Genomic DNA, 51598 nt, shown 5'->3' with positions numbered 1-51598 from the left:
CAGTCCGCCGGAGACATCAACCGCGCCATCGCCCTTTACGAGACCACCCTCGCCCAATCCGAGCAGGTCCTCGGCCACACCCACCCCCACACCCTGGCCAGCCGCAACAACCTCGCCGGCTCCTACACCTTGGCCGGGAAGCTCGAACGCGCCATCCCCATCCTCGAAACCACCCTCGCCCAACGCGAGCAGGTCCTCGGCCACACCCACCCCCACACCCTGGCCAGCCGCAACAACCTCGCTGGCGCCTATCAGTCCGCCGGAGACATCAACCGCGCCATCGCCCTTTACGAGACCACCCTCGCCCAATCCGAGCAGGTCCTCGGCCACACCCACCCCCACACCCTGGGCACCCGCGACAACCTCGCCGGCGCGATCCGCGGGCGTGACAAGCGCGCGTCACAGGGCTGAAGGTACGACCAGCGGTTTCAGCCCCACGGGAGCAGTGGAGACACCTTTGCGGGACAGCTATTCCGATGGATTCCTCACGCGGCTGGCGCACGACACACATCCCGTGGACCTGATGTGCCGCTACCTGCTCCATGGCTCGGTCGAGCGGATCCCCGGGCTGTATGTCGACCAGGAGACGCTGTCGTTCGAGCACCTGAGCCGGCATGTCCGTCCCGAGAACCGCTCCAGCTACGACGACGCGGACACGTTCTCCCTCTACGTCAAGAGGAGGGTCCACGGGCGGCTGTACGGCCTGGAGTTCCGTCTCTACTTCGTCGCCGGCGAGCCCTATGCCGACGCGGTGATTCCGTTCGGCACCCCTGTCGGCCTCCCCCGGTTCATGCACCACCTTCGCGGGAACTACCCGGGTAGCTGGGACTTCGACGTGTACACCGACGTGCGGGACCTCCGCGAGAGCGTCGTGCTGTTCGGCAACCGGCGCGAGGTCTGGTTCCGGGTCGACCGCGGCCGGCTGGTGACCGGCCGGCTGCACGGCAACGAGTTCGGGACGGGTACCCGCCTGCACGCGGGCGGAGTGATGTTCCCCGACCGCCTCGCCGCCGTCGAGGGCGTCTCGGCCGAGGCGCGGGCGTACCGGCGGTACACGGCCAGGCTGCGCGATCCGCTCCCCCTGCGGGCGGGGCGGTGAGCCGGCGAAACCGGTTGCGGGTGCGGCCCGGGGCCTGAGACCGTGCGAACCCCGCTACTGCGACGAGGTTCGGATGACGATCTACTTCTACGGCGCGGACGACGTCCCCTACGGCTGCTTCTCCAACTTCTCCGCTCACGACCTGGAGCTCGACGGACACCTCTGGCCGACCTCGGAACACTACTTCCAGGCCCAGAAGTTCGTCGGCACCCGCCATGCCGATCTCATCCGTCGAGCCCGCACGCCGCTGCGTGCCGCCGAGTTGGGCCGTGACCCGTCCAGGCCGTTGCGGCGGGACTGGGAGCGCGTCAAGGACGACGTCATGCGCCGCGCCGTGGCGGCCAAGTTCCGGGCGCACGCGGACATCCGCGAGATCCTGCTGTCCACCGCCGACGAGGAGATCGTCGAGGACACCGGCACCGACCACTACTGGGGCCGCGGCAGGACCGGGAACGGCAAGAACATGCTCGGCCGGATCCTGATGCGCACCCGCACCCAGCTTCGCACCGAAGCCCAGGAGCGCCCGGGTCCAGCCGTCGCAAAGTCGCCTGGATGATCCCGCCGGGAATGCACCGGGGCCGGCTGTTTTCCTTGTGACGGGAGATTTCCGAGTGACGGAATGGTTCCCGGAGATCCGAAACCCTTTATCCCGACACGTCATTTGGCGCATCTGCGCGTTGACCGCATCGCCCGGTCGCGTTTGAATGTCGGCGGTTCTCCGAATGGGGTGCCGAGGCGGAATCTGTCCGGGGGGACACATGCGAGGAATGACGAACCGGGTGACAGCCAAAGGTCGGCGGGTCGCCCTGAGCGCGGCGGCCGCGGCCTCCGTGATCGCGGCGGCCCTGCCTGGAGCGGCCTGGGCCGGGGCCGCCGACGGCGCAGGCGGTGCCGGCGTCCGCTCGATCGGCATCGAGAGGGTCAGTGTCGCGGCCGACGGCACCCAGGCCAACGGCGACTCCCGCCAGGTGTCGATCACACCGGCCGGCCACCGCATCGTTTTCGCCTCGCGTGCGAACAACCTCACCCCCGGCAATACGGGACAGAACGAGCTGGTCATCGTCCGCGACCTGACGACGGGACAGAACCGGCATTTCAGCGGACACACCTCGGGGCAGCCCATGCTCAGCAGCGACGGACAGATCGTCGCCTATCTCGGACCGAGGTTCGCCAACACGGCCCTCTACCAGGAGCATCTGACCCTGGGGTGGACGACCGCCTACACCTGCTCGCTCTTCCTCTGCGAGGCGGCCATGGGCGCGAGCGAACACCACCAGGCGTTCGGTGTCAGGTTCAGGCCCCCGGAGCCCAACCAGCGCGTCGAGGTCCGCCGCCCGGACACCGGCGCCCTGCAGACCGTCGACGTCATCCACAACACCGAGGCGATCCGGCCGTCCATCAGCGGTGACGGGACCCGTCTCGCCTACCAGGACGGCGGTGAGCACGACGTCTTCCTGTGGGACTGGGCCGACAACACCGCCGCCGGCCCGATCGAAGGTCCGGACAAGGCCGCCGAACTCGTCCAGCTCAGTGACGACGGCAACAAGGTCGTCTACCGATCGGGCTCCGACACGTACGTCCACGACGTCGCCTCCGGCACCGCGCTGCTGGTCCCGGGCGTGAAGGGCGTCGCCATCGACCCCACCGGCCGCTACCTGCTGCACACCCCGTCCGATGCGACCGGGCCGGCGCCGCTCACGCTGCGCGACCTGGAGACGGGCACCGATGAGACCGTCACCGACCGCCCGGCCACGGCCGGGATCGACGCGGTCAGCGCCGGCGGACGCGATGTGGTCTTCCAGTCCGCGGCCGATGACCTCGTCCCCGGCGACACCAACGGCAAGACGGACATCTTCCTCCGCACCCTCCGCTGACCGCCTGCGACGACGGTCGCGATTCGTCCTCCACTGTCGCGTCCCGCCCCGACCCCTCTGCTTTCGCAACGTGCTCCCCGAAGCAGCACTAGGCTCTTCCACCGGGCTGTTGCAGGGCAGTTGGGGTCGGCCCGGCGGAGAAGGGATGCGCAGGGAGGTCATTGAGCCGCCGCCCACGCGTGCGGGCGGCGCGTGACGGCAGTAGCTTCGAGGCGGCGGGTCCACCGTCCACCACGCCGCCGCCGAGCGCCTCGCCAGCAAGGACACCTCGCCGCCGCGATCCGCGCACATGACGACCTCGCGCCGCAGAGCCGAGTCAGATCCAGCCGTGCCGGCGAGCCTGCCGGAGGGCGGCGGCCGGGTGGGTGGCGCCGAGCTTGGTGGTGGCGGAGGTGAGGTGGTGGCGGACGAGGTCCGGCGGGAGGGGGGCCGGGGTGCCGGTGGCGGTGAGTTCCAGGACGTCGAGTTCGTCGGCGGTCAGAACGGCGGTGTCCGGGGCCAGGGTGTCCGGGTGGAGGTAGCGGCGGCCGGTGTGGACGGTGCGGACGGCACCGGCCAGGTCGGCGGCGGAGACGCTGCGGGGCAGGAAGGCCCTGGCGCCGGCGCGCAGGGCGCGGCGCAGGTCGCCCGGGCGGGCGTGGGTGGTCATGATCACGGTCGGGCAGGCCGGGAGCGAGAACCTGCCCGGGCCGGGCGAGCGCAGGGCGAGGATGGCGACGTCGGGGCGCCGGTGCGCGGCCAGGGCCAGCGCGGCGGGGGCGGAGTCGGCCTCGGCGACGACGGTGAGGCCCTCCTCCAGGTCCAGCAGGGCGGCCAGGGCGGCCCGGCGGCCGGGCTCGTCGTCGGCCAGCAGGAGGCGGAGGGCGGGGAAGCGCTCGGTCATGCGGTTCAGCCTTCCAGCGGCGCCGGCGCGACAGAAGTGCGTGCACTCACCGACGGGGATGACGCTTCACAGTGGCGCTCCGTGACAGATGTCATGACGGCCGGTCATGCACGGCCGGCGGAGACGGGAAGTCCGCAGGTCGGGGCAGAGGTGGGGCCGGAGGCTCATGCTCCTGGGACAGGGACGGGGCGAGGGTGGGAACAAGCCACCCGCAGAGACCGGAGCGGGCCAGGATGATTACAAGGTGTAACTATGAGTAGTGAAAATGTGACCGATGCGCCCGCTCTGCTGGTCGCCGTGCACCTACAGAAGCCGGACGGAGCGGCCGGCAGGTTCCTGGCGTACGGGTTCATGACCGGTCCGGCGAGCGTGCTGGTCCCGGACCCGCCCCAGGACGTGACGAACGCCTGGCAGCGATACGTCGTCCGGATATCCCCTTCGCCCGGAACCGACGATGCGGCCGAGACGATCCGCGTCGGGGGCGTCAGCGTGGCCGCGGTGAACAAGAACGGGGTCAGCACGGCGGCGGCGGCCCTGACGCTGGTCTGGCCGACCGAGTTCGACGTTCCCGACGTGAGTGCCACGCCGGAGAAGATCGCCGAGCTCCTGATCCGCCACCACGGCGACCAGTGGGTGGCCTTCGCCGACCTCGGCTTCCGGGTGGTGCACCCGGAGGAGCCCCTTCCGCCGGACGCCTGGTGGCTCGCCCCCAAGTACGCCCCCCTCCTCTCCAGCAGCGTCGAGGGTTACAGCCGGGGTGTCTGCGGCACCAGTCCCACCTGCGGGCACCACCTGACGACGAAGACGGGCTTCCACTACCCCGCCTCGACGGACTGACCGGACCGTGGAGCGACCGCGATGACCATGGCGACGCCGCAGGACCGACCCCAGGACCCGCCGCAGGGCCTGCCGCCCGACCGGTCACGAGACGCCCGCGCGCCCGACGGCGCGCGGGCCGTCGGGTGGCAGGATCTGGCACTGGCCCTGGCGGCGGTCATCCCGGAGCTGTTCTACTTCGGCACCATCATCGCCCCCTGGGCGAGCTGGGAACAGCGCTTCTGGATGGTCGTCCTCGCCCTGGGCGAGGCCACCGCGCTGGTGGTGCGGCGGCGTTGGCCGGTGGCGGTCTTCGCCGCCGTGTGGGTGATCTCCGCGGGATCCGACGTGCTCTCGATGGCCGGTGCCCTGGACTACGTCCCGTGCTTCGGCCTCCTGATCGCCCTCTACACCGTCGCCGCGCAGTGCCGCCGGCCCGTCGCGCTGACCACCCTCGGGCTCAGTGTCGTCCCCCTGGGGCTGGCGATCGCCTACACCGTCGGCGACTACGAGGGCTCCCGGCAGCTGTCCGTGCTGATCTCCAGCCTCTCCTTCTACGTCCCGGTGACGCTGGTGGTCTGGGGCTTCGCCAGGCTCAGCCGGGCCGCCGAGGACGCCGCCGAACGCCACCGGCAGGAGGTCGCCGACGCCCGCCGGCGGGTCACCCAGGAACGGCTGCGGATCGCCCGGGAACTGCACGACATCGTCGCCAACGCGGTGGCCGTCATGGTGATGCGGGCGGAGACGGCGAAGGTCACGGCGTTCGAGGACCCCGCGCGCGGCGAGGCGTTCGGCACCATCGAGAGCCTGGGGCGGGCCACCATGGCCGAGCTGCGGCACATGCTGCGGCTGCTGCGCACCGCGGAGACCCCGGTCGAGGAGGAGTACAGCCACGGTCTGGGCGATCTGGAGCGGCTGCTGGCGAACGTCCGCGAGGCCGGCGTCGAGATCTCCCTGGAGGTCCGGGGAACGCCGATGCGGGTCGACGACAGCGTCAGCCAGACCGCGTACCGGCTGGTCCAGGAGGCGGCCACCAACATCACCAAGCACGCCGGTCCCGGCACCCGGGCGGTCGTGCGGATCACCTGGGACCGGGCGCTGCTCATCGAGGTGGTGGACGACGGGGCCGGCCGTACGCCGGACGGGGAGAACGAGCTCTCGACCGGGCACGGGCTGCTCGGGCTGCGCGAGCGGGTGGCGCTGTACGGCGGGCTGTTGAGCGCGGCCCCGTACGGCCCCGGGTTCCGGGTGGCGGCGGCGCTGCCGGTGTCCACGGCGGTCGGGACGGCGCCGGGCGGCGGGGTCGGCGGGGTCGCCCGGGCGTCATCGGAAGGCGTCGGATAGCCGGGTGAAGGTACGGCCGGCGGCCAGCAGGGCGGGGAGGGCGGCGGCCACGCCGCGGGCGGTGCCGGAGGCGGGCCGGTTCATGTGGGCGATGACGATGCCGCCCGGGTCGGCCCCGGCGAGTTCCCGCTGGACCTGGGCGGCGGGGAGGGTGGCGCCGCCGTCGGCGTTGGTGCTGAATCCGGCGATCCGCTGGCCGAGGTCGGCGGCGATCCGGGTGGCGACGTCGTCGTAGTGGGCGGTGCCGGAGCGGAAGAAGCGGGGCGGGCGGCCGAGGAGGGCGGTGAGCTTCGCCAGGTTGCCGGCGATCTCGTCGTGGACCTCGCCGGGGTCGCGGGTGCCGGCGATGCCGTAGGCGGAGCGGCCGGTGACGGAGAGCGGGCGGTGGACGGTGCCGTGGTTGGCGATCTCGAAGAGGGGGTCGGCGGCGAGGTCGTCGAAGACGGCGGGGTTGGCGTCGATCCAGCGGGCGTTGAGGAAGAGGGTGGCGGGGACGCCGTGGGCGCGGAGGGTGTCGACGAGGGCGGCGTCGTAGCCGGAGCCGCCGGAGCCGCCGCAGGCGTCGAAGGTGAGGGCGATGGCGGGGGCGGCGGCGTCGGGGAGGGCGGTGAGCACGCCGGGGACGTCGAGGCCCCAGGCGGTGGGGGCGGCGTCGGCGTAGCGGGCGGTGACGGCCGCGCGGGTGGGGAGGGCGGCGGACGCCTCGGCGGTGGGGGTGGGGGTCGGCGTGGGCGTGGAAGTAGGGGTGGGCGTGGATGTAGGGGTGGGCTCCGCCGAGGGGGTCGGACCGGCCGCCGTGGGCGGCGCGACCGTGGTGGGCGGCGCGGCGGTCGGCAGCCGGGTGGTCGGCGGCTGGGCGGCCGTTCTGGGCGCGCAGCCGGCCAGGGCGGTGCCGGCCGCGGCCGTCAGGAGGGTCCGCCGACTGAGTGCCATGAAAGCTCCGAACCTGTCCGACCGTCAGAGATCACCGATCCACGCCCCTCCATTCAGGGCCGCCGCGCCCGCCCGTGCAAGCGGGCGCGGCCTTCACGGGGCTGCCGCACGGCCGTGGGGCCCGGCTCACCGGGGGTTCACCGGAAAGGGTACGAGACTCCGCTGACATCCCGGCATCCCGGCGAGAGCGGAGGCTTCCGATGACGGAGCACAGGCACGACGACAAGGCGCTGCTGGGCCGGCGCGGCTTACTGGCGGCGGGGGCGCTCGGCGCGGTGGCGGCGGCCACGGCGGCCACGGCGGGCGTCGCCCAGGCGGCCGACGGGACGGCCGACGGGGCCGCCGACGGGGCCGAGCGGACGATCACCCTGACCGGCCAGCTGCCGACCGGCGCCCCCGACTTCGTCCACCTCCCCTTCGACGTCCCCGCCGGCGTCCGGGAGATCGCCGTCTCGTACCGGTACGACAAGCCGACCGTCCCGCCCGGTACCCCTGGCAACTCCTGCGACATCGGGCTCTTCGACGAGCGCGGCACCGACCTCGGCGGTCGCGGCTTCCGCGGCTGGTCGGGCGGCTTCCGCACCGAGTTCGCGGTGAGCCGGGAGCAGGCCACACCCGGCTACCTGCCGGGCGCGATCCGCCCGGGCCGGTGGCACGTCGTGCTGGGTCCGTACCAGGTGGCGCCGCAGGGGCTGGAGTACCGGGTCGACGTGACGCTGCGCTTCGGCGCGCCGGGTGGCGAGTTCACCCCCGCCTACCCCCCGGAGCGCGCCCGGGGCCGCGGGCGGGCCTGGTACCGGGGCGACTGCCACCTGCACACGGTGCACTCCGACGGGCGCCGCCAGCCCGCCGAGGTGGCCGCCGGCGCGCGTGAGGCGAAGCTGGACTTCATCGTGTCGACCGACCACAACACCACCTCCTCGCACGGCGTGTGGGGCCCGCTGGCCGGCCCGGACCTGCTGATCGTGCTGGGCGAGGAGGTGACCACCCGCAACGGCCACTGGCTGGCGCTGGGGCTGCGGCCGGGCCAGTTCGTCGACTGGCGCTACCGCTCGCGCGACGAGGCCTTCCCCCGGTTCGCCCGCCAGGTGCGGCGGCAGGGCGGCCTGGTGGTGCCGGCGCACCCGTACTGCCCGTACGTCGCCTGCCAGTGGAGGTTCGGGTACCAGGACGCGGACGCCGTCGAGGTGTGGAACGGCCCGTGGACGTACGACGACGAGTCGGCGGTGGACACCTGGGACGCCCAGCTGGCGGTGGCGCTGCGTGAGGGGCGGTCCTGGCTGCCCGCGATCGGCAACAGCGACGCGCACAGCGTCCCGCAGGTGATCGGCTCGCCGCACACCGTGGTGTTCGCCGAGGACCTCGACCGGGACGCCGTCCTGGCCGGCCTGCGCGCCGGGCGCAGCTGGCTCGCCGAGTCGGCGGCCGTCCAGCTGGAGTTCACCGCGACCGGCGGCGGCCGGCAGGCCGGGATCGGCGAGGAGCTGGCCGTGCCGGCGGACGCGCCGGTGGACGTGCGGCTCGACGTCTCCGGGGTGCCGAGCGGCACGGTGCGGTTCCTGACCGACGAGGGCCAGCTGCACCAGGAGTCGCTGCCGTCCGGCGGCGCCGGCACGGTGGTGTGGCGGACCACGGCCTCGCTCGCCGCGTTCGTCCGGGCCGAGGTGCGGCACCCGAGGGCGGACGGGACGCCGGGCCGGGGCAACTCGATGGGCCCGGAGCTGCCGTGGGGACCGATGGCGGCGCTGACCAATCCGATCGTGCTGCGGACGCGCAGGTAGCGGGGAGGCGGCCGGAAAGCGGGGGGACGGCGAGGAGACGGCGAGGGGACGGCGGGAGGTCCGGGGAGGGGAGGACTCCGGGGTGTGCGGTGGACTAGGTTGATCCTCGACAGCAGTCACTCGATATGACGAGACGGTCGGCTGTCCGTATGGCCGGGTTCGCCCGCGCGCGCTCCGCCCGTCCCGCCCCGGCTCCCCGTCCGTCCCCGGCCCGCGAAGGGATCAGCAGCTGTGAACCGTACGACCGTAGGTGGGCCGGAGCTCGGGGGCGGACGGGGGGCGGGCAGCGTGGTCGTCCTCTCCGACCCGGCCGCCGGCGCCGGGAGCGGCGTGGTCGCCCCGCTGGTCGCGGACGCGCTCTTCCCGAGCGTCCACCTGCGTGCGGAGGACTTCCGGCGGTCGGTCCGGCAGGGGTACGTGGAGGCGGACCGGCCGGAGGCGCGGCGGCAGAACGTGACCGCGCTGGCGGCCACGGCGCAGGCGGCTTTCGCGTTCGCCTCGGGCGGGTACCAGGTGGTGGTGGAGGGCTCGGTCGCGCCGACGGCGCTGGACGCCTTCCGCCGGGAGAGCCGGGCGACGGGGGCGGCGCTGCACTACGTGGTGCTGCGCGGGGGCGCGGTGGCGGAGGCGGACGGCTCGGCGACCGACGACGCCGAGGTCACGGCCGACACGGTGCTGGCCGGGCTGCGGCGGGGGGCGTACCTGCTGGGGTGGTGACCCCGGCTCCGACGGTGGTGGGCGGCCCGCCGGTCCGGGGAGACCGGGGGGCCGCCGCTGCGGCCGGGCGCCCCGGTGTCCGCGCTCCCACAAGAGCGGAGACCGGGGCGCCCGATGGACCGGCGCCCGCACGGGGGGACGGGCGCCGGCGGCGGTGCCGCCACCCTGCTCTACGGCCGGCGGGGCGGGAAGGGTTCACTCCGGTTCCGCTTACGGGCACGCCGCCCGCGACGCATCGTGACGCCCCCTCAGCGCGTCCCGCCGGGCGCGGGGCGATCAGCGCGGCCGCCGCCTCCGGAGGACCGCCGGGCTCCGGTGTGCCACTGTGGAATCCAGGGGGTCCGTTCGACCGTGAGGTGCCCCATGGGCGAGATCCTCGTCAACACGACGACGGCCGGGATCCAGCAGCAGCCGGCCGTCGCCGGCCTGCTCCAGAGCCACTACCTGGTGGCCTGGCAGGACGCAAGCGCGTTCTCCGTCAAGGGCCAGTTCCTCCGGGCGGACGGGGTCCGGTTCCGGGAGGAGTTCGTCGTCAACGAGCCGGGCCCCGATCCGCAGAACACGGACCGGAGGTTCCCCGCCGCCGCCTCGACCGGGACCGGGCCGGTGGTCGTCTGGACCGAGCTCGCCGTGAACCCGCCCGGGCCCCGGCCGCACGTGAAGCTGCAACGGTTCGACCTGGAGGCCCGCAAGGCCGGCCCCGAGATCCGGGTCAGCACCGACGACGTCGATCCCTCGCAGCGACCGAGCGTCACCAGCACGATCGACGGCGGCTGCCTGGTGGTGTGGGCCGACGCGCGCTCCGACCGGCGCATCCGGGGCCAGCGGTTCCGGCCGGACGGGTCGAAGGCGGGCGACGAGTTCACCGTGAACGCGACCGACGGGTTCCACGAGAACCCGCTGGTGAAGCGGCTCGCCGGGGCCCATGTGGTGCTGTGGCGCCGCGACCCGTCCGCGGTCGCCGGCGGGGCGATGATCCTCCGCCTGCTCGACTTCGAGGGAACGCCGACGACCGACGAGCTGGTCCCCGACCTCTCCGGGTTCCGCGGCGACCGGGCGATCACCCTGCTCGACGACGGCCGGTTCGTGATCGCCCACGTCCGGAGCCTCGGGCCGAGCGACCTCGGAGTGGAGCGGAGCACGGTGGTGGCGTCCGTGTTCCGGCCGAACGGCACCCGCGAGGCCAGTCTCTCCGCCGTCGACGGCGACGGGGTCAACGCCTCCTCCCCGGCGCTCCTGCAGCTGCCGAACCATCAGTTCGTCCTCTCCTGGGTGCAGAAGAGCGCCGAGACCTTCACCACCGTCCCGACCGTCCGCGCCAAGGTCTTCGACGCCGACCAGGGCACCGTCGCCGGGGAGATCGAGGTCAGCGACGGCACCGCCGAGGACCGCTTCCAGCTCGCCGGCGCCTCACTCCTCGACCCCGCGGTCGGCCCGCGGGCACTCCTCGCCTGGGCCGACCGCGGCGGTGCCCCCACCGACCCCTCCGACTCCGCCGTCCGCGCCCGCGCACTCACCCTCAACCCCTTCGGGCCGCTGGCCTGACGTGAGGGCCCGGCCGAGCGTGCCTAGCCGGCCCAGGCCATGCCGTGTGCCTCCAGGATCGGGCGCAGGGCGCGGACGGCGTAGAAGTTGCGGGACTTGACCGTGCCGACCGGCACCCCCAGCACCCGGGCCACCTCGGCCATCGACCGGCCCTTCATGTGCAGCTCGACCAGCACGTTCCGGTGGTGGGGCTGGAGCTCGGCCATCGCCGCCGCCATGTCCCGGGCGACCAGCACCTCGTCGTACGGGTCGTGGCTGCCCGCGTGGTCCTCGGGCGTCTCGTCGGCGACCTCCTGGGCGCGGGCGGTCTGCATCCGGTAGTGGTCGATGGCGATCCGGCGGGCCACGGTGAACAGCCACGGGCGGCTGTTCTCGGGGCCGCGGTGCATGGCCGCCGGGTTCTGCCAGGCCCGCAGCAGGGTCTCCTGGACGATGTCCTCGGCCTTGCCGCGGTCGCCGCTGGTCACCCGGAGCATCGCGCGCAGCAGGTAGCCGCCGTGCAGCCGGTACAGCTCGGCGAGGGTGTCCTGGTCCAGCGTGGGCCGGGCGGCCGGCGGGGCGACGGGCCCCCGGGCGTCCTCGGTGGTCGTCCCGGCGTGGGCGGTAGCGTCGATGGCCACGGCTGTTGAGCCCCTTACGACATTCGTCATTCGTGATTCGTCGGCGCCCCGGGCGGTGGTCGGGACCGGGGCCGCTGATCGCTGTCTCGGCGCGCGGGGGCATGCCACGGCGGACGGGCCGCTCTCCCGGGCGCCGCCACGCTTGCAGCCGCCGCCAACGGGGGACCAACGGCGAACCAACGCGGACGCGCCGGGTCGCGCCCGGCGGCGTTGGCGCGGCGTTGGCGGCCGTGAGCGGTGCCTGCGGGGCACGGGCGGCCCGGTGCCGCCGGTCCCGGCGGGCGGCGGCGGGCGGCGGCGGGCGCGCGTCCGGCCGCGGTCGGACCGGGGCCGAGGTGGCCCGGCGTACCCCGGCGACCGGCCGCGCCGGCCGCTCGGCCGAGTGGGCCGCCGGCCATCGGCGAAGTCCCTCATTCCGGGCCGCGAGCACCCCGGTTCCACCCGAGGCGCGCCACCGCCACAACCCGGCTGACCAGCACCGCGCCCACCCGGACCCGCCTCGACAACCACCCACACCGGCCTCCGCACCGAGCGGTCCGCCGGCGAGGGCCGTCACTCCGGGTGGCGAGCACCCCGGCGGCGGCCGGCGCGCACCGCTGCCGCGGCCAGGCCGACCAGCGCCGCGCCGCCCAGGCTCACGCCGGTGACCGCCGACGCCAGCCGCTCGGCGGAGCGGTCCGCCGGGGGCGGGACGACGACCGGCTCGACGGAGGGCGGCGCCCCGGCGGCGGTGGTCGGGTTCCCGGTGGTGACCGCCGTCGTCGGGTCAACCGTGCCCCAACCGACCGTCGGATCGGGCAACGCCGTGCCCGGTCGGTAGGCGGTCGCCCGCAGTCGCTCGGTCAGCTGCTCGACGGTCAGCCCGGGCGAGCGGCCGAGCACCAGGGCCGCCGCACCCGCCACCAGGGCGGCGGCGTAGCTCGGACCCGAGGCGGTGAAGGTGCCACCGCCCGGTCCGGCCGCCAGCAGCGCCTCGCCGGGCGCCGCCAGGTCCACCCGCGAGGCCCGCCCGTTCGCCGGCCCCACTGGCGCGGGCCCTCCCGACGCCGACGCGCCCGCCACCGAGCCGTCCGCCGCGAGGGCGGTCACCGCGAGCACGCCGGGGTACGCGGCCGGATACACCGGGACCGCCACCGACTGGCCGTCCGGGCCCACCGGCGCGACCAGCAGCATGCCCTTGGCGGTGGCGTAGCCGACCGCCTCCGCCAGCGCCGGCGTCGCCTCGGCGATCGGCGCCGCGACGACGGCGACCCGCGCGCCGCCGTCCGCCGCCGCGCGGATGCCCCGGGCGAGCAGGTCGGCGTTGGTGCTCCCGGCGTCGTCGGTGACGGCCACGGCCAGCACCTTCGCCCCGGGCGCGAGGCCGGACGGGCCGCCGTCGGCCGTCCGGCGGCCGGCGATCAGGTTCGCGAGGACGGTGCCGTGGCCGACGCAGTCGCGTCCGGCGTCGCCGTCACCGTGCAACCGCGGCCCGAGGGTGAGCCGCCCGGCCAGCGCGCCGGACGCCGCCCCGGCCGAGGCGTCCACCCCTGACCCGATCACCGCCACCGTCACCCCGGCCCCCCGGCTCAGCGGCCACGCGGCCTCCGGCCGCAGGTACGTCTGCGCCCACCCGGGCCGGTCCGCCACCCGGGCGGAGGGCTTGCGGCACCCGTTCTGCCGCACGTCGGGCACGGTCTGCCCCATCCCGGGGAACTCGCCACCCGGCGTCGCGGCCGCCCCGGGGGTCTGCCCCGGCGTGGCCGCCGGCAGCGTCGGCACAGTGGGCCCCGGCGCCGCGAGGGGCACGCCGGAGGAGCCGGCCCGCCCCGGCTTCGGGGGCACGGCGGCGGGAAGGGCGCCTGATGGCGGAAGAGCGGACGCCGGCCCCGCGGCAGCGACCCGGGTGGGCGGCTCCGGCGTCGACGATGGCTCGGCGCCCTCGGCAGCCGGCACGGCTGGCTGCCGAGGCCCGAGCGCCAGACCGGCAGGCAGAACGCGCGCACCCGACGATGCGCCCGCAACACCCACCCCGGCCGGCAACCCCGCCTCCATCGACGACACCGCCCCGGCGGCCGGCGCGGCTGGTTGCCGGAGCCCGAGCGGCAGGCCGACGGGCGAGGCCCCCGCCCTCGGCGCTGGCGACGACAGCCCCGCAGCGGACTCCCGCCCAGCCGCCCCGGCGGGTAGCTCCCCCGGCCCGAACGACACAGCGGCGGGCAGGGACGCCGCCCCTGACACACCCGACAGCAGCCCTGCGGCGGACTCCCGCCCAGCTACCCCGGCGGGCGGCTCCGCCGCCGACGGCATCCCCTCAGCAGCCGGCTGCCCGGGCCCGAGCGGCATGCCGACCGGCAGAACTCCCACACCCGGCTCAACCGATGCCTCGGTACCAACCACCCCCGCCGGCAACCCCACCGCCACCGATGGCACCGCCCCGGCAGCCGGCGCGGCAGGCCGCCTGGGCCCAAACGACAAACCAGCAGGCAAAACCCCCGCACCCGACGACAGGGCGACCTCATCGGCACCCACCCCGGCGAGCGGCTCCGCCGCCGGCACAGCAGGCTGCCGGGAGCCAAGCGACATGTCGGCGGGCAGAACTCGCGCACCCGACGCAACCGACGGTGCCTCAGCGCCAACCACCCCAGCCGACAACCCCACCGCCACCGACGGCACCGCCCCGGCAGCCGGCGCGGCAGGCTGCCGGGAGCCAAGCGACATGTCGGCGGGCAGAACTCGCGCACCCGACGCAACCGACGGTGCCTCAGCGCCAACCACTCCAGCCGACAACCCCACCGCCACCGACGGCACCGCCCCGGCAGCCGGCGCAGCAGGCCGCCTGGGCCCAAACGACAAACCAGCAGGCAAAACCCCCGCACGCGAGACATCCGACAACAGCCCCACAGGGGACTCCCGCCCGGCCACCTCGGCGAGCGGCTCCGCCGCCGCCGACAGCATGGCCTCGGCCGCCGGCGCAGCAGGCTGCCGAGGCCCGAAAGACACACCAGCAGGCAAAACCCCCGCAGCCGACGACGGCCCGCCGGCAACCCCACCGGCACCCACCCCGGCGGGCGGCTCCGCCGCCGCCGACGGCATGGCCTCGGCGGCCGACTGCGACCTCACCACTGGCGCAGCAGCTGGCAGAGCCCCCGCCGATACGCTCCCCGCTCCCCCACCAACGCCCGCCCCACCCACGAAGGACGACGGGACGGCGATGCCGGCCCGAGCCACCGCTCCCCCACCAACACCCGCCGCCGGCACAGCGGCCAACGGCTGCACAGTGAACGACGAGGTGGACGGCGGTACGGGGACGGCCGCCGATGAGGCGAGGGCCGCGAGGCCGCAGGCCATCGCGACGACAGTCCGGCGGCCCGGGTGGCCTGGGGCCCCGGGCCTGCCGGGCTGGCCCGGGCGTTCACGATCGCCGGGGCCGCCGGCGCGGCCGAGGTCGCCGCCAGAACCGCTTGGACGACCGGGGCCATCGACGCGGCCAGGCCGGCCCGGAGTGCCAGGGTCCACCGGGCGGCGGCCAAGGTCACCGAGGCCGCCAAGGCCTCCAAGGCGAGCCGAGCTACCAGAATCGCTAAGGCCACCAAGCCTGCCGGCGTCGCCGGGATGACCCGGGCGACCGGAGTCGCCGAGGTTCCCAAGGTCACCAGGGCCGCTGGGACGCCCCGGGGCGCCGAGGACGCCAGAGTGGCCAGAGCCCCCAGGCCAGCCCACGTCGCCACAGCGATCCGGACCACCAGGATGGCCAACGCCGCCAGGACCGCCGGAGCAACCCCGGGCGCCCTGGTCGCCGAGGCGGTCGGCGTCGCCAGGCCACGCGGCCGGGGGGTGGGTGAGGGTCATGCGGGGGTGGCGGAGTGGTCGAGGGCGATGTCCTCGGGGAGGAGGAGGCTGAGCTCGGAGAGGTCCGCGATGTCGAGGCGGCTGAGGCGGCCGGCCTGGCGGGTGATCATCGCCTCCAGGGTCTGCCGGGCGAAGCGGCCGTTGCCGAAGGTGCGGTCGCGGGGGACGGTGGTGAAGAGCTGGTGCAGGGCGGTCAGGGTCTCGGGGGCGCAGGTGTAGCCGGCGGCGTCGGCGTGGTTCTGGACGATGGTGACCAGTTCGGCGTCCCCGTAGTGGCCGAAGTCGATCTGGCGGGAGAAGCGGGAGGCGAGGCCGGGGTTGGACGAGAGGAAGTGCCGCATCTCGTCCTCGTAGCCGGCCACGATCACCACCACCTCGTCGCGGTGGTCCTCCATCAGCTTCATCAGGGTGTCCACCGCCTCCTGGCCGAAGTCGCCGCCGCCCCCGTGCCGGGGGGTCAGGGTGTACGCCTCGTCGACGAAGAGGACGCCGCCGCGGGCCCGGTCGAAGGCCTCCTTGGTGAGCTGGGCGGTGTGGCCGACGTAGCGGCCGACCAGGTCGGCGCGGGCGGTCTCGACGAGCTGGCCGCCGGGCAGGACGCCCAGTTCGGCGAGCAGCCGTCCGTAGAGGCGGGCGACGGTGGTCTTGCCGGTGCCGGGCGGGCCGGCAAAGACCAGGTGGTGGCTGATGGTGGCGGTCGGCAGGCCGGCCTCCTCGCGGCGGCGGACCTGGCGGATCAGGTTCACCAGGTCCTCCACCTGGGCCTTGGCGGCGGGCAGGCCGACCAGGGCCCGGAGTTCGGCGAGCGGCTCGGTGCCGTCGGCCTCCTTGGCGGGCGGGTCGAGTTCGACGCCGACGTCCTCGGGGACGAGCAGCGCGAGGTCCTCGTCGCTGATCTCGCCCTGCTCGGCGAGCCGGGTGGCCTGCCGGTCGACCATCTCCTCGAAGACCTTGCGGGCCGAGCGGCCGTTGCCGAAGTCCTCGCCGCGCGGCATCCGTTCGAAGAGCACGGTGAGCGCCGCGCCGGTGCCCTCGGCCAGCTCGTAGCCGTGGCCGGCGGCGGCGCGTTCGACGATGGTGACCAGCTCGTCGACCTCGTAGTTGGCGAACTCGACGGTCCGGCTGAACCGGGAGGCCAGGCCCGGGTTGGAGGCCAGGAAGTCGCCGATCTCGGCGGAGTAGCCGGCCACGATCACCACCACGTCGTCGCGGTGGTCCTCCATCAGCTTGACCAGGGTGTCGATCGCCTCGCGGCCGAAGTCCGGCCCCGAGCCGGAGCCGGACCCGGCCGAGAGGGTGTAGGCCTCGTCGATGAACAGCACGCCGCCGAGCGCCTGCTGGAACACCTCGGTGGTCTTGATGGCCGTGCCGCCGATGATCGAGGCGACCAGGTCGGCCCGGGCCACCTCGGTGAGGTGCCCGCTGCGCAGCACGCCCAGCTCGGCGAGGATGGCGCCGTAGAGGCGGGCGACGGTGGTCTTGCCGGTGCCGGGCGGGCCGGCGAAGACCAGGTGGCGGCTCATCGGCAGGGCCGGCATGCCGGCCAGTTCGCGGCGGCGGGCCAGCTTGTTGAGGTTGACCAGGGTGGCCACCTGCTCCTTGACGCCGGCCAGGCCGACCAGCGACTCCAGCACCTCCAGCGGGCCGGGCGGCGCGTCCGGGGCGGGCGCGCGGGCGGGCTCCGTGCCCGCTTCGGCGGGGCCGCCGCCGGCCGCGGCGGGGGCGGCGGCCCTATCGGCCCGCGGCGCGCCCGGGGCGGCGGTCGCGGTGCCGTGCGCGTCGGGCAGGCCGTTCTCCTCGCTGGTCAGCTGCTCGACCGCGAGCCGTTCGCCGGGCACGGTCTGCCGCAGGCCGGAGCCCCGGTTGCGGGACAGGGTGCAGCCGGTGAGCCGGACCGCTTCGGTGGAGTCGAGGCGTACGCCGTCGCCGATGTTCTCCACCGCCTCGACCTGGGACAGCACGGCCCGGCCCCCGGCGCCGATCCGCACGCCGTGGCGGCGGTTGCCGTGGCTGCGGACCCGGGTGCAGCTCAGCTCGCCGCCGTCCTCGACGGCGAGGCCGTCCTCCCCGGAGCCGCTGACCTCGCAGTCGCGCAGCGCGGCCCGCCCCACCTTGCCGACCAGCACCCCGCTGCTCCTGGCGCCGCGCACCACGGCCGAGCCGACGAAGGTGTCCGCGCCGTCGGCGATCCGCACCCCGGCCCGTCCGGCGTCCAGCACCTCGACGCCCTCCAGCCGGCCCCGGCCGTCGCGCAGCGCCTCGACGCCGTCGGCGCCGGCGCCGGTGACGCTCAGGTGCCGCACCCGGGGGTTGGCGCCGCCGCCGATCGACAGGCCGGCGCCGGTGACGTCGCGGATCTCCAGCCGGTCGATGTCGGCCGCGCTCTCCTCGGCCAGTTCGACGCCCGCCCCACCGCAGTTCCGCACCACGGTGCCCTTCAGGACCGGCCCGGCGTGCTCCCCGACCCAGATGCCGGTGCCCTCGGCGTCGGACACCTCGCACTGCTCGAACTGCCCGCGCGAGCGGCCGGTGATGTGGATGCCGTGGCCGGCGGTGCGGGTGGTGGTGCAGCGGCGCAGCTCCGGGTCGGTGCCTGCGGCGAGCGCGATGCCGTGGCCGGTGGTGGCGCTGACCGCGCAGTCCTCCAGCACCACCCGCGCCTCGGAGCTGATGTAGACGCCGATGGTGGTGTCGCGGACGGCGGTGCGCAGCAGGCGGGTGGTGGAGCGCTCCTCCAGGGCGACGGCGGGCTTGTCGGTGACCGAGATCTCGCAGTCCTCGAAGGTGCCGCGGGCCTCGCCGTTGGCGCAGACGCCGTTGCCCCGGGCGTCGCGCAGCACGCAGTTGCGCAGCAGCGGGTTGGCCCGCTCGCCGACCACCACGGCCGAGGTGCCGAGGTGTTCGATGACGCAGTCCTCGATCACGCTGGTGCCGGTGGAGGTCTCGACGATGCCGGCGCCGGCCGGGTTGGTGACCCGGCAGTCGCGCATGGCGAGCGAGCCCTGCTGGCGGGTGAGGACGGCCGTCCAGGAGCTGCCGACCACCTCGCAGTCGGAGAGCGCGGCCTGCCCGCGCGGCACGTCGACGGCGGGCAGTTCCTCGTCCTGGCCCTGCACGATCAGGCCGGTGAGCTGGACGGCCTCGGCCACCACCTGGACGACGCAGCCGCGCCGGGCGGTGATCCGCACGCTGCCGCGCGGCTCCTCGGCGGTGATGGTGACCATCTTGGTGATGACCAGGTTCTCCTCGTAGCGGCCGGGGCGGACGGAGATCACCGCCCCGCTGCGGGCCGCCGCGAGCGCGTCGCCGATCGTGCGGTACGGGCCGCCCCGCTGTTCCGGGCACACCGTCAGCACATGGCGCGACATGGCCGTCCTCTCCTGGGGGTTCTTCGTCGGTCGTCTGGGGGCGGGGCGGGGCGGTACGGCGGTCAGGGCGGTACGGCGGTCAGGGCGGTCAGGCGGCGGTGCAGTCGGCGCGCACGGCGGAGGCCGCGATGTGTGCCTTCTCGGTGGGGGTGCCGGCCCAGTCGAGGCCGCGCGAGTGCAGCATCACGGCGATCTTGCCGCCGCTCACCGCGAAGGTCCCGCCGCTCACCCAACTGCCCCGGCTGGTGGTCTGGTTGACCGAGAAGTCACCGATCGTGCCGCTGTTGGGCGTCGAGGTGTTCTGGACGGTGTAGTAGGCGGGCGCGCCGCCGACCGCCTTGAGGTCGGAGTTGTTCGGCACGTAGACGGAGATCTTGCAGCTGCCGGCCGTGACCGGGGCGGTGGAGAAGGTCCAGACCACCGAGTTGCCGCCGTCGTCCTTGGTCGCCGAGCCGGACATCGGCATCGACACGTACTTGCCGTTGCAGCCCGAACCGCTGTAGCCGCCGGCCGAGTTGGTGGTCCAGCCGGTGGAGCCCTGCTCCCACCAGCCGTGCTGGGCGTAGGCCACCGAGGAGGTGCCGCAGTTGGAGCCGCCGATGGCGCTGTAGGTGGCCTTCGCCACTGCGGGCGGCGGGGCGGGCTGCTGGGTGGCGGGCGGCGCCGGCTGCTGCGGGGCGGGCTGGACCGGGGCCGGCTGCTGCGGCGCCGGCTGCTGGGGGGCGGGCTGCTGCGGAGCGGGCTGCTGGGGCGCCGGCTGCTGCGGAGCGGGCTGCTGCTGCTGGGAGACCGGCTGTCCGGCGGGCTGCTGCGTCGTCTTGCCGCCGCCGCTCTGCTGGGTGCCGCTCACGGGCGCCTTGGCCACCGGGGCGCTCCCGCCGGCCGGCTGGCCGCCCGGCACGGCCGGGGTCCCGACGGTCGAGCCGCCGAGGGCGATTCCGGGGACGGTGGTCTGCGCGTCGAGGGGCTGCGCGGTGACGGCGGGGTCGCCGGTGGCCGCCGGGTCGGTGGGCGGCGCGGTCGGGGCGTCGCCGGTCGGCGGGCCGGTGGGCACGGGCGGCGGGACGTCGTCGATCTGCGGGCCGTCGACGAGCTGGGTGTCCGGCTGGTTCACACCGAGGTTGTCGCCCCGCTTGTCCTTGTCGGCGCCGTCGGTGATCAGGAACGGCAGGCCCATCAGCACCACGCCCGCCGTGGCGGCGGCGACCAGCGCGGGCCGCCTGAACCGCCGGCGGCCGGGCTCCTCGGCCGGCTCCTCGCCCTCCTGGTGCTCCACCCCCGCGAAGACGGGCTCCAGTCCCCCGGGCTCCTCGCCCGGGCCGAACCCGGGGTCGGCGTCGGGTGCTACGGCGAGCGCGACCGGCGGGACGGCGGCGGCGGACGCCGCCGGGGTCACCGGCCCGTACTCCGGCACGGCGACCTGCTCGGTCGGCGCCTCCGCCGCCGCCGGCTCGGCCGCCACCGCGGCGGCCGCGGCACCGGCGCTCCCGGCACCGGTCGCCGGCGCCGCCGGTTCCTCCTCCATCTCCCAGTCCATCGACGGAAGCTGGATCCCCGCCGCCCCGCCCCGAGTCCCGTTCCCGCCCGTACTCGTGCTCGTGCTCACCGCAGTCCCTCCGGCCTCGCATGCGGTCCCTGTCGACAGGACCACCCGGCCGACAGGACCTCGGGTGCTCCCACTCCGTCACTACGGACGGGCTCGGCCGGAGGGTTCACGCTCCCTCCCGGCCGTTGCCGTCCAGCAGCGTCAGGGTGGCGAAGATGCTGTCCTCCAGGCTGTCCGCGGTCTCCAGCGGCGGGTGCTGCGGCGGCCCGCCGGCCTCCCTCGGCGGCAGCGGCGGCAGCGGCGGCAGCGGCGGCGAGGTGTTCGCCGGGGGCGCCGGGTTCCCGACGGGCGTGTTGGTCAAGGGGGTGTTGGCGCCCTGGGCGTAGAACGGGGGCGCCTGGACCTCCACCCACGAGTCCTCCGACCGCTCGCTGCGGGAATCCGTCAAGTCCGAGTCGACCGACACGTTGTCGGACTCGTCGCCCAGCCGCGTGCCCGGGTGCTGGTAGAACTCCTCCTCGCCCTCGTAGAGCCGGGCCGTCCGCCAGGACGTGCCGGAGACGTCGCGTTCGTGCGGCAGGTCCGGGAGGTCCTCGTCCCCCTCGTAGAGCCGGGCCGTCCGCCAGGACGTGCCCGAGGCGTCACGGCCGTGCGGCGGAGCCGACAGGTCCTCCTCCGAGTCCTCGCCCCGCAGCGAGGAGCGCGAGGACAGCGAGTCGTCCGACACGTGGTCGGCCCGGCGGCCCGGCGGCACCGGCGGGTAGCCGCGCAGGAAGTCCGGCAGCGGCATCGGCCCCGGCACGAAGGCACCGGTGCCGAGCACCGGGGGGTCCGGATCCGGCACCGACGACGTCTCGGAGCGGGTGTCGGAGTCCGTCCCGGAGGACCGCGTGCCGTCGGACGCGTCGTCCCGAGGCCCCGGGTTCGGCGGCTGCGGGTTCGGCGACGACGGCGGACCCACCGGGGCCTCCGCCTGGTCCTCGTTCACGGTCGAGTCGTGGTTCACGCCCTGGTTCAGGTCCTCGTTCACGGTCGAGTCGTGGTTCACACCCTGGTTCACACCCTGGTTCACGCCCTGGTTCAGGTCCTCGTTCACGGTCGAGTCGTGGTTCACACCCTGGTTCACACCCTGGTTCAGGTCCTCGTTCACGGTCAGGTCGTCGTTCACGCCCTGGTTCAGGTCCTCGACCACCCCGTCGCCGGCCGGCTCGCGCCGCACCGTCGTGGTCGTCTCCGCCGTGCCCGGCGGCCTCGTGCCGATCCGGAAGGAGTGGACGGCGCCCGTGGCCTGGCCCGGGGCGGTCTGGCCCGCCCTCGGCACGGTGGTGCTGCCGGCCACGACGACCAGATCCACCTCGTGGGCGAGCCCCTGCGCCAGCCCGCGCAGCCGCTGCTCCAGCGCCCGCGCCTCACGCAGCGCCCGGCCCGCCGGCACGTCAAGGGTGACCTCGACCAGCGGCGGCCGGCTGTCCCCCTCCCCCCGGGGGGCGCGCACCCGGAGCGCGTCCGCCTGGAGGACGGTCGTCCGGAACTCGCGGACCAGCGCGGACATCGACGTCGCGTCCCCGGCGACGACCCTCAGCCGGACGTCCGGCACGGTCGGCCGGTGCAGGCTCAGGTCCGGCTGCCGCTCCGTCGGCGCCTGCGGCGGCTCCGGCTCCCCCTCGCCCTCCTGCGGCCGTCGCCGCAGCCGCTCCTGCTCGGACTGCCGCTGGGTCAGCACCTCCCAGTGGCCGTTCAGGTCCCCTGCCGTCAGGGTGTCGTCCGCCCCGGCCAGCTCGACCAGGTCCTGGAGGCGGCGCCGCTCCACGGGCGGCACCGTCTGGCGGCCGACCGCCTCGCGCAGGCGGTCGAAGGGCGCGCCGGCCGCCCCGTCCGCGGCGAGGTCGACCATCCGGTCCAGGCCGCGCAGCCAGCGCTCGCCGCGCTCGCCCGAGGCGGTGAGCGACTCGGGGAGCAGCTTGCGGGCGACGTGGCCGACCCGCAGCAGCCGGGCGTGGTGGTCCGCCTCGCCGACGTCCAGGCCGAGTGCGCGCGCCACCGTGGGCAACGCGTCCTTCGGCGCGCCGTGCAGCCGGAGTTCGCCGTTGCGCGTCTGCTCGTTGAAGCGCAGGAAGGCGTTGTGCGGCACGTCGGCCCGGGTGGTGTCGCCCACCGGGAGGTCGACCTCGACCGCCATGAGCGCCCTGCGGGGCAGGGTCCGCCCGTCCTTGTGGTAGACCACCTCCACCTCGACGAAGCCCCGGTAGCGCGCGGTCGTGGTGGCGATCTTGGCGTTGTTGACGATCTGGCCGCCCTCGACCGTCTCGATGTCGGTGCGGTGCTCGTAGGCGTTGTCGACGTAGAGGCCGCCGCGCAGGGTGGCGAGCCCGAGCCCGAACGTGTCGGGGCTGACGGCGCCCGCGGTGATCCGGTTGGCCACCCGCAGCGCGCGCTGGGCCCGGATTCCGTCGGTGACCGAGGTCGTGTTGGTCGGGTTGGACTCCGTCCTGCTGTCGGTCCTGATGAACTCCAGCTCCCTGATCTTCGTCCGGACCTCCACCCGGACGTCGCCGGCCAGGTCGGTCCGGCCCACCAGGAGGGTGGAGTTGCCCGGGCCGCCCTTGAGGGTCGGCTCGTCGGGGCGCGGGGGCGCGGCGCCGCCCTCCGGTGCCGGGGCGGCGGTGTCGTCGGGGGTGTGCGGGGTGACGAGCCGGCTGGCGAGCGCCACCGGGTCGATCATCCCCTCCACCATGCCCCGGACCCGGTCCCAGTTGCCCGAGCCCAGGAACGCCTCGGCGCCCTCCGTCAGCTGCTGCCGCGCGTGCGGGGTCATCCCGACCGCGCGCACCACGTCGGTGTCGACCAGCCCGTGCGTCCACACCCGGGCGGGCGGTACCTGGGCGCCCGGGGAGGCGGTGTCCTCGACGACCGGCAGGTCGTCGGTCAGGGCGCGGCGCAGGTCCGCGCCGCGCGGGGCGGTCGAGGCGTCGAAGACCTTCCCCGGGTTGTCCGACGGGTTGCCCGGCACGTTCTCCCGGGTCTCCGCGACGTCGATGACCACGTCCATGCCCAGCTCGCGCCGGAAGTAGGCCCGCTTGGTGACCATGACGAGCCGGCCCTCGGTGCTGACCAGGTCCCGCCACTCGACCGAGAAGTGCAGGTTCGCCTCGCCGGTGAAGACATTGCCGACGGGCTTCACCTTGGTGGTGTTGCCGGAGCCGGTGCGGTTGGACCACGTCTCACGGGTGCTGCTGGCGGAGGAGACGGCCAGCGTGTCGCCCGCGTAGAACAGGCCGGTCGAGACCGCCACGCCGCCGCGCACCTGGTGGCTGGAGCCGCTTCCGCCGCCGGTCGCCCCGTCGGCCGCCGAGTGGGTGTGCTCGACCTGCGTCCCGGTGTTGAACTCGGTGGTCGTGGTGTTCCCGGTGTGGGCCAGCCGCTTGACGGACGCGCCGATCCGCACCGTCACGCCCCCGTCCGCGACCACGAGTTCGCGCCCCGACATCATGGTCTTGAGCTGGTCGTGCAGGTTCTCCGGGCTGAGCGCGTCGTACAGCTTGTGCCGCAGGCCGGATCGGCCCAGCCCGTGCAGCCACTTGTCCAGGTTCCGCCCGCCGAACTCGCCCGGCTCGCCGGTCCCGCGCAGGACGGCCTTGCCGAAGTCGGCCGCCGCCTGCCCCGCGTTCCGGTCGCCGGGCACGAACACATTGGTGACCACGTCGGATGAGCCGAGCACGTGGTCCTGCCAGACCCGGTCCGGGACGGTGCGCAGGGTGGCCGCGGTCGGCGCGTCGTACCGCGGGGTGACGACCTCCGCCTCCATCGTGATCGGGCCGAGCTTCGTGGTGCTGGGGATCAGCCCGCCCGTCCAGCCCTGGATCTCCACCCGGTAGTCGACCACGGCGTCCGACACCACGGCCGTGGAGACGTTCTTCGCCCGGTTGACGGCGGTGCCGGAGCTCTGCAGGTTGCCGCCGGTGGAGGACTCCTGACGGTAGGAGTAGTCGCCGGTCAGCGTGACCCCGGGGCTGCCGCCCTGCTCCTTCTGCACCCGGCCGGTCAGGCCGACCAGGCCGGTGACCCGGTCCCGGATGTCCCGCATGACCCCGTGGCCGGTCCGGTTCTGCGTCCCGACCTCGAACTCGGCGCCGTTGATCGTGTACTTGACGACGGGCTCCGAGCGCAGCGCGGCCCGGACGACCACCTCGGCCGACCAGCCCGGGCCGGCGACCGGCACCTTGAGCACCCCGCCCCGGGTGAGCTGGGACAGCTTGGCCTGCATCGCGGTCGCCCCCAGCTCCGCCCGGAGGGTCTGCTCCAGCGAGTCGGAGATCCCCCCGCGCCACTGGAAGCGGTCCTCCAGCGCCCGGCGGACCTCCCGGAACAGCCGGTCGCCGCCCGGCGTGCCCTCGTCGTTCCTGAAGGACACCACGGAGGCGGCCCCGAGCTCGTTGCGCGGCAGGACGGTCAGGTCCTCCGTCGCCGCCCTGGTGTGGGCCTTCACGCTGTACTCGGTGCCGATGTCCCCGGTGACGGGGGGCGTGTGGTGCAGGCCGCCCTCCAGGACCACGGTCAACCGCATCGTGCCCTGGTGGACGTCCTGCTCCTCGCGCATCTTGCTGTTCGAGTAGAGCTTGTCGTTGGCGTCGGACCGGACGCCGCCGCGGACCCGGATCTCCTGGCTGAGCTGCACCTGGCCGGAAGGCATCTCCCGGACCGGGGCGTAGCCGACGGCCCCCTGCTTGATGTCGAACCTGCTGGTGTACCGCTGCTCGGTGGTGAACGAGCCGGACTCGTTCTGCCGGCTGAGGTCGGCGGCCTTGCTCCGCCTGACCAGCCGGGTGTCGACGAGCTCGGCCCGGACGGTCACCTTGACGCCGTGCTCCGCCAGCGACGCGAGCGCGCCGGTCAGCTTGTCCCGGTCGAAGGCGGTCAGCTCGAACGCGTCGCCTCGGCTCATCGCGCTGAGCTTGGCGGCCAGCGAGGGCTGGGTGACGACCTGCATCACCTCGGTGCGGATCTGCGGCCAGAGGCTCCCGTACCGCCGCTTCCCGGCCTCCTCCAGCTGCTGCCGCACCTGGTCGAGCGGGCCGATGTCGCGCACGACGGCGGACTCCGGCAGCCGTTGGCGCCCGGGCACGGGGGCCGCCGTCACCTCGTTGACCAGCAGGTCCGACTGCGGCATCAGCGTCCGGAACCCGAGCGGCACCTGGACCGGGTCGCCCAGCCGCTCGTCGCCCTTGTGGACCACCACCTCCAGGTAGCCGTCCCCGTCGAGGACGGCGCCGTTCTCCTTGGTCTTGGTCGTGACCGCGGTCTCCAGCGTGCGGCCCGTCACGACCACCTTGTCCCTGCCCCACCGCTTCCCGAAGCTGGTGCTGACGTTCACCTCGTCGGTGCCGAGCCGGCCGCCGCCCTGGAGCTGCAGGAAGCCGGTCACCACCTTCCGCCGGAGCCTGGTCACGACCGAGCCGGCGCCGGTGTTGAACTCGGTGTCCTTGGTGGTCGCGACCAGGCGCATGCCGAGGCTGGCGGCCTTCACCTCGGCCCAGACGTCGCTGCCGGGCACCCGGACGATCACCGACTCGCCGTTCGTCAGGCCCTTGAAGTCGTGCTGGAGGCGCCGGAAGCCGAACTCGGCCACCAGCCGGTCGGACAGGGCGCCGCCGTGGAATCCCAGCGCCTCCTCGGCCCTGGCGATCCGCTCGGCGGCGGCCTTCTCCCGGTCGGCGCGCTCGCGGCGCGCGGCGGCGTCGAGACCGGTGTCGTCCTCGGGGGTCCGCTCGCGGACGGTCCGCTCGTGGGCCTCCTTCTCGTCGAGGACGCTCCGGCGCAGGGCCTCGACCACGCCCACCATGGCCTGCCGGTGCGTCGGCAGGTCGTCGGTGCGCAGCGGGCCCAGGTTCCCCAGGTCGGTGGACCCGCCGGCGACCTGGCGCGCCGCCGAGCGCACCTGCGGGGCGCCCTTGACGTGGACGTCCAGCATGATGTTCGAGGAGTGCAGCCGCCGCTGCGCCAGCAGCGCCGGGTCGAGCTCGCCCAGCAGGTTCGCCCGGATGTCGGACTCGGCGGAGGGCCGGGTCTCGCGCTGCGGGATGCCGACCTCCAGCGGCGTCGTCAGGAGCCGTGCGTCGGCCGGGTCCAGCCGGGGCGGCAGGGACTCGGTCTCCCGCTCGCCCTTGGGCTGGTAGCCCACGTCGACGAGCAGCCGCCCCCGGAACACCTCGGTGACCTCCGTGGTCTTGGCGCGCGAGAAGAACTTGGAACTGGTCGTCAGCTCGTCGGAGCGCGCCCGGTCGCGGTTCACGCCGAAGGCGTCCAGCGCCGCCCGCATGACCTTGAAGAAGTCGCCCCGGCCCTGAACGCCGATGCCGGCCGAGCGGCTCGCGCCGTTGGTCTCGCCGAGCGTCACCACCCGGTCGCCGCCGCCCTCGTACTCGAACTTCGCCTTCTGGGAGTGGTGGACCAGGCCGACCACCTCGCCGCGCAGGGTGATGGTCCCCTGGTGGGCGTCGGTCCCGACCGGGATGTGCACGACGTCGCCGCGTGACAGCGCCGAGACCAGGGCGCGCAGGCTGGTGCCGCTGAAGACGCTCTCGGCGAGCGCCCGGGCGAAGGACGCCCGGTTCGGCGTGTCGGCGGGCAGGGCCGCCTCGATCCGCTCGCCGAGCCCGCGGACCAGCACGGTGTCCGGCTCGCCGAGGCTGGTCACCATGTGCGCGCCGGAGAGCACCCCGCGGTCGAGGACGGACCTCGGGACCTGCGGGCCCGGGTTGACGACGACCTCGGCGTTGACGTCGGCGTGGACGATGGCGTCGACGTCGGCGTGGACGATGGCGTCGACGTCGGCGTGGACCGGCGCCGGGGCGATCGTGCGGTTCTCCTCCCCGCCCGAGGGGCCGGCGTTCGCGTTCCCGTCCCGCGCGACGCGCTTGCCCTCGCGGATCTCCTCGGCCCGGCGCCGCTCCTCCTCCAGCTGCGCGTGCGTCTTCAGCGGCTCGTCCTCGGAGTCCTCCGAGTCCTCGTCCTCGTCCGGCCGGCGGGTGACGACCTCCTCCTCGCCGGCCGCGGACCTCGCCTCCTCCTCCCGCAGGAGCCGCTCCTGCTCCTGGCGGCGCTCGGCGGCGGCGACGGTCGAGTAGCCCTCGCGCTCGTCGTGGTCGAGCCGGACCGGGCGGCCGTTCGCGGGACCGAACTCCGAGACCTTCGCGTGCTCGTTCCCGACCTCCACCAGGCTGACCCGCAGGTCCAACGCGGCGGCCGTGAGCACGGCGAAGGCGTCCCGCACGGCGCGCGGGTCGTGCACACCCTCCCAGCCCTGCTCGCGCCAGGCGGCGAGCTCCCGGTGCAGGTCCTCCACGAAGACCGGCCAGTCCGCCGGCTCGTTCCCCATCCGGCGGGCCCAGGCGGTGTACAGCTCGTGCGCCTCCCGCCCCAGCTCCGGGTTCTCCCGGAACCGCGCCTCGACCAGCTCGCGCAGCGCCCGGTCCGCGGCGGCCGGGTCGGCGGCCAGCGGCCCGGCCTCGTCGTCGCCGAACAGCCGCCGCAGCAGCCCCGGGTCGTCCTCGACGAGCGCGCGCAGCATCGGCGCACCGGCCGGCTCGTCGTCCGGCCGGACGGCGTTGCGGGCGACGGGGGCACCGTTGGAGGCCGGGGTGGAGTGCTGCCGGGAATCCTCCTGGCCCGGCTCGCCCCGGACCTCGGTGATCCGGCCGTCCTGGCGCCGGACGTGCACGATGACGCCGCCGGCGGTGCCGTCCACGTCGCCGTCGGCCGACAGCTGCCGGCCGCCCTGCCGGGCCTGGTCGAGCACCACGCCCGCCGCGTAGCGGATGTCGTCGGCCGACCACTCGCGCGGCAGGCCGGGACCGCGCGGGTCCCGCCAGGCGCCCTCGGTGAACTCCGGGCGGAGCGTTCCGACGTCGAACTGCGGCACTACGGAGGGCAGTTGCTCGTCCGGCCGACGCGGCCCGGGCTCGCGCAGCGCGCCGGGACCGCCGGTCGACAGCACCCGCTCCGAGTAGGCGGTCACCGGGCCCGTCAGGTCGAACAGCCGGCGCAGCGGGCTGCCGGGCCGGTTCCAGCCGAATCCGGGCAGCAGCCCGCCGAGCAGCGTCGAAGGGGTGGAGCCGGCGGCCTCCTGCGCCGTGAGGCTGCGGAAGGCGCCCGCGGGCTCGCCCACCGGCACCACCGTGACGTTGACCAGCAGCGGCTGCCGTCCCTGGTTGCCCTGGGCCCAGGCCAGCCGGACGTCCCGGTTCACCTGCTCGGTCCAGGCGTGGATCTGCTGCTCCGTCACCCCGTCCGGCCGGCTCACGTGGAGCGGGACGACGATGTCGAGGCCCTGCTGCCCGGAGTTGAAGAGCGTCCGCCGGATCTGCAGCTGCCCCGTGCCGACGGCGACCGTCCGGGCGTCGCCGCCGGCGATCAGCTGCTGGTGGTCCCAGAACTCCGTGTGGCCGCCGGGCTGCAGCTCGGTGGGCCGGTAGGCGAGGTGCTGGCCGTTTCGGCTGAGGCCCTCGATGCGCACGCCGTTGACCTCGCCGACCCAGCGGTGGGTCCGCTCGTCGATCCGGACCCGGTGGAAGGCCGTGGCGTGCGCGGTCTCGACGGCCCGCAGGACGTCCACGCGCCCCCACTCGCGCGGGAACATCGTCCGCACGGAGTTCCGCGGCTCGAACCAGTGGTTGCGGAACTGCGAGAGCGGCGCGTCGGGGGCGACGGTGGCGTCGAGGAACCGCACCCGGGCCCGGTAGGTGCCGTTGACGTGGGTGGTGCCGCGCTCGACCACCTCGACGCCGCGCAGGCGGTGCCAGGTGGCGAGGTCCAGGCCGGAGCGCGGGACGAACTCCTGGTGGAGGCCGGTGAAGAACTGCCGGTCGCCGTAGCGGGAGACGTCCTGGGCCCGCTGCCCGTACCGCAGGAGGCTCTCCGGCCGCGAGGGGGCGTACTCGAGGTCCGGGTCGCGCGGCGGCAGCGGGCCGAGGTCGGCCAGGCCGTCCCAGGGCACGGCCGTCCGCCGGGGTCGGGTCGGCTGCGGCGGGGCCGGGGACTCCTGCGACGCCGGCTGGGTGTCGGCGGGGCGGAAGGAGAGGAACGTGTCGCCGTGGACCTCGCCCTCGATCCGCACGCCGGCGTACTCGCCGGTCCAGCGGTGCCGGCCGCCACCGGCCGGGGCCACCGCGTTGTGGCGCAGCGCGTCGAGGTAGGCCTGCTCGGCGGCGTAGACCGCGTCGTCCTCGGTCCAGTTCCGGGGGAAGAGCCGGCGCCGCTGGGCGGTGTCGGTGGTGAGCAGGTCTCCGGCGGCGCTCTCGGTGTCGACGCCGACGGCGCGGCGGCCCCGGCCGGGCCGGGCGGCCTCGTACTCGACGTGCAGGACGCCGTTGGCGTGCTGCTCGACGATGCCCGACGGCCGGCGCCGGTCCGAGCCGGCCGGCGGGAGCAGGTGGCCGATCCCGGTGCGGCGGTCGCCGTAGAGCGAGGCCTGCCGGGCGTCCTCGCCGAAGGAGGCCCTGGGCGGGAGCGCGCGGCCGTCGGGGGTGAGGTGGGGCGCGAGCCGGGAGTGCTGGGTGCCGAACACCTCGTCGATGGCGGAGCCCAGTTCGTGCAGGCTGCGCGGGGCGAGGGTGGGCACGCTGTCGATCTGACGGCCGCCGATGCCGGCGAGCTGGTCGGCGCTGATCCGGCCGTGCTCCACCCGGTCGGAGGACATGATGGTGCCGTCGGTGTAGATGGTGTGGCGGTTCTGGTAGCGGCGGTACTCGTCGTCCAGGCCGAGCAGGTGGCCGATCTCGTGGGCGAGGGTGTCCGGGGTCGACTCCAGGGACCAGGTCTCGTTGTCCTCGTGGAGCCTGGTGCTGAAGAGGTCGACGATGTGGACGTGGTGGTTCACGTCGGCCGAGCGGTCGACGAACTCGGGCCGCACCCGCAGCACGCTGCCGTCGGGCAGCCGGTGGCCGGTGTTGTAGGCCGCGTTGACGCCGTCCCAGGTCCGGTCGATGACCTCCCCGATCTGGTCGTCGGTGAACCGCTCCACGGGGGCGTCGTAGCCGTAGCCCTCCTCGATGCCCGCCTCGGCCGGCTCGCGGCGGATGTGGATGCGCACCACGATCTCGGTGGCGGGGTCGCCGTTCTCCAGGTAGCCGCGCCGCACCTCGTACCCGCGCAGGAAGGAGGCGGAGACCGAGCGCCGGAAGGCGTCGACCGGGGCCCGGACCTCGCGCGCCGCGGTGATCCGGGAGAGCTCGGTCTCGGCGGGGTCCACCAGCATGGTGAGGTCGTCGCCGTGGTCGGTCCGGGCCGGCGAGGACTCCCGGTCGGACGGCATCTCGGTGTCGTCGTCCTCGGCGCCGCGGCGCTCCGCGCCCTCGTCGGCGATCCTGACGACGGTCTCGCTGTCCGGGCCGTGGCGGGTGGTGCCGTGCTGGTCGGTCACCTCCAGCCGCACGTGCAGGGCGTGGGCCAGCAACGGGGCGAGCGCGTCGCCGAGCCCCGCGTCGTGGGTGCCGTCCGAGGCCGCCAGGACGTGCCGCAGGGCGCGGATCTCCTGGGCGGTGTCCAGGCTCGGCGGCCGGTGGGGGCGGAAGGCGGTGAGCGCCTCGGCGGGCAGGTCCTCGGCCCGGGTCCGCTGGAGGTACTCGGCCACCTCGACGGCCATCAGGCGCAGCAGTTCCGGCCGCCCGGCGGTCGCCGGGAGTCCGTGGTGGACCAGCAGGGCGGCGGACAGTTCGGGCGCGGCGTCCGCGACGGCGTCCAGCAGGGGGTGCCGGTCCTCGGGCGCCAGGTGCGGCACGGGGGCGTGGCCGGGACCGGAGGTGTGGGACGGTGCGGCGGCCGGCGCGAGCGGCGGTACGTGGAGCTGCGGGAGGTCCCGCTGGTCGCCGATGCCCCGGTAGGAGGTGATCCGGCCGTCGACGACCTCGATCTCCAGGAGGACGCCGTGGAACTCGTCGTAGACGACGGCGGTGTCCCGCGGGCCGACCCCGTTGCGGTCGAGCAGCCGGGTCACGGCCCAGCGGGCGTCGCGGGCGGTCCATTCGCGGGGCAGGCTCTGGCCGGCGGGCAGGCCGTGCGGGTCCAGGTCCAGCGCGTCCCGGGTGAACCGGAAGTCCATGGCGTCGACGGCCCGCTGGGTCTGCCGGTCCGTGCCGGCGGTGACGGCGGGCGCCTGCTCGCCCGGCCGCGGCGGGCCGGGTTCGCGCAGGTCGGCGGGGACGCCCGGGGCGCCCTCCGCGGCGTGCAGGTCCGTGAGCACGTCCACCCGGGTGGGGGCGGACTCCTCCAGGCGGGAGGCCGTCTCGTTGAAGACGTCCAGGCCGTCGTGGTGGGCGAGCGGGCCGAGGAGCAGGCGCAGGCTCTCCGCGGTGTCGACCACCAGCAGGTCGGCGGGCTCCGGCAGGGAGTCCCGGTCGACGATCACCCGGGCGTAGGGGTCCGGGTGGTCCTCGTGGAAGTCGAGGCGGACGGTGACCAGCGCCTCCGGCAGCCCGTCGGCGTCCGCGGTCTCCCGCACCCGCTCCCGGACGTAGGCGTCCACCCGGCGCTGGAGTTCGCCGGTGGCGGCGCGCCGTTCGGCGGCGGTCAGGTGGCCGTCGACGGTCACGTTGACGGGGAGGGTGACCTCCAGGCCCAGCTGCCCGGAGTCGAACAGCACCCGGGAGACGGTGACCGTGCGGCCGTCCAGTTCGACGTCGGCGCCCCGGGTGGTGTGCCGCGCCCGGAGGTCGTCCCAGGCCCGCAGGGGCGGCGCGGGCTGGTCGGCGGTCGGGCGGTGGGCCAGGTGGGCGCCGTCGCGGGAGAGCCCCTCGATGCGGACGCCGTCGGCCTCGCCCGCCCAGTAGTAGGTCCGGCCGTCCTCCAGGTACACCCGGCGCTCGTCCGGGACGCCGTCGTGCGCCTCGTCGACGCGGTTCAGCAGGTCCGCGGAGGACCAGCTCCGCGGGTACATGGTGCGCAGGCCGTCGTCGTCGTCCCGGACCCGCCAGCGGGTCGGGAAGTCGGCAAGCGGGGAGGTCGGCGCGACGGTCGGGTCGAGGAAGGCCACCCGGGCCCGGTAGGTGCCGTTGTGGGCCGGGGGCTCGGTCTCGACGACCCGGGCGCCGTGGGCCCGCAGCGCGCTCTCCCGCTCGGAGGGCCGCAGGTCGAGCTCGTGGTGCAGGCCGGTGAGGTGCTGGCGGTCGCCGTAGCGGGCGACGTCCTCGGCGCGCTGGCCGAACGTCCCGTAGGCCCGGGCGGGGTCGTCGGGGGACGGGCGGTGGGGGGCGTTCCGGGGCGGGTCGACGTCCGGCTGCCGGTCGCTGGGGCGGAACGACAGGAACTCCCCGGCGTGCACCTCGCCCTCGATCCGGACCCCGGCGTACTCGCCGGTCCAGCGGTGGCGGCCGCCTCCGAGGTGGACGACGTCGTTGCTGCCCAGGGCGTGCAGGTACGCCTGCTCGGCCGCGTACACCGCGTCCTCGCTGGTCCAGTTGCGTGGGAACATCCGGCGCCGGCCGGTCCCGGGGACGATCAGGTCGTCGGCCGCCGCGGAGGCGCTGTCCAGCCGCCGGGGCCGGGGCAGGGTCGAGGCGGCCTCCGAGGAGAAGTCGGCCACCACGACGCCGTTGCGCTCCACCCGGACCACCCGCCCGGGCGCCGTGCGGTCGGAGCCCGTCGGCGGCAGCAGGTGGCCGCCCGGGTTCCGGGTGTCGCCGAAGGTGGAGGTCTGCAGGGCGTCACGGCCGAAGGCGGCGCGGCGCGGGAGGTCGTGCACGACCGGTGCCGCCGGCGCGGGGCCGAAGGCGTCCTCGATCGCCCGGCCCAGCTCGCGCAGGTGCCGAGGCGCGAGCGCGAACCGGATGTCGGTGTCGTCGGGGATGATCCCGGCGTCCTGGTCGAAGCGGACGCGGCCGTTGCCGGCGTGGGTGCCGCCCATCAGGGTGGCGTCGAGCTGCGAGGCGCGGGGGCGGATCTCCTCCACCACCTCCCGGTCGCCGTCCTCGTCGGTCGTCTCCAGCCGGACGCGCCGCTCCCGGTACTCGTCGGGCAGGCCGAGCAGGTGGCCGAGCTCGTGGGCCAGCACGGTCCGGTCGGTGTCCAGGCCCCAGAGGCCGGAGTGCTCACGGATCCGCTCCCCCGGGGCGGGGGTCCGGACCTCGACCTCGTGGTGCGCCCGGTCGGGGTCATCGGTGAACTCGACCCGCACCACCAGGGCATCGCCGTCGGGAAGGCGGTGGCCGGTGTTGTAGTACTCGTCCACGCCCCGCCGGGCGCGCCGGCGCAGGCGCCGCAGGGCCGTGGTGTGGTCCTCGCCGGCCGGCAGGCCGGAGGTGTCCAGGTGGACCCGGACCACGACCTCGACCGCCGGCCGGCCGTCCACCAGGACGACGCGGTTGGCCTCGAAGGCGCGGTGGCGGGTGGCGGAGCTGGGGTGCAGGGACCGGTCGGCGGGCGCCTCGACCTCGACCGTCCGGAGGACCCGGGCGATCGCCAGGTCCGGTGCCGGGGCCTCGTGGGCCGGCCGCACCGGGCGGGGCGCGCCGTCCGGGCCGGGGGCCGGGACGGCGTCCACGTCCATGGCACGGGTGTCCGAGCCGGCGTCCGAACCGTCGTCCGGCCGCGTGTCCGAGCCGTCGTGCACCGACTCCATCTCGATGTCGTCGGCGTCCCGGCCGTAGGCCATCTCCTCGTCCTCGGACTGCCGGTGCAGGTCCATCGCCTCGTCGTCGTCGGCGAGGCGACGGCCGTCGAAGCCGGGCGTCGTCGGCCAGACGTTCTCGTCGTGGCCCGGCGTGCGCGGCAGCGAACCGTCGTCACCACCCGGCGTCGTCGGCCACGCGCTCTCGTCGTAGCCCGGCGTCCGCGGCAGCGAACCGTCGTCACCACCCGGCGTCGTCGGCCACGCGCTCTCGTCGTAGCCCGGCGTCCGCGGCGGCGAACCGTCGTCCGACCGCGGGGCCTGCGGCGAGAACAGCCGCTCGCTCGGCGTCGGGACGACCGGTTGGCCGGTGCCGCGCTCGGGCGGGCGGAAGGTCAGCTGCGGTGGCGGGGTGTGCCCGTCGGCGAGGGAGAAGTCGACGATCCGGTACTGCTCGTCCCGCAGGACCGTGATCTCGACGTCGGCGAACCGCACCCGGGCCCGGAACTCGTCGCCGACCAGTTCCTCGTCCCCCACCCGCCGCCCGTTGGCGGCCGCGAAGAGCCGCTCCTCCGCCGTCCACTCCCGGGGCAGGCCGCGGCCGGCGTCGGCGCGCAGGTCCGGGCTGACGTGGCCGGCCGGGACCGGGTTCAGGGACATCGCGGTGATGGTGGCGGGGCGCCGGCCGGCGCCGGGGCCGGTCGGCTCGGCGAGCGGGGCGGACCGCGGCGCGTCGGGCGGCAGGACCGTGCCGGGCTGCTCGTCCGTCGGACGGTGGATCAGGTGCCGGCCGTCCCGGGTGATGCCCTCGATCCGGATGCCGTCGTTGCTGACGCCGGTCCAGTGGACGGCGCCGTTCACCCGGCGATCTCCGGCCCGGTCGCGGTTGTGGTGGGCCTCCTCGACGGCCTCCAGGACGTGGTCGGCCTGCCAGTCCCGCGGGTAGAACATGTGGGACTGGTCGTCGGCGCGCACGTGCCAGCGGGACGGGAAGGCCTCCATCGGGGCCCGCGGGGTGACCACCGGGTCGAGGTACCAGACCTGCGCGCGGTAGGTCCCGTTGGGGTGGACGGCGAAGGGCGTGCCGATCCGGATGCCCTGGCGCTGGCCGGCCTGGTCGACCCGGGAGACGTTGCCGTCGCCCGACCAGGACCGCTCGGGCGGCTGGTGGTGGACGCCGGTGAGGGTCTGCCGGTTGCCGTAGCGCACCAGGTCCCCGACCCGCTGGCCGAAGGTGCCCGGGAACGGGTGCCACGGCAGGTGCGAGGCCGTGCCCAGACCGCTCTGGTCGTCGGCGGGGCGGAAGGAGACGATCTCCGGGGAGTCGACCGGGCGCCCGCCGGGCCGGCGCCGGGCCAGGACGTCGACCTGGCCCTCGATCCGCACCCCGCCGTACTCGCCGGTCCACCTCCAGGAGTTCTGGCCGAGCTCGGTGAACGCGTCACCGCCCCGGCGCAGCGCGTGCTGGTAGGCCTGCTCCGCCGCGTAGACGGCGTCGTCGGCGGACCAGTGCTCCGGGAACATGGTGCGCCCGCGGGCCCGGACGGCCGCCGACGTGTCGAGGTCACCCGCGTTCGAGCGGTGGCCGGCGTCCACGCCGTCGGCCGGGCCGCCGAAGACCCGGAAGGTGCCGTTGCGGTTCTCCGAGCCCGGGATCCGGGCCGGCTGCGGCCGGTCGGAGCCGGGCGGCGGGACCAGGTGGCCGCCGCCGTCGCGGGCGCCGCCGGACAGCTGCCGGCCGGTGCCGTTGAGGTCGCCGTAGAGCGCGAGGCGCCGGGCGTCCCCGTTCACCCGGGGGCGGGGCGGGTGGATGCCGTCGCCGGCGGGGCCGCGGTCGGTGCCGAAGGCGCGGTCGATCACGGAGCCCAGCTGCCACAGGTTGCGCGCGCGCAGCACGGGCCGGGCGTCGACGACGCCCGGGACGGAGGCCCGGTAGTTGGTGTCGACCTCGGTGCGGCCGTAGCGGTCGCGGATGTGGGAGCTCATCAGCCCCCCGTCGAGGTGGACCTGGCGGCGGCGGTCCAGGCGGGACCTGCTCTCGCGGTACTCGTCCGGCAGCCCGAGGTGGTGGCCCATCTCGTGGACGAGGACGACCGCCTCGGTCCGCAGGTCCCAGTGCTCGTGGCTCACCCGGATCGGGCCGGGGTGGACGGTGACGGTGCGGTGCGCGTCGGCGGGGTCGTGCACGAACTCCGCCCGCACCCGCAGCCGGTCGCCGCTGGGCAGCCGCTGGTCGCCGTTGTAGGTCTCCGCCAGGCCGGCGCGGGCCCGGTTGACCAGGTCGTTGAGCCGGCGCACGGCGTGCGGGTCGGAGAGGTTCAGCCGGCTGGTGTCCAGGTGCAGCCGGAGGGTCACCACGGCCTCGGTGTCCCCGTCGGCGTGCCGGATCCGGGTGACCGAGAACCGCTGGAACTCGCGGGACTCCAGGGCGTGGTCGAAGGCATCGGTCGGCGGGCGGACCTCGTGGGTGCCGAGCACCTCGGACGGCTCGGGCCCGCGCCGGGTCAGCTGCTGCGGCATGCGCTGGTCGGGCTGGCCCCAGAAGTCGGTGATCCGGCCGTTCTCCATCCGCACCGTCAGCCGGACCCCGCCGAAGGAGCCGTGGACCAGTTCGGGTGCGTGGGTGGCGCCGGGCGGCACCGGTCCGGCCAGGACGCGCTGCGGGGAGCCCGCGACCACGCTGGCGGCGTAGCGGGCCTCGTCGGCGGTCCACTCGCGCGGCAGGTTGCGGCCCTCGCTCGGGTGGTTCCAGGCGTCGGCCGTGAAGAACCGCCGCCGGCCGTCGAGCATCCCCTCGCCGGACACGGTGCGCGGCGCGGCCGGCGCCTGCGGCTGCTGCTCGGAGGCCAGCACCTCGGCCAGCCGGTCCGTGCCCGCGGCCTCGTGCAGCCGGGGCAGGGCCTGCTGGACGGTGGGATCCTGCCCGGGCACGAGCCGGACCTCGGCGGCGTCGGCGTCCCGGGTGAATTCGAGCCGGAGCTCCAGGCGGGTGGCGCTGCCGGCCCGGTGGCCGTCGAGGTACTCCTCGGCGGACGCCCGCAGCGCGGCCTCCGCACGCCGGAGGCCGGTACCGGTGGCGTCCTCGCCGCCCACCAGCCGGATCCGGGCGGTGACCCGCAGGACCTCGGAGCCGTCGAACATGAGGTCGCGCCGGACCCGCACCGGCCCGAGGCCGACCAGGTCCACGTCCTCGCCCCGGCGGGCCGTCGCCTCGGCGGGGCCGCGGTAGTCCGGGTTGTCGAAGCCCTGGTGCGGGGCCGGGCGGTGGTGGTAGAGGGTGCCGTCGGGCCCGAACCGGCCCTCGATCCAGACGCCCGCGGACTCGCCGAGCACCGTCCGCGAGCCGTCGCCGTCGTGGCGGGTGTGGACGGGGTGCTCCAGCGCGGCGGCGACGTGCGCGGCGAGCTGGGCGTCGTTCCAGTGCTCCGGGTAGTACACCGTCCCGGGGTCGAGCGCGGACCGGTGCCAGCGGGAGGGGAACAGCGTCGCCGGGGCGCCCTGCCCGACCCCTTGTTCGAGGTGCACGGAGAACAGGCGGACCGCGCCGTTGGACAGGGTGGTCCGCATCTGGCCGTCCGCGGCGGCCGGCGGGCGGCGCGGGGCGCCGGTCACCGTGCCGTCGAGGTCGGCGGGCTGCCAGGCGGAGGCGCCGGGGCGGGGGCCGGCCGGGGAGAGGGTGTGGTGCTGGACCGAGGGATCGGGGACGTACGGCGGGACGTGCAGCTGCGGCAGGTCCCGCTGGTCGCCGACACCGGTGACCCGGACGATCTGGGCGTCCTCCACGTGGACGTCGAGCGTGACGTCGCCGATGGTGCCCCGGACGACCTCGGAGACGGTCGCGCCGTGCCGGCTCTCGTGGTCCTCCAGGACCCGCAGCGCGGCCCAGCGGCTGTCGAGGGCGGTCCACTCGTGGGGCAGGCTGCGGTCGGCGGGCAGGTCGCGCGGGTCGGCGGCCGCGGCCTCCTCGCTGAACCGCACGTCCAGGCCGGCCAGCCGCCGAACGGTCTGCTGGTCCCAGCCCGGGACCACGGCGGGTGCCTGCTCCCCCGGCCTCAGCGGGCCGGGCTCGCGCAGGTCGGTGGGGACGCGCGGCCCTCCGTGCACGGCGAGCAGCTGCTCGACCGGGGTGGCCAGGGGGCTCAGCTGCTCGGCCCGCCCGGCGAACACGTGCTGCCCGTTCTCGACGGCCAGCGGGCCGAGGAGGGACTCGACGCCCGACAGGCTGTCGGGGCGCAGGACCATCGAGGAGAAGACGTCGCCGTGCGGGGGGTCGAAGTCCAGCCGGACGGTGACCAGCCGCGGCGGCATCCCGTCGGGGCCGGCGGCCTCCCGCATCCGCTGCTGCACGAACTCGTCCACCCGGCGCTGCATCTCGGCCCGGGCGAGCCCGGGCAGATAGGCCGGCACCTGGCCCTGGATCACCGTGCGCACCGGCACGGTGATCCGCAGGCCCTCCTGGCCGGAGTCGAACAGCACCCGGGCGAGGGACAGCGGCTGGGTGCCCAGCCAGACCCGGGTGTCCGGGGAGTCGCCGACCACCCGCCTCGGCTGCCACTCGGCCAGGGGCTGGATCTCGGACGGACGGTGGGCCAGGTGGACGCCGTCGCGGGAGAGCCCCTCCACGCGGACGCCGTAGGCCTCGCCCGCCCAGTGGTACGTCCGGCCGTCCGCCCGGTACACCCGCCGCTCGACGGGGACGCTGTCATGCGCGTGGTCGACGGCGTCCACCACGTCCCGGGTCGTCCAGGTGCGCGGGTACATCGTGCGTCCCGTGCCGGTGCTGCGGAAGCGCCAGCGGGTCGGGAAGTCGGCCAGCGGGGAGGTCGGCGCGACGGTCGGGTCGAGGAAGGCGGCCCGGGCCCGGTAGGTGCCGTTGTGGATCGGCGGGCTGGTCTCGACGATCCTGGCGCCGTGGGCCCGCAGCGCGCTCGACGCGCTGACCGGGTCGAGGTCCAGTTCGTGGTGCAGGCCGGTGAGGTGTTGGCGGTCGCCGTAGCGGGCGATGTCCTCGGCCCGCTGGCCGAACGTCCCGTAGCCGCGGCCCGGGTCGTCGGGCGCGGGCCGGTGGGGGGCGTTCAGCGGCGGGTCGACGTCCGGCTGCCGGTCCGACGGGCGGAACGACAGGAACTCCCCGGCACGTACCTCGCCCTCGATCCGCACCCCGGCGTACTCGCCGGTCCACCGGTAGCGGCTGCCGCCGAGCGGCACCACGTCCCCGGTGCCGAGCGCGTGCAGGTACGCCTGCTCGGCCGCGTACGCGGCGTCCTCGCTGGTCCAGGTGCGCGGGAACATCCGCCGCTGCCCGGTCCCGGCGACGATCAGGTCGTCGGCGGCCGCGGAGACGCCGTCCAGCCGCCGGGGCCGGGGCAGGGTGGCGGCGCTCTCCGCGGAGAAGTCGGCCACCACGACGCCGTTGCGCTCCACCCGGACCACCCGTCCGGGCGCCGTGCGGTCGGAGCCGGCCGGCGGCAGCAGGTGCCCGCCCGGGTTCCGGGTGTCCCCGAAGGTCGACCGCTGGAGGGCGTCCTCGCCGAAGGACGCCCGGCGCGGGAGATCGTGGACGACCGGTGCCGGCGGCACCGGGCCGAGCGCGTCCTCGATCGCCCGGCCCAGTTCCCGCAGGTTCCGCGGTGCGAGCGTGACCGGCAGGTCCGGCTCGTCGGAGGTGACGCCGGCGTCCTGGTCGAGCCGGACCCGCCCCCCGTGCGGCACGCTGCTGCCCATCAGGCTGGCGTCGGCGCTCACGAACCGGGGGTGGATGGCCTCCTCGACGACGACGGTGTCGCCGTTCGCGTCCACCTCCGTCCGGCGCACGCGCCGCTCCCGGTACTCGTCGGGCAGGCCGAGCAGGTGCCCGAACTCGTGGGCCAGGACCCTGCGCTCGGTGTCCAGGGCCCACACGGTGTGGACCTCGCGGATGGGTCCCTCCAGCACCTCGACCCGGTGGTGCGCCCGGCCGGGGTCGTCGGTGAACTCGACCCGCACGACCAGGACCTCGCCGTTCGGCAGCCGGTGCCCGGTGTTGTAGAACTCGTCGATGCCCTGCCGGGCGCGCTCCTGGAGGTTCTGGAGGGCCAGGTCCCGGCCCGGGGTGTTGGCCACCGGGGCGGTGTCGAGGTGGATCCGGACCAGGACCTCGGCGGCGGGGCCGCCGTTCGCCAGGACCCCGCGGGTGACCTGGAAGCGGCGCAGGAAGGTGGAGTCGCTGCTGTGGCGCGCCGGGTCGGCGGGCGCCCCGACCTCGACCGGGGGGTGGAGCGCGGCGAACCGCAGGTCCGGCGCGGGCGCCTGGTGGGCCGGGCGCGGCTGCGACAGCAGGGGCTCGTCGAGGTCCATGTGCGCTGCGGCCTGGTACCCCCCGCCGAAGGTGCCGTCCCAGTCCATCGGCTCGTCATCGAGGATGAGGTCCAGCGTGTCCGCGCGGGACACCTCGGACATCGCGTCGTCGGCCTCCCCGGCCTCGTCCCCGTCCCCGTCGCGCTGTGAGGAGGTGTCGGAGCCGTCCTCCTCGTCCGGGTGGAACGGCGCCCTCGGCGCCTGGTCCGTCCCGGCGGGGGCCTTCGGCCTGCGGGTGCCGCGCTCGGGCACCGGGACGTCGAGCTGGGCGGGCGGGGTGTGGCCGTCCGCGACCGAGAAGTCGGTGACCTTGCCGTCCGCGTCCCGCACCACCGTGATCTCGACGTCGGCGAAGACCACCGTGCCGCGGGTGCCGCCGCCGTCGAGCGGCGTGTCGTCGCCGACCCTGCGGCCCCTCAGGACGGCGTGGCGCTGCTCCTGTTCCGTCCACTCCCTGGGCAGGCCGCGGCCGGCCGTGCTGCTCAGGTTCGGGCCGAAGGCGTCGGCGGGGACCGCGCCGGGGGGCATGCCGGAGACGACGGCCGGGCGCCGACCGGTGCCGGGCGGTCCGGGCTCGGTCAGCGGCGGGGAGGTCGGGGCGCCGGCCCTGCGGACGACGCCGGGCTGCTCGTCCGCCGGGCGGTGCGCGACGTGCCGGCCGTCCCGGGTGATGCCCTCGATCCGGACGCCGTCGCCGATGCCGGTCCAGTGGACGGCGCCGTTCACGACCCGGTCGGCGGACCTGTCGCGGCCCGCGTAGGCGGAGTCGACGGCGTCGAGGACCCGCACCGGCCGCCAGTGCGCCGGGTAGAACGTGTTGACCGCGTGGTCGGCGCGCTTGAACCAGCGCGAGTCGAACCGCGCCATCGGGGCCGCCGGGTTGACGGCCGGGTCGAGGTACCAGACGGTGGCGCGGTAGGTGCCGTTGGGGTGGGGGGCGGAGGGCGGGCCGATCTTGATGCCCGACCGCTCGCCGGCCACCCTCGCCTCGCGGGCGACCGTGCCCGGTTCGCCGGTGAGGTTCGGCGGCTGGTGGTGGACACCGCCGAGGGTCAGCCGGTCGCCGTAGCGCAGCACGTCCGCGGCCCGCTGGTCGAAGGTGTCGGGCTGTGGGTGCCACGGCAGGTGCGGGGCGGGGCCGAGCCCGCCCTGGTCGTCGGACGGCCGGAAGCCGACGATCTCCGCCACCTGCACCGGACCGCGGGGCCCTTGCTCGGTGCGGACCTGCAGGCGCCCGTCGATGCGCACCCCGCCGTACTCGCCGGTCCAGGTCCAGGAGTCCGGACCGGCCTCGGTGAACGCCCCGTCGCCGCGGCGGCGGGCGTGCTGGTAGGCCTGCTCGGCCGCGTACGCCGCGTCGTCGGCGGACCAGTGCTCCGGGAACATGGTGCGCCCGCGGGCCCGGACGGCCGCCGAGGTGTCGAGGTCACCCGCGTTCGAGCGGTGGCCGGCGTCCAGGCCGTCGGCCGGGCCGCCGAGGACCCGGAAGGTGCCGTTGCGGTTCTCCGAGCCCGGGATCCGGGTCGGCCGCGGATCGTCGGAGCCGGGCGGCGGGACGAGGTGGCCGCCGCCGTCGCGCCCGCCGTCCGGCTGCCGCAGGCTGTGCCGGTTCAGGTCCCCGTGGAGGGCGAGGCGCAGGGCCTCGGCGTTCATCCGGGGCCGCGGCGGGTGGGTGCTCTCCGCGCCGGGCCCCCGGTCGGCGCCGAAGGCCTGGTCGATCACCGAGCCCAGCTGCCGCAGGTTGCGCGCCCGCAGCACCGGCTGGGGGTGATGGGCGACCGGGCCGCCCGGCACGTTGTCCATGTCGACGACGGGCCGGTTGAACGTGTCACGGATGTAGGAGCCCATCAGCCCGCCGTCGAGGTAGACGGGGCGGGGCCTGGCGCCGTCGGAGCGCTCGCGGTACTCGTCCGCGAGGCCCAGCAGGTGGCCGAGCTCATGGGCGACCACGACGCCCGTCGTGTCCAGGTTCCAGGTGCGGTGGTCCTCCCGGCCCTTCTTCGGAAGGACCTCCACGGTGTGGTGGGCCCTGCCCGGGTCGTCGACGAACTCGACCCGGCCCCGCAGCCGGTCGCCGCCGGGCAGCCGCTGGCCGGTGTCGTAGATCTCCGAGACCCCGGTCCTGGCCCGCTTGACCAGGTCCTTGAGGCGCTTCGCGGTGTCCTGGTCCTTCAGGTCCAGCGCCTTGGTGTCCAGGTGGATCCGGACGGTCACCAGCGACTCGGTCTCGCCGTCGGCGAACCTGATCCGGCTCACCGAGAAGCGCTGCAGCAGCCGCTCCTCCATGGTCCGTTCCAGGGCGTCCTTGGGCGCGCGGATCCGGCGGGTCCCCAGCACCTGGGCCGGGTCGTTGCCGGGCTTGGCCAGCTGGTCCGGCATCCGCTGGTCGGGCCGGCTCCAGAAGTCGGTGATGAGCCCGTCCTCCACCCGCACCGTCAGCTTCACCCCGGCGAAGACGCCGTGGCGCAGCTCGGGCGCGGTGGTGCCGCCCGGCGGCACCGGCCCGGCCGGGACGCGGGTGGCCGAGCCCATGACCGTGCTCGCGGCGTAGCGGGCCTCGTCGGCGCTCCACTCCTTCGGCAGGTGACGGCCCAGGGTCGGGCTGTCCCACACGGCGGGGTCGAACAGCGCCTTCCGGCCGGCGAGCATCCCGGCGCCGCCGGAGAGGGTCTCCGGTGGCGCGGGCGTCTGCTCCCGCAGCGCGCTCAGGACCGCGGCCGGCCCGTCGGCGACGACCCGCTCGTGCAGTCGTGGCACGACCTGCTGGACGGTGAGGTCCCGGCCGGGGACGACGCGGACCTCGACGGCGTCGGCGTCCTGGGTGAACTCCAGCCGGACCCCCGTGCGGGGGCCGCCTTCGTGGGGGCCGTCCAGGAACTCCCTGACCGACCGGTCCAGGTCCGCCCGGGTGCGGAGCTTGTCCTGCAGCGGCGCGTCCTCGTCGCCCACCAGCTTGACCCGGACGGTGATCTGGAGGCTCTCGGAGCCGTCGAACATGAGGTCGCGGCGGGCCCGGACCGGACCGAGGCCGGGAGGCCGCACCTCGGTGCCCCGAGCGGCCGTCAGGGTCGCCGGATCGCTGTAGCGGGGGTGCTGGAGCGTCTGGTAGGGGTCCGGGCGGTGGCCCAGGAAGCTGCCGTCGGGCAGGTACATGCCCTCGACCCAGACGCCGCCGGACCGGCCCAGCTTGTAGCGGATGCCGTTCGCCTCGCGCTGGAGGACCGGGTCGGCGAGCGCGGTGGTGACGTGGTGGCGGAGCTGGGTCGCGGTCCAGCCCTTCGGGTAGTAGACGGCCCCGGGGTCGAGGACGGAGCGGCTCCAGCGGGACGGGAACGCCGAGGCCGGCGCGCCCGGCTGGACGTTCCCGTCCAGCGTCGCCCGGTGGATCCGGACGGTGCCGTTGGGCAGCACCTCCTGCCAGGTGCCGGGCGCAGGGGCGGGCGGGCGGCGCGCCACGGGCCGGAACGTCCCGTCCGGATCGGCCGGGTGCCAGGGGTTGTCCGGGCCCGGCCGGACCGGCGGCGCGGCGGGGGCGTTCGCCGGCGCCGCGGTGTCGGCGGCGGGCGGCGGCACGGCCGCGCCCGCGTCCTGCGGCGCCATCGGGGCGCGCCGCGGCTCGTCGGCGCGGTCGCCGGCCGCCGGGGCGGTCCGGTCCGCGAACGCGGGCGGCCGTGCGTCGCCGTGCTCGTCCGCACCGGTGCGGCGGGGGGCGGCCGGCAGCCCGGTGACGTCCGGCACGGGCCGGTTGAACTGGGGCGGGAAGGTGATGTCGCCGAACACCTCGGCCGCGGCGACCCGGCCCTGCGCGTCGAGCTCCAGCCGCAGGCGCACGCCCAGGTGCTCGACCAGGTGCGCGGTGCGGCCCGGCGCCGGCGGGTGCGGCGGCCGGTCGGGGGTGAACGGAACGCCGGTGCGGACGGCGCCGGCGAGGTAGGAGAGCGCGTCCGTGCGCGACCACCCGGTGGGCAACCGGGAGTCGCCGGGGGTCCAGCCGTCCGGGAGCGCGAAGCCGCGCTCCAGGCCGGGGTGGAGGGTCGCGGTCCGGCTGACCGTCGCGGGCCGCTCGTCGGTGCCCGGCGTGCCGTGCTCCCGCAGCGGCGACGCGGGCGGGCGGCCGCCGCCCGTCCAGTTCTCGGCCGGGGCGGTGCGGCGGGCGTGCTCGACGACCTGGGCGACCGGGGCGTGGTCGCCGATGAAGTGGGGCAGCAGGGTCCGCGGGCCCGGCATGCTGCCGCGGCCCACCAGAGGAGCGGCCGGGTGGGCGGTCTCGACCAGGTCGACGACCACCCGGACCAGCGCGCCGTCGGCGTCGCGCAGGTTCCCGAGCTCCTGGTCGACCCGGCGCTGGAAGGCCGCCCGGTAGTCGGCCCGGTCCTGGGCCGACATGTCCGCCCCGAAGCGCAGCCGCACGGGGGTGATGATCCCCAGGCCGCTCTGGCCGTCGGAGAACCGGACGTGCCGCACGACGGCGCCGAAGCCGCCGCCGAAGTCCACCGGGCGGGGCGCGGACTGCCGGACGATCTCCTCCGGCCGCCAGTGCGAGATCGGCTGGTCGGCGGACGGGCGGTGGACCAGGTGGACGCCGTCGCGGGTGAGGCCCTCGATCACCACGCCCTGGTGCCGGCCGGTCCAGGACTCGGTGCCGTCGGGCAGGATCCGGGTCTCGTGCCGGGACCGGTACGCCTGGTGGACGGCGTTGAGGGTCTCGGACTGCGACCAGGCGTCCGGGTACATCACGTGGGCGGCGCCGTCGGCGCGGCGGAACCAGCGGGACTCCAGGTTGGACAGCGGCGCCCCCGGGCCGACCAGCGGGTCGAGGTACCAGACCTGGGCCCGGTAGGTGCCGTTGTCGTGCGGTTCGTGCAGCCGCTCCACGACGAGGCCGTGCGCGCGGGCGGTCTCCGCCGAGGGCAGGCGGTGGACGCCGGTGAGGGTCCGGCGGTCGCCGAACCGGGTGTGGTCCTCGCTGTTCGCGGAGAACTGCCGGAGGCCGTGGTTCGGCGGCTCGAAGGCCGGGACGGGGACCCGGTCCTGGTTGTGGGCGGGCCGGAAGCCGGTGAACGCGCCGTTCGTCACCTCGCCCTCGATGCGCACCCCGGCGTACTCGCCGGTCCAGTGGTAGGTGCCGTTCCGCTCGGTGATCCGGCCGGTGCGGCGGGCGCTGTGGTACGCCTGCTCGGCCGCGTACGCGGCCTCGTCGGAGGTCCAGTGCCGCGGGAACATGGTGCGCGCGGTCGCGCGCGTCTCGTGGGTGGGGCCGGGGAAGAGGCCGCCCGCCGTCTCCAGGTGCGGCACCGGCACCCGCTCGGTGCGCGAGATCCGGAAGGTGCCGTTGGGGTGGTCCGGCCCCACCGTCCCCGGCGGCCGGGTCCGGCCCGTGCCCGGGGCGGGGTACAGGTGTCCCCCGGAGCCGCCCGCGCCCTCCAGCGAGGTCCGCAGGGCGTGCTCGCCGAAGGCCGCGCGCCGCGGCGGACCGCCGGCGGTGACCGGCCCGCCGGCCGGCCCGAAGGCCTCGTCGACGGCGGAGCCGAGCTCGCGCAGGTAGCGGGCCGGCAGGCCCTGCGCGGGGTGCAGGGCGACCGTCACGGTGGCGGGGCCGTCCTGGTCGACCACGAACCGGCCGAAGTCGTCGGTGTACTGACCGGCCATCAGGGAGCCGTCCTGGTGGACGGGGCGGGGGCCGTACGCCGCCTCACGGTACTCGTCCGGCAGGCCCAGGAGGTGGCCCAGCTCGTGGGCGAGGGTGGTCCGGTCGATCACGAGGTCCCAGTTGAGCGCGTTGGCCCGCGGGTGCGTCGGGTGCACGGCGACGGTGTGGTGCGCCTCCTCGGGGGTGTCCACGAAGTGGACCTCGAACCGCAGCAGGTCGCCGTTGGGCAGCCGCTGCCCCCGGTTGAACTGCTCGTCGACGCCGCTCGCGGCGCGGGTACGCATCCCGAGCAGTCCCGACTCCCGCTCGGAGGGCGTCAGGCCCGACAGTTCCGAGGTGTCGAGGTGGATCCGCATCCGGATCACGGTCTCGGTGTCCCCGCCGGGCAGCTCGACCCGGGTGGCCTCGAAGGACCGCAGGTGGCGGGCCGCGAGCGAGCGCCGGAACGCGTCCTCGGCCGGCCGGACCTCCGCGGTGGCGAGGACCCGGTGGGTGCCGGGCGGCGGCGCCGGGAGGTCGCCGGGGTGGGGCGTGGCGACCCGGAAGCCGGTGATCCGGCCGTCCTCGGTGAACAGCGTGAGGGCCCGGCCCGCGAACTCGCCCTCGATCCGGCCCTGCGCGTCCGGGGCGCCGTCGAGCAGGACCCGGAAGGCCGCGTAGCGGGCGTCCGCGGGGGTCCAGTCCGACGGCACGCCCAGGACCGGCCGGTCCCAGGCGGCGTCGGTGAAGGACTCCCGCACGACCGCCAGATGGCTCCGCATCCGGTCGGTGGAGCCGGGCGGCGCCGACGGGTCGTCGGTGCCGGGGGCCCGCAGCGAGCCGGCGACGGGCTCCGGCAGCGGCAGGGCGTGCCGGGCGGCCCCCGGCGGCGGGGCGAGGATCGCCGCGGCGGTCTCCAGGCCGTGCGCCTCCACGCTGCGCAGCAGCGGCCCCAGGTGGTCCTCCAGGGCGACCGGCCGGTCCGCCCGCAGCCGGACGCTCGAGAACGCCCCGACCGCTTCGTCGGTGAAGTCGATCCGCAGGGACACCGGCGTGAACGGGTCCCGGTCGGCGACCAGCCGGTCGGCGGCCTCCTGGAGCTGCCGCCGGTGGGCGGCGGCCTCCGGTCCGGTCATGCCGTCGCCGGGGGTCAGGTGCAGCCGGACGGTGAGCTCGATGCCCTCCTGCCCGGTGGCGAACACCACCCGCCGGGCCGTCACCTCGGGGCCGCCCTCCGCCACCGGCCGGGTCACCGGCTCGGAGTGTGCCAGCACGGGGGCGTCGTCCCAGCGGCGGACGAAGCCGGCGGTGTAGTCGGGCTGCTGCCCGGTCGGCCGGTGGACCAGCACCCGGCCGTCGCGGACCAGGCCCTCGACCCACACGCCGTCGACCTCGGTGACGACGTGGCGGGTGCGGCGGTCCTCCAGCAGCACCTCGCGGCGGGGCCGGCCGCCCAGCAGCGCGGGCTCCACCCGCTCCGCCGCGCCCTGCCGGGTCCAGTGCTCGGGGTAGAGCCGCGGCTCCGGGCCGTCCGAGGCGCGGCGCCAGCGGCCGGGGAAGTCGGCGAGCGGGGAGTCCGGCGGGACCGACGGGTCCAGGTACCAGGTGTGGGCCCGGCGGGTGCCGTTCGGGTGCGGGGCCCCGACCGTCTCGGTCCGGACGCCGTGCAGGTCCCCCGCGGCCGGGTCGACCCGGTGCTGCAGGGGCGGCAGCGTGCGGCGGTCGCCGAACCCGGGCGGCACGGCGGACTCGACGGGGTGCGGCGGCAGGGGCCGCCGGGGGGCGTACGGCGGCGGGGCCTCCTCGCCCTGGCCGTGGTACGGCCGGAAGCCGGTGATCACCCCGTTCTGCTGGGTGCCGGTGATCACCACACCCGCGTACTCGCCCGTCCAGAGCGGCGAGGACGCGTCGGTGCCGTAGCGCCGTGAGTCCAGGTGCGCCTGCTCGACGGCGTAGAGGACGTCCTCGGCCGTCCAGTGCCGGGGGAAGAAGGTCCGGTCCGCGCCGCCGGAGCCGGCCGGGGCCGGGAGGGTCACGGTGTCGTTCGGGTTGGTGCGCAGCTGCCCGGAGTACGCCTGGTCGACGGAGGGGCGCAGCATCGAGCCGCCGGTGCCCTGCTCGCCGTCCGGGCCGTGCAGCGAGGTGTCCCGGACCTGGTCGGTGATCCGCGGCCGGGCTCCGGCGGTGTCGGGGGCGCCGGGGGGTGCCTGGCCGGGGGTGCGGTCGGGGGCGAAGGCCTCGTCGACGGTCGCGCCCACCGTGCGCAGGCGCCGGGGCCAGTCGGCGGTGCGTTCCGCACCGGTGGCGCGGTGCGCTTCGAGCGGCCCGTCGTGCAGGCCGAGCACCCGCCCGACCTCATGGCCGATGACGTCCCGGCCGGCCCGCAGCCCCCAGTTGGCCTCGTCCTGGCGGACGGTGCCGCGGTGCACCCGCACCGTGTGGTCCGCGTCGCCGGGGGCGTCCACGAACTCCACCCGCACCTGGAGGCGGTTGCCGTCGGGCAGCCGGTGCCCGCCGTTGTAGCCGGCCCCGGCCACGGACTCGTGGACGCGCTCGCGCAGCGCGGTGACCCGCCCGGCGTCGGCCGCCGGCACGTCCGAGGCGTCCAGGCGCACCCGCAGGACGAGTTCGGTGACCGGGTCGCCGTTGAGCAGGCGGCCGCGCCGCACCTCGTACGACCGCAGCGGCGGGGGCGCCTCGCCCTCCGCCCGGGGGCCGGCCGGCGGGCGGACCCGCCGGGTGTCGGGGTCCGGCCGCAGCTCGGTGCGGGAGTTGGGGCCCGCCGGGGCCGCGGCGGGCTCCGGGCGGGGCTGCGCCGGGGCCACGTGCTGCACCGGTGGGGGGACGGGGACCTCCGCCGGGACCGGGGCCGGCTGGTCGGCGTCCACGGGCCGGGGCCGGGGCGGCTGCTGGGGCGGGGCGGCCTGGTCCTCGCGGAGCAGGGGGTTCGGCGTCGACCACGGGGTGCCCCCGCCGTCCCCGCCGTCCTCGCCCTCCGGCCGGGGCGCCGGTGCCAGGAGGTCGTCCACCGGGCGGCTGCGGGGGTTCTCCTGGCCGGCGAGGAGCGAGGCGAGGCTCTCGGTCGGCCGCGGGCCGCGGGGGACCGGCTCCTGGACGTCGTGGCGGCCCGACTCGTCGGTGCCCGCAGGCGGGCGCGGCGCGGCGGGCGGCGCGGCGGGCGGCGCCGGGGTCTGGGTGAGGTCCGGCAGCGGGTGACCGCCGTCGGAGGCGGTGACCACGGTCGGGCGCGGGCGTTCGCCGGCGGTCTGGGCCATGCTGGTGGCGGCGTCCGGGCGCCGGCCCGCGGTGAGGTCGCCGGACCCCTCGGAGCGCCGGCGGGGGGCGGTGAGCGCGTCGCCGGAGGACTCGGTCGACACCGGCGGCACCGCGCCCTTCCGTGGCTGGGCGCTCTTCCCCGGCGCCTCCTGGCCGGACATCTCGGCCGGCTTGCGCCCGGAGGGCCCCTGCTCCGGCGCCTTCTGCTCCTGCGGCTTGGGCTCCGGCGCCCGCTGCTCGGACTCCTGCGGCCGCGGGTGCGGGGCGAGTGCCGGGGCGTCCTCGTCCGACTGCACCTTGGGCGGCGTCGCGGGGGCGTTCTCGTCGCCGCCCCTCGCCCCGGCCGCCGGGCCTTCCGCGTAGCCGTCACCGTCGCGGCCGACCGTCCGGACGAGCGCCTCCTTCAAGGCCGCCTCGTGGGCGCGCTCGTCCGCCAGGAAGTCGACGTAAGGCAGCAGTTGCTGCATCCACTCGGCCACCTCGTGGTCGGCCGCCGGGGTCTTGATGTCGACGCCCGAGGCGTGCGACAGGCCCTTCGCGACGTCGTCCAGCGAGTTGACGCGGAAGCTCCTGGCGAACTCGAAGGCCTCGGGGTGTCCCATCCGGGGCACCGGGAACGGCACGATCTTGCCGGACGCCATGCTGGCGAGCGCGGCGAAGCTGATCGGGTGGTAGAGCGGGAAGTACTTGGACGCCCCCTGCTCGACGGCCTTGAACTGGGTCCGCTGGACCAGGTCGGCGTAGCCGTGCATCAGCGGCGCCGAGCCGACGTGCATGACGTGGCCCATCATCGCGGTCATCATGCCGCCGACGAAGCTGCCCGCGGTGACGGTGAACTCGTGGTTCTCGCCGAAGATGAGGTTGTAGAAGCCCTCGCTGAGCACGTTCTGGGTGCCGGACTGGATGTAGTTGCCGAGCCCCAGGCCGAGCTGGAACATCTTGTTGCCCTGCGTCAGGCCGTCGGCGAGCTCCGGCAGGTGCTTGCCCAGCGCGCTGACCTGGTGGGCGGTCAGGCCCTTCCCGACGTCCTGCGTGAGGACGCTGTCCAGCGCCTCGGTGAGGCCCTCGCTGGCCGCGCCCCTGAGTGGGACGGTCTGCCGGGCCTTGCCCACCCACTTCTCGGCGAACTTCTCGCCCAGCTCGCGGCCGAGCGCCGCGGCCTCCTTCTTCCCGAGCTGCTCGCCCAGGTGCTTGACGAAGGTCTTCTCCATCTCCTTGACGAAGGTGTCGCCGAGCGAGCCCTTGGTGGTCTTGCCGAAGCCCGCCTGGAGCTGCTCGGCGGAGGCCTCCATGAGGCTGCCGAGGTCCCGGGCGAAGGCGCGGGCCTGCGCCTTCTTCAGGGCCTCGTCGGCGAGGCCCTTGGAGGTCTCCTTGCCGATCGTGCCGAGCGAGCCCTTCTCGCCGGACTTGGCGGCCGCCTCGGCGGCGGTCTTCAGCGTCCCCTTGAGGCTCTTCAGCTCGCCGTCCACCAGGTAGTCGCTGAGCTTGTCCGCGAGCAGCCGGCCGCCGCTCTTGCCCAGCAGGCGGCCCAGCAGCTTGCCCAGGCCCAGGCCCAGCAGGTCGAGCGGCCCGCCGAGGACACCGCCGATGACACCGAACAGCACCGCCTGCTTGGTGTACTCCTTGTCGATCTCCTTGCGGTTGCCCTGGCCGATCTGGAGGTTCTGGATGATGCCGTCCATCAGCAGACCGCCGACGATGCCCGAGAAGGTGTGCATCGCGATGGTCTTGAGCAGGTACTTCATCAGGGCCGTCAGCGCGGCCTTGGTGAGCAGCTTCTTGAGCACCAGTCCGGACAGGCTGGTGCCGAAGCTGAACGGCGCCCAGAAGATCGCCAGCGCGATCTCGACCAGCAGCTGCACCAGCTGGGCGATGGCCATCCACTTGGTGTACTCGACCGTGTTGGCCACGTCGCCGGCGCAGTCCGCCAGCGCCTTGGCGGTCTTGCCGGCCGCCGACACGTAGTCGTCCCCGCCGGTCCGGCCGATGAACGAGTTCATCTGGTAGGCGAACGAGGTGGCGGCCTGGCCCTTGAACTGCCGGGCGCAGGAGACCGCGACCTTCTCGATCAGCGCCCGCAGCTCGGGCATCTCCTTGGCCAGCTGCTCGTAGGCGTCCCGGACCTCGCGCAGGTCCCCCTCACGGATCTCCGGCCAGGGCATGCCGGTGATGATCGTGAAGAACCGTGCGGTCGATTCGTTGACCTCGATCGAGGAGTGGGCCACGGGGACTGCCTGCCGTTTCCGGTTCGGTGCGCGGGGTCGGGCCTTCGGCTGCTGCTGGGTCAGAAGCCGTTGGCGAGGTCGCGGGCGTGGTCGCCCGCCTTGTCGAGGGTGTCGGCGAGGAGCTCTCCGTTCTCGCCGACCGAGGAGAGCGTGGAGCCGATCCTGACGATCAGCTCGT

Annotated in this window: 17 protein-coding genes (1 of these 17 running past the window's edge); 9 read left to right on the top strand and 8 right to left on the bottom strand. The window is 75.4% G+C overall.

Features of this window, described 5'->3' with window-relative positions; all coding sequences use genetic code 11:
- From ABTX81_RS23670 to ABTX81_RS23655, 4 genes are all read left to right on the top strand, one after another.
- Positions 1–411 (top strand): tetratricopeptide repeat protein (locus ABTX81_RS23670; RefSeq protein ID WP_350548896.1); only part of this gene is annotated, 411 nt, incomplete at its 5' end.
- A 112-nt stretch (positions 412–523) separates the two neighbouring features.
- A complete protein-coding gene (locus tag ABTX81_RS23665) occupies positions 524–1099 on the top strand; it encodes a hypothetical protein (protein ID WP_350548971.1) in 576 nt (191 codons plus the stop codon).
- Between the two features lie 73 nt (positions 1100–1172).
- Complete coding sequence (gene ybiA, locus ABTX81_RS23660) at positions 1173–1655, top strand: riboflavin biosynthesis intermediates N-glycosidase (RefSeq protein WP_350548894.1); 483 nt, start codon at positions 1173–1175, stop codon at positions 1653–1655.
- A 223-nt stretch (positions 1656–1878) separates the two neighbouring features.
- A complete protein-coding gene (locus ABTX81_RS23655; RefSeq protein ID WP_350548892.1) occupies positions 1879–2973 on the top strand; it encodes a TolB family protein in 1095 nt (364 codons plus the stop codon).
- Between the two features lie 316 nt (positions 2974–3289).
- On the opposite strand, the gene ABTX81_RS23650 is transcribed toward ABTX81_RS23655, so the two are convergent.
- Positions 3290–3856: a DNA-binding response regulator gene (locus tag ABTX81_RS23650; RefSeq protein ID WP_350548890.1), complete on the bottom strand. Its 567-nt coding sequence runs from the start codon at positions 3854–3856 to the stop codon at positions 3290–3292.
- 252 nt (positions 3857–4108) lie between these two features.
- On the opposite strand from ABTX81_RS23650, the gene ABTX81_RS23645 reads away from it, so the two are divergent.
- Together ABTX81_RS23645 and ABTX81_RS23640 are read left to right on the top strand one after the other, a co-directional pair.
- A complete protein-coding gene (locus tag ABTX81_RS23645) occupies positions 4109–4693 on the top strand; it encodes a hypothetical protein (protein ID WP_350548888.1) in 585 nt (194 codons plus the stop codon).
- A gap of 21 nt (positions 4694–4714) precedes the next feature.
- Positions 4715–6016: a sensor histidine kinase gene (locus tag ABTX81_RS23640; protein ID WP_350548886.1), complete on the top strand. Its 1302-nt coding sequence runs from the start codon at positions 4715–4717 to the stop codon at positions 6014–6016.
- Here the strand turns inward: ABTX81_RS23640 and ABTX81_RS23635 are convergent.
- Positions 5996–6949, bottom strand: coding sequence for a polysaccharide deacetylase family protein (locus tag ABTX81_RS23635; RefSeq protein ID WP_350548884.1), 954 nt, complete (start codon positions 6947–6949; stop codon positions 5996–5998). The genes ABTX81_RS23640 and ABTX81_RS23635 overlap by 21 nt on opposite strands.
- A gap of 200 nt (positions 6950–7149) precedes the next feature.
- Here ABTX81_RS23635 and ABTX81_RS23630 point away from each other — a divergent pair, with 200 nt between their 5' ends.
- The 3 genes from ABTX81_RS23630 to ABTX81_RS23620 all read left to right on the top strand — a co-directional run bounded on the left by ABTX81_RS23630 (position 7150) and on the right by ABTX81_RS23620 (position 10992).
- Complete coding sequence (locus ABTX81_RS23630) at positions 7150–8730, top strand: CehA/McbA family metallohydrolase (protein ID WP_350548882.1); 1581 nt, start codon at positions 7150–7152, stop codon at positions 8728–8730.
- A gap of 231 nt (positions 8731–8961) precedes the next feature.
- Positions 8962–9447: a hypothetical protein gene (locus ABTX81_RS23625; protein ID WP_350548880.1), complete on the top strand. Its 486-nt coding sequence runs from the start codon at positions 8962–8964 to the stop codon at positions 9445–9447.
- A gap of 363 nt (positions 9448–9810) precedes the next feature.
- Positions 9811–10992: a hypothetical protein gene (locus ABTX81_RS23620; RefSeq protein WP_350548878.1), complete on the top strand. Its 1182-nt coding sequence runs from the start codon at positions 9811–9813 to the stop codon at positions 10990–10992.
- Positions 10993–11015: 23 nt separating this feature from the next.
- Here ABTX81_RS23620 and ABTX81_RS23615 read toward each other — a convergent pair whose 3' ends face one another.
- The 6 genes from ABTX81_RS23615 to ABTX81_RS23590 form a co-directional block, all read right to left on the bottom strand.
- Positions 11016–11612: a sigma-70 family RNA polymerase sigma factor gene (locus ABTX81_RS23615; RefSeq protein ID WP_350548876.1), complete on the bottom strand. Its 597-nt coding sequence runs from the start codon at positions 11610–11612 to the stop codon at positions 11016–11018.
- Between the two features lie 552 nt (positions 11613–12164).
- Positions 12165–13277 carry a S8 family serine peptidase gene (locus ABTX81_RS23610; protein ID WP_350548874.1) on the bottom strand — a complete coding sequence of 371 codons (1113 nt, stop codon included), beginning with the start codon at positions 13275–13277 and terminating at the stop codon, positions 12165–12167.
- Between the two features lie 2162 nt (positions 13278–15439).
- Entirely contained in the window at positions 15440–18811 is a 3372-nt protein-coding gene (locus ABTX81_RS23605) for a right-handed parallel beta-helix repeat-containing protein (protein WP_350548872.1), read from the bottom strand.
- Between the two features lie 88 nt (positions 18812–18899).
- Positions 18900–20348 carry a hypothetical protein gene (locus ABTX81_RS23600; protein ID WP_350548870.1) on the bottom strand — a complete coding sequence of 483 codons (1449 nt, stop codon included), beginning with the start codon at positions 20346–20348 and terminating at the stop codon, positions 18900–18902.
- 175 nt (positions 20349–20523) lie between these two features.
- Positions 20524–51420, bottom strand: coding sequence for an EndoU domain-containing protein (locus ABTX81_RS23595; RefSeq protein ID WP_350548868.1), 30897 nt, complete (start codon positions 51418–51420; stop codon positions 20524–20526).
- A gap of 59 nt (positions 51421–51479) precedes the next feature.
- A protein-coding gene (locus ABTX81_RS23590) for a hypothetical protein (RefSeq protein WP_350548866.1) crosses the window boundary here: on the bottom strand, positions 51480–51598 show its 3' portion. It continues 193 nt past the right edge of the window; the window shows 119 of its 312 coding nt (coding positions 194–312); its start codon lies off the right edge, out of view; its stop codon occupies positions 51480–51482.

Source organism: Kitasatospora sp. NPDC097605, assembly GCF_040302725.1.
Classification (GTDB): Bacteria; Actinomycetota; Actinomycetes; order Streptomycetales; family Streptomycetaceae; genus Kitasatospora.
This window is presented reverse-complemented; position numbering and strand designations above follow the sequence as displayed.

What these genes read in the sequence shown, in the direction of transcription:
- ABTX81_RS23665 (WP_350548971.1), top strand. Translation starts at nt 524, where the DNA reads ATGTGCCGCTACCTGCTCCATGGCTCGGTCGAGCGGATCCCCGGGCTG.
- ybiA (WP_350548894.1), top strand. Translation starts at nt 1,173, where the DNA reads ATGACGATCTACTTCTACGGCGCGGACGACGTCCCCTACGGCTGCTTC.
- ABTX81_RS23650 (WP_350548890.1), bottom strand. Translation starts at nt 3,856, where the DNA reads ATGACCGAGCGCTTCCCCGCCCTCCGCCTCCTGCTGGCCGACGACGAG.
- ABTX81_RS23645 (WP_350548888.1), top strand. Translation starts at nt 4,109, where the DNA reads ATGAGTAGTGAAAATGTGACCGATGCGCCCGCTCTGCTGGTCGCCGTG.
- ABTX81_RS23640 (WP_350548886.1), top strand. Translation starts at nt 4,715, where the DNA reads ATGACCATGGCGACGCCGCAGGACCGACCCCAGGACCCGCCGCAGGGC.
- ABTX81_RS23635 (WP_350548884.1), bottom strand. Translation starts at nt 6,949, where the DNA reads ATGGCACTCAGTCGGCGGACCCTCCTGACGGCCGCGGCCGGCACCGCC.
- ABTX81_RS23630 (WP_350548882.1), top strand. Translation starts at nt 7,150, where the DNA reads ATGACGGAGCACAGGCACGACGACAAGGCGCTGCTGGGCCGGCGCGGC.
- ABTX81_RS23620 (WP_350548878.1), top strand. Translation starts at nt 9,811, where the DNA reads ATGGGCGAGATCCTCGTCAACACGACGACGGCCGGGATCCAGCAGCAG.
- ABTX81_RS23605 (WP_350548872.1), bottom strand. Translation starts at nt 18,811, where the DNA reads ATGTCGCGCCATGTGCTGACGGTGTGCCCGGAACAGCGGGGCGGCCCG.
- ABTX81_RS23600 (WP_350548870.1), bottom strand. Translation starts at nt 20,348, where the DNA reads ATGGACTGGGAGATGGAGGAGGAACCGGCGGCGCCGGCGACCGGTGCC.